45 protein-coding genes (2 of these 45 only partly in view) are annotated in these 57,671 nt (G+C 74.0%); 24 read left to right on the plus strand and 21 right to left on the minus strand.

What is annotated here, in order from left to right:
- The 4 genes from AQI95_RS25105 to AQI95_RS25115 form a co-directional block, all read left to right on the plus strand.
- Positions 1-279 carry the 3' end of a glutathione S-transferase C-terminal domain-containing protein gene (locus tag AQI95_RS25105; RefSeq protein WP_067128025.1) on the plus strand. Its footprint begins 606 nt before the window's first position, so only the last 279 of its 885 coding nucleotides appear in the window; its start codon lies off the left edge, out of view; it ends in the stop codon at positions 277-279.
- A 299-nt stretch (positions 280-578) separates the two neighbouring features.
- Positions 579-689, plus strand: a complete 111-nt coding sequence (locus tag AQI95_RS50400; protein ID WP_425264900.1) for a putative leader peptide — start codon at positions 579-581, stop codon at positions 687-689.
- Between the two features lie 109 nt (positions 690-798).
- On the plus strand, positions 799-2,064 hold the full coding sequence (locus AQI95_RS25110; RefSeq protein ID WP_067128028.1) for an LLM class flavin-dependent oxidoreductase: 1,266 nt from the start codon (positions 799-801) through the stop codon (positions 2,062-2,064).
- Positions 2,065-2,088: 24 nt separating this feature from the next.
- The gene (locus AQI95_RS25115; protein ID WP_067128031.1) at positions 2,089-3,471 is read left to right on the plus strand and encodes an NtaA/DmoA family FMN-dependent monooxygenase; all 1,383 of its coding nucleotides are present in this window, start codon (positions 2,089-2,091) and stop codon (positions 3,469-3,471) included.
- Positions 3,472-3,612: 141 nt separating this feature from the next.
- Here AQI95_RS25115 and absR1 read toward each other — a convergent pair whose 3' ends face one another.
- On the minus strand, positions 3,613-4,698 hold the full coding sequence (absR1, locus tag AQI95_RS25120) for a beta-glucuronidase AbsR1 (RefSeq protein ID WP_067128034.1): 1,086 nt from the start codon (positions 4,696-4,698) through the stop codon (positions 3,613-3,615).
- Between the two features lie 95 nt (positions 4,699-4,793).
- Between absR1 and AQI95_RS25125 the strand changes: the two genes are divergently transcribed.
- Positions 4,794-6,503, plus strand: coding sequence for a LuxR family transcriptional regulator AbsR2 (locus AQI95_RS25125; RefSeq protein ID WP_067128037.1), 1,710 nt, complete (start codon positions 4,794-4,796; stop codon positions 6,501-6,503).
- A 76-nt stretch (positions 6,504-6,579) separates the two neighbouring features.
- Here the strand turns inward: AQI95_RS25125 and AQI95_RS25130 are convergent, their stop codons facing one another.
- Positions 6,580-9,192, minus strand: a complete 2,613-nt coding sequence (locus tag AQI95_RS25130) for a CHAT domain-containing protein (protein WP_107121735.1) — start codon at positions 9,190-9,192, stop codon at positions 6,580-6,582.
- A gap of 77 nt (positions 9,193-9,269) precedes the next feature.
- Here AQI95_RS25130 and AQI95_RS25135 point away from each other — a divergent pair, with 77 nt between their 5' ends.
- From AQI95_RS25135 to AQI95_RS25145, 3 genes are read left to right on the plus strand one after another with little or no spacing between them, the layout of a single operon-like run.
- A complete protein-coding gene (locus AQI95_RS25135) occupies positions 9,270-10,700 on the plus strand; it encodes a S8/S53 family peptidase (RefSeq protein WP_067128041.1) in 1,431 nt (476 codons plus the stop codon).
- A complete protein-coding gene (locus AQI95_RS25140; RefSeq protein WP_208614253.1) occupies positions 10,697-11,335 on the plus strand; it encodes an RNA polymerase sigma factor in 639 nt (212 codons plus the stop codon). Before AQI95_RS25135 ends, AQI95_RS25140 begins: the two co-directional genes overlap by 4 nt.
- On the plus strand, positions 11,332-11,817 hold the full coding sequence (locus tag AQI95_RS25145) for a hypothetical protein (protein WP_067128048.1): 486 nt from the start codon (positions 11,332-11,334) through the stop codon (positions 11,815-11,817). Before AQI95_RS25140 ends, AQI95_RS25145 begins: the two co-directional genes overlap by 4 nt.
- Positions 11,818-11,860: 43 nt before the next feature.
- On the opposite strand, the gene AQI95_RS25150 is transcribed toward AQI95_RS25145, so the two are convergent.
- The 6 genes from AQI95_RS25150 to AQI95_RS25175 form a co-directional block, all read right to left on the minus strand.
- Entirely contained in the window at positions 11,861-13,084 is a 1,224-nt protein-coding gene (locus AQI95_RS25150; protein WP_067128051.1) for a cytochrome P450, read from the minus strand.
- Positions 13,085-13,260: 176 nt separating this feature from the next.
- Positions 13,261-14,055 (minus strand): N-formylglutamate amidohydrolase, encoded by a 795-nt coding sequence (locus AQI95_RS25155; protein WP_067128054.1) that lies wholly within the window; start codon positions 14,053-14,055, stop codon positions 13,261-13,263.
- Between the two features lie 169 nt (positions 14,056-14,224).
- On the minus strand, positions 14,225-16,444 hold the full coding sequence (locus tag AQI95_RS25160; RefSeq protein WP_067128057.1) for an NADP-dependent isocitrate dehydrogenase: 2,220 nt from the start codon (positions 16,442-16,444) through the stop codon (positions 14,225-14,227).
- Positions 16,445-16,643: 199 nt separating this feature from the next.
- Entirely contained in the window at positions 16,644-17,738 is a 1,095-nt protein-coding gene (locus tag AQI95_RS25165; protein ID WP_067128060.1) for a mechanosensitive ion channel family protein, read from the minus strand.
- Positions 17,739-17,921: 183 nt separating this feature from the next.
- Complete coding sequence (locus tag AQI95_RS25170; RefSeq protein WP_244188846.1) at positions 17,922-19,490, minus strand: amino acid permease; 1,569 nt, start codon at positions 19,488-19,490, stop codon at positions 17,922-17,924.
- Between the two features lie 44 nt (positions 19,491-19,534).
- Positions 19,535-20,521 (minus strand): hypothetical protein, encoded by a 987-nt coding sequence (locus tag AQI95_RS25175; protein WP_208614254.1) that lies wholly within the window; start codon positions 20,519-20,521, stop codon positions 19,535-19,537.
- A 324-nt stretch (positions 20,522-20,845) separates the two neighbouring features.
- Between AQI95_RS25175 and AQI95_RS25180 the strand changes: the two genes are divergently transcribed.
- Genes AQI95_RS25180 through AQI95_RS25190 form a run of 3 tightly spaced genes read left to right on the plus strand, consistent with a single transcriptional unit; the run spans position 20,846 to position 24,992 of the window.
- Complete coding sequence (locus AQI95_RS25180) at positions 20,846-22,276, plus strand: FGGY family carbohydrate kinase (RefSeq protein WP_067128066.1); 1,431 nt, start codon at positions 20,846-20,848, stop codon at positions 22,274-22,276.
- Positions 22,273-23,739: an FAD-dependent oxidoreductase gene (locus AQI95_RS25185; protein ID WP_067128069.1), complete on the plus strand. Its 1,467-nt coding sequence runs from the start codon at positions 22,273-22,275 to the stop codon at positions 23,737-23,739. Before AQI95_RS25180 ends, AQI95_RS25185 begins: the two co-directional genes overlap by 4 nt.
- Positions 23,736-24,992 (plus strand): FAD-dependent oxidoreductase, encoded by a 1,257-nt coding sequence (locus AQI95_RS25190; RefSeq protein WP_067128072.1) that lies wholly within the window; start codon positions 23,736-23,738, stop codon positions 24,990-24,992. Before AQI95_RS25185 ends, AQI95_RS25190 begins: the two co-directional genes overlap by 4 nt.
- 47 nt (positions 24,993-25,039) lie before the next feature.
- On the opposite strand, the gene AQI95_RS25195 is transcribed toward AQI95_RS25190, so the two are convergent.
- The 8 genes from AQI95_RS25195 to AQI95_RS25230 all read right to left on the minus strand — a co-directional run bounded on the left by AQI95_RS25195 (position 25,040) and on the right by AQI95_RS25230 (position 33,140).
- The gene (locus tag AQI95_RS25195) at positions 25,040-25,951 is read right to left on the minus strand and encodes an NAD-dependent epimerase/dehydratase family protein (protein ID WP_067128074.1); all 912 of its coding nucleotides are present in this window, start codon (positions 25,949-25,951) and stop codon (positions 25,040-25,042) included.
- Complete coding sequence (locus AQI95_RS25200) at positions 25,948-27,084, minus strand: cytochrome P450 family protein (protein WP_067128077.1); 1,137 nt, start codon at positions 27,082-27,084, stop codon at positions 25,948-25,950. Before AQI95_RS25200 ends, AQI95_RS25195 begins: the two co-directional genes overlap by 4 nt.
- On the minus strand, positions 27,081-27,854 hold the full coding sequence (locus tag AQI95_RS25205) for a glycosyltransferase (protein WP_067128080.1): 774 nt from the start codon (positions 27,852-27,854) through the stop codon (positions 27,081-27,083). Before AQI95_RS25205 ends, AQI95_RS25200 begins: the two co-directional genes overlap by 4 nt.
- The gene (locus AQI95_RS25210; protein ID WP_067128083.1) at positions 27,851-29,329 is read right to left on the minus strand and encodes a class I adenylate-forming enzyme family protein; all 1,479 of its coding nucleotides are present in this window, start codon (positions 29,327-29,329) and stop codon (positions 27,851-27,853) included. Before AQI95_RS25210 ends, AQI95_RS25205 begins: the two co-directional genes overlap by 4 nt.
- Complete coding sequence (locus AQI95_RS25215; RefSeq protein ID WP_244188847.1) at positions 29,329-30,069, minus strand: glycosyltransferase family A protein; 741 nt, start codon at positions 30,067-30,069, stop codon at positions 29,329-29,331. The genes AQI95_RS25210 and AQI95_RS25215 overlap by 1 nt, the downstream gene beginning before the upstream one ends.
- The gene (locus tag AQI95_RS25220; RefSeq protein ID WP_067128089.1) at positions 30,066-31,094 is read right to left on the minus strand and encodes a 3-oxoacyl-ACP synthase III family protein; all 1,029 of its coding nucleotides are present in this window, start codon (positions 31,092-31,094) and stop codon (positions 30,066-30,068) included. The genes AQI95_RS25215 and AQI95_RS25220 overlap by 4 nt, the downstream gene beginning before the upstream one ends.
- Positions 31,095-31,234: 140 nt before the next feature.
- On the minus strand, positions 31,235-31,999 hold the full coding sequence (locus AQI95_RS25225; protein WP_067128092.1) for a crotonase/enoyl-CoA hydratase family protein: 765 nt from the start codon (positions 31,997-31,999) through the stop codon (positions 31,235-31,237).
- Between the two features lie 169 nt (positions 32,000-32,168).
- Entirely contained in the window at positions 32,169-33,140 is a 972-nt protein-coding gene (locus AQI95_RS25230) for a lysylphosphatidylglycerol synthase transmembrane domain-containing protein (RefSeq protein WP_067128095.1), read from the minus strand.
- A gap of 183 nt (positions 33,141-33,323) precedes the next feature.
- Here AQI95_RS25230 and AQI95_RS25235 point away from each other — a divergent pair, with 183 nt between their 5' ends.
- The 4 genes from AQI95_RS25235 (at position 33,324) to AQI95_RS25250 (ending at position 41,495) form a co-directional block, all read left to right on the plus strand.
- On the plus strand, positions 33,324-35,222 hold the full coding sequence (locus AQI95_RS25235) for an ABC transporter ATP-binding protein (RefSeq protein WP_067128583.1): 1,899 nt from the start codon (positions 33,324-33,326) through the stop codon (positions 35,220-35,222).
- Positions 35,223-35,378: 156 nt separating this feature from the next.
- On the plus strand, positions 35,379-36,737 hold the full coding sequence (locus AQI95_RS25240; RefSeq protein WP_067128098.1) for a lectin: 1,359 nt from the start codon (positions 35,379-35,381) through the stop codon (positions 36,735-36,737).
- Positions 36,738-36,763: 26 nt separating this feature from the next.
- Positions 36,764-38,980, plus strand: a complete 2,217-nt coding sequence (locus AQI95_RS25245) for an RICIN domain-containing protein (protein ID WP_208614255.1) — start codon at positions 36,764-36,766, stop codon at positions 38,978-38,980.
- Positions 38,981-39,122: 142 nt separating this feature from the next.
- Positions 39,123-41,495, plus strand: a complete 2,373-nt coding sequence (locus AQI95_RS25250; protein ID WP_067128592.1) for a glycoside hydrolase family 65 protein — start codon at positions 39,123-39,125, stop codon at positions 41,493-41,495.
- A 25-nt stretch (positions 41,496-41,520) separates the two neighbouring features.
- Here the strand turns inward: AQI95_RS25250 and AQI95_RS25255 are convergent, their stop codons facing one another.
- The 5 genes from AQI95_RS25255 to AQI95_RS25275 all read right to left on the minus strand — a co-directional run bounded on the left by AQI95_RS25255 (position 41,521) and on the right by AQI95_RS25275 (position 47,655).
- Entirely contained in the window at positions 41,521-42,054 is a 534-nt protein-coding gene (locus AQI95_RS25255) for a hypothetical protein (RefSeq protein WP_159056579.1), read from the minus strand.
- On the minus strand, positions 42,051-43,226 hold the full coding sequence (locus AQI95_RS25260) for a hypothetical protein (RefSeq protein WP_067128104.1): 1,176 nt from the start codon (positions 43,224-43,226) through the stop codon (positions 42,051-42,053). Before AQI95_RS25260 ends, AQI95_RS25255 begins: the two co-directional genes overlap by 4 nt.
- A gap of 76 nt (positions 43,227-43,302) precedes the next feature.
- The gene (locus AQI95_RS25265) at positions 43,303-45,519 is read right to left on the minus strand and encodes a hypothetical protein (RefSeq protein ID WP_067128107.1); all 2,217 of its coding nucleotides are present in this window, start codon (positions 45,517-45,519) and stop codon (positions 43,303-43,305) included.
- Positions 45,516-46,592, minus strand: coding sequence for a hypothetical protein (locus AQI95_RS25270; RefSeq protein ID WP_067128110.1), 1,077 nt, complete (start codon positions 46,590-46,592; stop codon positions 45,516-45,518). Before AQI95_RS25270 ends, AQI95_RS25265 begins: the two co-directional genes overlap by 4 nt.
- Positions 46,593-46,605: 13 nt before the next feature.
- Positions 46,606-47,655 (minus strand): protein kinase domain-containing protein, encoded by a 1,050-nt coding sequence (locus tag AQI95_RS25275; protein ID WP_067128114.1) that lies wholly within the window; start codon positions 47,653-47,655, stop codon positions 46,606-46,608.
- Between the two features lie 134 nt (positions 47,656-47,789).
- Between AQI95_RS25275 and AQI95_RS25280 the strand changes: the two genes are divergently transcribed.
- The 9 genes in view from AQI95_RS25280 to AQI95_RS25320 are tightly spaced (at most 48 nt apart) and all read left to right on the plus strand, a layout consistent with a single transcriptional unit that may run on beyond the window.
- Positions 47,790-48,644: a CHAT domain-containing protein gene (locus AQI95_RS25280; protein ID WP_079071456.1), complete on the plus strand. Its 855-nt coding sequence runs from the start codon at positions 47,790-47,792 to the stop codon at positions 48,642-48,644.
- Positions 48,641-49,279 (plus strand): hypothetical protein, encoded by a 639-nt coding sequence (locus AQI95_RS25285; protein WP_067128119.1) that lies wholly within the window; start codon positions 48,641-48,643, stop codon positions 49,277-49,279. Before AQI95_RS25280 ends, AQI95_RS25285 begins: the two co-directional genes overlap by 4 nt.
- 1 nt (position 49,280) lies before the next feature.
- Positions 49,281-50,294, plus strand: a complete 1,014-nt coding sequence (locus AQI95_RS25290) for a HesA/MoeB/ThiF family protein (RefSeq protein ID WP_067128122.1) — start codon at positions 49,281-49,283, stop codon at positions 50,292-50,294.
- The gene (locus tag AQI95_RS25295; protein ID WP_067128125.1) at positions 50,291-51,790 is read left to right on the plus strand and encodes an effector-associated domain EAD1-containing protein; all 1,500 of its coding nucleotides are present in this window, start codon (positions 50,291-50,293) and stop codon (positions 51,788-51,790) included. Before AQI95_RS25290 ends, AQI95_RS25295 begins: the two co-directional genes overlap by 4 nt.
- Complete coding sequence (locus AQI95_RS25300) at positions 51,783-52,883, plus strand: JAB N-terminal domain-containing protein (RefSeq protein ID WP_067128128.1); 1,101 nt, start codon at positions 51,783-51,785, stop codon at positions 52,881-52,883. Before AQI95_RS25295 ends, AQI95_RS25300 begins: the two co-directional genes overlap by 8 nt.
- Entirely contained in the window at positions 52,831-53,703 is an 873-nt protein-coding gene (locus AQI95_RS46610; protein WP_067128131.1) for a hypothetical protein, read from the plus strand. Before AQI95_RS25300 ends, AQI95_RS46610 begins: the two co-directional genes overlap by 53 nt.
- The gene (locus AQI95_RS49890) at positions 53,700-55,613 is read left to right on the plus strand and encodes an ATP-binding protein (RefSeq protein WP_067128135.1); all 1,914 of its coding nucleotides are present in this window, start codon (positions 53,700-53,702) and stop codon (positions 55,611-55,613) included. The genes AQI95_RS46610 and AQI95_RS49890 overlap by 4 nt, the downstream gene beginning before the upstream one ends.
- Before the next feature lie 48 nt (positions 55,614-55,661).
- Positions 55,662-56,867, plus strand: a complete 1,206-nt coding sequence (locus tag AQI95_RS25315) for an AAA family ATPase (protein ID WP_067128138.1) — start codon at positions 55,662-55,664, stop codon at positions 56,865-56,867.
- A gap of 30 nt (positions 56,868-56,897) precedes the next feature.
- A protein-coding gene (locus AQI95_RS25320; RefSeq protein ID WP_067128141.1) for a hypothetical protein crosses the window boundary here: on the plus strand, positions 56,898-57,671 show its 5' portion. It continues 21 nt past the right edge of the window; 774 of the gene's 795 nt are visible here — the first part of the coding sequence; its start codon is at positions 56,898-56,900; its stop codon lies off the right edge, out of view.

A 57,671-nucleotide genomic window follows, 5' to 3' on the forward strand; every position in this document is an offset into this window, starting at 1 on the left:
GCCGACATCGAACTGTGGGTGACGCTCGTGGAGTTGGACACGGTCCACCGCTGCCATCTCGACGCCAGTGCCGTGCACCGCATCGCCGGCCATCGCGCCCTGTGGGCCTACGCCCGCCGGATGACCGCCCACCCCGCGTTCCGCAGCGCTCTCGACCTCGACGGCATCTCCCGGCGCCACCAAGGCCGTTGCCGGGGCCTGGAGGCCGCCGGAGCCGCCGTCCAGATCCTGGACTGGGCGAGCCTCTCCGCCGCGGCCGAGGACGCCTGCCGCAGGTGAGAACGCGGCGGCCGTGCCCTCGTCCGAGGTCGACCCGCCCTGCCCGCCGCTGAACAGCTCCTGACCTGCCATCAGCCCGATCGGGTGCATGCGCCGTGTGCCGATGGCCGATGGCCGATGGCCGATCGCCGTGTGCCGTGCGTCATGCAGCCTGCGCCGCCGCAGGCGGTCCGTGCGGGGCCGCGGCGCGGGAACAACCGGAGCCGGTCGCGCGTTGTGCGTCATGACGAGATCCGGTGGGCGGCCGAGACGGCCCGGCCCGCCCCGGCCGACGGACGGAGGTGACGGTCGTGAGGTTGGTGCCCGGTGCGCTCCCGCCGCCCGCCCCGCACCCCTACCGCTCCGTCCGTCTGCACTCCCGGCCGCACATAGACCTCCAGCGCGTGTCCGCCGCGCTCTGTCGCCACTGACTCATCGCCCCCGGCTTCACGGCCCGGATCTCCTCCCGCCGCGCTCGCCTCGCCGACGCCTGCCTCCGCGAGCCGGTGTTCCCTCACGGACGTCAAGGAAGGCACCCACGTGTCCTCAACCTCCCCTTCCCATCTGCACCTTGCCGTCGCCCTGGACGGCACCGGCTGGCACCCCGCCTCCTGGCGCGACCCGGTCGCGCACCCCCGGGACCTGCTCACCGCCGGCTACTGGGCCGACCTGGTCGCCGAGGCCGAGCGCGGTCTCCTCGACCTCGTCACCTTCGAGGACGGCCTCGGCCCGCAGTCCTCGCACGTCCTCGCCCCCGACGAGCGCACCGACCAGGTCCGCGGCCGACTCGACGCGGTCCTCGTCGCGTCCCGCGTCGCCCCGCTCACCCGGCACATAGGCCTGGTGCCGACCGTGGTGTCCACGCACACCGAGCCGTTCCACATCTCCAAGGCGATCGCCACCCTCGACTACGTCAGCACCGGCCGCGGCGGGCTGCGCGTCCAGGTCAGCGCCCGGCCGGACGAGGCCGCCCACTTCGGCCGCCGCACCGTCCGCCGGATCGAGTCCCCCGACAGCCCGGCCGCGCGGGACGTGCTCACCGAGCTGTTCGACGAGGCCGCCGACCACGTGGAGGTGGTGCGCCGGCTCTGGGACAGCTGGGAGGACGACGCCGAGATCCGGGACGCGGCCACGGGCCGCTTCATCGACCGGGACAAGCTGCACTACATCGACTTCGAGGGCCGTCACTTCAGCGTCAAGGGCCCCTCGATCACGCCTCGGCCGCCGCAGGGCCAGCCGCTGGTCACGGCTCTCGCCCACCGCTCCGCCGCGTACCGGCTCGTCGCCCGTCAGGCCGACATCGGGTACGTCACCCCGCAGGACGCGGACCAGGCTCGCGCGATCGTCGCCGAGATCCGCGCCGAGCAGCGGGCGGCGGGCCGCGCCGCGGACACCCTGCACGTCTTCGGCGACCTCGTGGTGTTCCTCGACGACAGCCGGGCGCAGGCACAGGAGCGGCGGGAGCGGCTGGACGCGCTCGCGGGCGAGCCGTACACGAGCGACGCCCGGATCTTCACCGGCACCGCCGGCCAACTCACCGATCTGCTTGAGGAGTTGTCGACCGGCGGGCTGACCGGCTTCCGGCTGCGACCGGCCGTCGCCGGCCACGACCTGCCCCGCGTCAGCCGCGATCTCGTGCCCGAACTCCAGCGCAGGGGCCGCTTCCGGGACGCCTACGAGGCCGACACCCTGCGCGGCCTGCTCGGCCTCGCCCGCCCCGCCAACCGCTATTCCTCCCGGCCCCCGGCTTCGCCCGAGCCCGAGTCCGGAGCCGGGGCTACCCCCACACCCACCGCCACCGCCTGACCGGCCGGAGAGGACGACCGCCCCATGAGCAAGCCGCTGAAGCAGATCCACCTGGCCGCCCACTTCCCCGGCGTCAACAACACCACCGTGTGGAGCGACCCCGCCGCCGGCAGCCACATCGAGTTCAGCTCCTTCGTGCACTTCGCGCGGACCGCCGAACGCGCCAAGTTCGACTTCCTGTTCCTCGCCGAGGGCCTCAGGCTGCGCGAACAGGGCGGGCAGATCTACGACCTGGACGTCGTCGGCCGCCCGGACACCTTCACCGTGCTGGCCGCCCTGGCCGCCGTCACCGACCGGCTGGGCCTGACCGGCACCATCAACTCCACGTTCAACGAGCCGTACGAGGTGGCCCGCCAGTTCGCCAGCCTCGACCACCTCTCCGGCGGCCGCTCCGCGTGGAACGTCGTCACCTCCTGGGACGCCTTCACCGGCGAGAACTTCCGCCGCGGCGGCTTTCTGCCGCAGGAGGAGCGCTACTCCCGCGCCAAGGAGTTCCTCGCCACCGCGCACGAACTCTTCGACTCCTGGCGCGGTGACGAGATCATCGCCGACCGGGCCACCGGCACCTTCCTGCGGGACGCCAAGGCCGGTGCCTTCGTCCACCGGGGGCAGCACTTCGACATCCACGGCCGGTTCAACGTCCCGCGCTCCCCGCAGGGCCGCCCGGTGATCTTCCAGGCCGGAGACTCCGACGAGGGCCGCGAGTTCGCCGCCGCCGGCGCGGACGCGATCTTCAGCCGGTACTCGACGCTCCAGGAGGGCCAGGCCTTCTACACCGACGTCAAGAGGCGACTGGCCGCATACGGCCGCCGGCCCGACCAGCTGCTCATCCTGCCCGCCGCCACGTTCGTCCTCGGCGACACCGACCAGGACGCCGCCGAACTCGCCCGCGAGGTCCGCCGGCAGCAGGTCAGCGGCGCGACCGCCATCAAGCACCTGGAGTTCGTCTGGAACCGCGACCTGTCCGCGTACGACCCGGAGGGCCCGCTGCCCGACGTCGACCCGGTGGTGAGCGAGGACCACATATCCCGGGGCCGCGCCCAAGTGCGCATGTACCGGGACCCGGTCGCCATCGCCCGCGAGTGGCGGCAGCTCGCCGAGGCCAACAAGTGGTCCATCCGCGACCTGGTCATCAACACCGGCAACCGGCAGACCTTCGTCGGATCCCCGGCCACCGTCGCCCGCACCGTGAACGACTTCGTGCAGGCCGACGCCTCCGACGGCTTCATCCTCGTCCCGCACCTCACCCCGGCCGGCCTCGACCCCTTCGCCGACAAGGTCGTGCCCCTGCTCCAGGAACGGGGCGTGTTCCGCGCCGACTACGCGGGCACGACCCTGCGCGACCACCTCGGCCTCGCCCACCCGGACGCCGGCGCCGGCGGCGCGCCGGAGCGGGCCGCGTCGTGACGGAGGCACCGGACCCGCCGTTCCCCCGGGTGCCCGTCCTGTGGTGAACACCGGTGCGGCCGCGGACGTCACCTCCCCCGTAGGTGACGTCCGCGGCCCTTCCCCCGGTGCCGGACAGTGGCCGTTGTCGTCCGTGTGCCGTCACCAGCACATGACCGCGGTCTCTCCCGAACCCCACGTCGAGTAGAGGCGGACCCGGACGGTGTAGCGCCGGCCCTTGACGAGCCGGACCCGGACGGCGGCGTTGTGCGGGCCGCCGCCGTCGTCGTGGCCGGCGAGGAAGCGCGGCACCCCGTCGCGCTCCTCGAAGACCACGAGCACGGTGTCGGCGTCGCCGAAGGTGCCCACGGTGTAGTCGCGGGTCTCCGGCGGCTCGACGGTGAAGTCGGCCTGCTCGCCCGGCCCGAGACCGAGCGGTGCCGACCGGAACGGCATCAGCGCGGCCGGCCCCGCCGGGTCGCCCGGCGGATACCAGCGCAGCACGAACTCCTTGTCGGCCGGGGACGGCCCGCCGGACGGGGACAGCCCGCCGCGGTACTGCTCCGGCTCCAGGACCAGCCCGGGCCCGAACGGGAACGTCATCACCGACTGCGGATCCCACACCGAGCCGCTCGCCTCGCCGGCGGCCAGCTCCCGCAGGACGTTCGTGTACGTCGTCTCCCGGCCGAAGAAGTTCGGCGGGCCCGCCAGCTCGGCGTACACGGCCTCGTCGTCCCAGTGGAGCCGGGCGTGCGGGCTCTGGTGCTCGTGCACCATGCCGAGTGCGTGCCCGATCTCGTGCAGGACCGTGCCGCGCTCCCCGGGCCCGGTCACGTCCCAGCCCAGGTTCATGGTGCGCTCGCTGCGCCCCACCGCCAGTGCCTCCCGGCCCACCGCCGACCAGGAACCGCCGCCGGCCTGGAACCCGATCCGCAGCTCCGCCTCGCGCCGGTCGCCGACCTCCGCGAACGCGACGCCGAGACCGAGCCCCTGCCATTCGCGGAAGGATTCGCGGACCACGTCCCGCTGCTCCTCGTCACCGGCCCACGGCACCCGGCGCAGCTCACCGGTGCCGGGGACCGCGATCACCGAGGCGTCGGCGGCGTCGTCGAAGAAGGAGTAGTGCAGCACCGTGCCGTTGACCCACATCCGCCGCCCGGCGAGCAGCGCGTCCAGCCGCTCGGCGGTCAGCCCCGGTGCGAAGCACGGGGCCGGCTGCCGCGGAAGCGAGCAGAGACGTCGGGTCATGGGGCCAGCGTGCCCGCCCGCCGCCGTCGGGCGCCTGAGTCGGGGGCTACTCAAGTCGCCCTGTATCAAACCTGAGTACCCGTGCTCTGTACGACGTGAGGACTTACGAACAGGACGCGAGGATGCCGGAGCCGCCCTGGCCGTTCACCGGCCGGGACGACGAACTGGAGCGGGTGCGCACGGCGTCGGCGGCCGGCCGGCACGGCATCGTGGTGACCGGACCGGCCGGTCACGGCAAGACCCGGCTGATCTCGGAGGCGCTCCGGGGCACCGACCACGTCCGGGTGACCGGCACGCCGGAGGCCCGGGACCTGCCGTTCGCCGCCTTCGCCCACGTGCTGCCCGACACCGTCTCGCCGCATCGCGCGGTGCGGATCCTGTCCGGGGTGCGGCTCCTCGTCGTGGACGACGCCCATCTGCTGGACGAGTCCTCCGCCGCCCTCGTCCACCAGCTCGCCGTGCACGGCCGCACCCGGCTCGTCGTGGCGGCGGTGGACGGGGTGCCCGCGCCCGGCGCGGTGTCCCGGCTGTGGACCGGTGAGCTGCTGCCCCGGCTGGCCCTCGAACCGCTGCCCCGCGAGGACATCGCCGAACTGCTCGCAGCCGCCGGGCTGGAACCGCTCACCGTGCGCCGTCTGCACCGGATGTGCGGGGGCGATCTGCGGCTGCTGCGCGACCTGGTCGCGGCGCTCGGCACGGCCGGTCGGCTGACCGCCGTTCCCGGCACGCGGGAACGGGCCTGGCGCGGGGCGCTGCCGATCACCGCGGCCGTACGCGAGCGACTCGCCCCGGTGCTGGAGCGCTCCGCGCCCGGCGAGCGGGACACCCTGGAACGCCTGGCGTTCGCCGAGCCGCTGCCGATGTCGCCGGACGACCTCGACCTGGCCGTCCTGGAGCGTCTGGAGACGGACGGTCTGATCCACGTCGACGACGGGGGCACCGCCGTCACCCTCGCCCACCCCCTGCACGGGGCGGCCCTGCGGGCCACGACCGGCACCCTGCGCGCCCGGCGGCTGGCCGGTGCGCCGCGCGACCACCGGCCGGCCCTCGAAGCCGAACGGCGTCGCCTGGCAGGGCGGATCGAGCAGCTCGACGTACGGACGACGCCCGCACCCGTGGGGGAGTCGCTGGTGGCGCGGGGCACCCAGGTCCCGGCCGGTTACGCCGCCGTCCGCGCCCGGTTCGCCCGGCTGCGCGGAGAGGTGCGGGACGCCGCCGCCTGGGCACGGGAGGGTCTGCGCGACGCGCCGCAGGACTCGGACTGCCTCGCCGAACTGCGGGCGGCCCAAGGAGAGCCGGGCGCGGCGGGCGATGACGACGTGTACGCCCGCCACGACGCCGTACGCCTCGGTGAACCCGAGCGGGCCGTCGGCCGGCTGCCCGCAGGCAGCGTGCTCGCACGGCACGGGGAAGCGCTGGCACGAGGAGACGGGGCCGGACTGGACCAGGTCGCCGAGGTCCTGGCGGAGCGCGGCTTCCTGCTGTTCGCGGCCGAGGCGTACGCCCAGGCCGTGGGGGTCCACCGGGAGCCGCGTGCGCAGCGGGTCTCCCGTACCCGGGCGGTCGCGCTCGCGAGGCGGTGCCAGGGGGCACGCACACCCGCGCTGGCCGGGCTCGCGCTCGGTGAACTGACCGCCCGGCAGCGGCAGATCGTGACGCTCGCCGCGGCCGGGCTGAGCAATCGGGAGATCGCCGAGAAGCTGACCCTGTCGGTGCGGACCGTGGGCAACCACCTGTACGGCGCCTACAGCCGCCTCGGCACCGGTGACCGCGCGGCGTTGCCGTGGCTATGCGAGTCGGCGTAACCTCCAGGGCCCTTCTTTCGGATCAGGCCGACTTCGGGCGACGGCGCCTTGCTCGGCAAGATCCGAAAGAGAGGCCCTACGCCGCCCCGAACGCCGCGAACGCCCAGCCCGTCGCCTGGTGGACCGGGTCCTCGGGCAGGGTGGCACGGGCGTCGCGGAGGGCCTCGGCCAGGGACACACCGGTGTCGAGGCCCTTGTGCAGCGCCAGCATCAGCGGCACCACCGCCGCGTCGTTGACGGGTGCGCTGCTCGCCACCACCCCGGCCGTGCCCAGCGGCAGCAACGCGGTGACCAGGCCGAGGAGTTCGTCGGCGCCGACGGAGGCGAGGCGGGCGGTGTCGCAGCTGGAGAGGATGATCCGGTACGGGCTGCGGGCCAGCCGCTCGAAGTCGTGCACGATCAACGGCCCGTCGGCCATGCGCAGAGCCGAGAAGAGGGGGCTGTCCGCACGGAACGTGCCATGGGCCGCGAGATGCGCGAGGGCCGCTCCGTCGAGGTGCTCCAGGACGCGCGGGACCTGCGCCCGGTCGCCTTCCAGGACGGTCGCCGTGCCGTACCGGTCGGCCAGTTCCGGTACTTCCGCGCCGCCGGTCGCGAGGCCGGGCCCGCGGACCAGCACCGGCCGGCCGCCCGGCGGCGGATCGGTCTCGCGGGCGCGCAGCCAGCTGCCCGCCGACGGCGACACGCTCAGCACCCGCTCGCGCAGCGCGGGCAGCAGCGCCCACGGCACCCGGTGCAGCGCCCCCGGCGGCACGATCACCACGGGCCCGGAGCCCAGCCGGGCCGCCGCCCCGCCCAGCAGCAGTTTCTGCAGCCGCAGGCCGGCGGCCTCCACCAGGGGCAGCCGGGCCTCGGCGCCGGGGTGGGCGAGCCGGCGCAGCCCGGCCTGGACGTACTCGGCCTCGGCCACCGCCTCGGCCAGCGAGCCGCCGGCGAACCGCCGTACCCTCCCCTGACCGCACAGCAGGACGTGCACCCGCCCGTCGACCACGGCGAGTTCGACGAGGCACGCCTCGCCGAGCCGGTCCAGCAACCGGCCCACCTCGAAGCGGTCGCCCTCGTGCGGCGCGGCCCCGCGCATGTGGCGGATGCGGGAGCGGATCTCCCGCTCCAGGCGCCGCTGTTCGCGCTCCAGCGCGGGCACCGGGCGGCCCTCCATCCGGGCCTCCTCCGCGCGGGCCGCGATCTCCCGGTAGGCGGTCAGACCGCTCAGCAGCGCCGGATCGGCCGGCGGCCGGGTGGGCGGTGCGGACAGTACGGTCGCCCGCCAGCGCTCGCTCCACTGGAGCAGTCGGCGCGGGGTGCCGTGGGTGAGGCTCACCTCCTGGGCCAGCGCGGCCAGTTCGGCGCCCTGCGCGGTGGCATGCGCCCGCAGCTCCGAGGCGCCGAGCGTCATCCCGTGGTCGTCCAGCACGTCCAGACCGCGCCGGCAGGCCTCCAGCACGCCCCGCCGCGACCCGGCCGCGCGCGCCCGCAGCGCCTGCGCCGCCCAGCCCGTGACCCGGGCCGGCGGCGGCCCGCCGTGCCGGCTGCGCGCGGCCACCGCCAAGTGCCGTTCCGCGTCGGCCGTCCAGCCCAGCGACAGCGCGATGCGGCCCGCGAGCAGCGACGCCTCCGGCGCGGCCGGCGAGCCGAACGACGCCAGTCGCCCGGCGACGGCGGCCGCGTCCGCGACCAGCCGCCCCGAGCGGCGCCCGGCCGCCACCCGTGCCTCGATCAGCACCAGCCGGGCGTGCGTCTCCCACCACGTCCGCCGCTGCGCCGAGAACAGCCGTACGGCGACGGCGGCGCGGGCTATCGCGGTGTGCGCGTCCCCGGCCGAGCGGGCGGCGCGGGCGGCGGCCAGCAACAGCTCGGCCTTGCGGGTCGACTGCCCGCCGATCCGGTCCAGCAGCGCGATCGTCGCGTCCGCCTCGGCGAGCGCCTCCGGGGCCAGCCCGGCCGCCATCAGCACCTCGCAGCGCCGGATGGAGAGCATGTAGGTGGGCGTGCCGAGTTTCGCGTACCGCTCCTCGGCCTCGTCCAGCAGCCGCAGCGACGCCGGGATGTCCCCGCAGCGGAACGCGGCGAGCCCCCGGCTCTCCACCGCGTCGGCCTTGTCGTGCTCCTGGCCGGTGGTGTCCCACAGCCGCTCCGCCGCAGTGAAGTCCGCGACCGCCCGGTCCACCGCGCCGAGCGCGAGATGCACGGTGGCCCGCAGGGTCAGCGCCCGCGCGGTCCAGATGTCGTCGCCGACCTGGCGCAGCACGGGCAGCGCCCGCCGCACGTCCTCCAGCGCCTCCCGGTGGTGCCCCAGCACCCACCACACGTACGCCCGCCGGAACAGCACCCGGGCCCGGGTGTGTCCCGTGCCCCGCGCGACGCCCCGCTCGAACGAGGTGAGCCCCTGTCGCGTGCGCCCCGCGTGCACCAGTGCGACCCCGAGCGTCGCGAGCACATCCGCCTCACGGTCGGCCGACTCGGCGCGCGCGGCCAGGTCCCGGGCGCGGCGCAGATGCCGCAACGCGATCCGCAGATCTCCGAAGTCCCGCTGCCAGATGCCGAGCACCTGGTGGGCGACGCTGGCGTGCAGCGCTGGCGGACCGGCCCGCAGCACCTGTTCCGCGCGTGCCCGGGCATCGCCCGGGTCGGCGAACACCAAGGGCAGCAGTTCGAGAACCGACTCGCCTTCCGCTGTCACGTCTCGCATGGTAGTGGCCTGCTGTATCAGACGGTGGCCCCGAGGCTCTCACTGTCGAACACCGTCTTGTCGGGGGAGGAGACACCATGGCACCACAGCGTTTCCACGAGCAGTTCGACCACATCCGGCGGTCCATGCCCGACGTCGCTCTGGCGATGGGCCCGTACGAGGACGCCGCCGGGCACTTCCTGTACGAGAAGGGCGTCGTGCTCGCCCGGGACGGGGAGGAGGCCCGGGTCGTCGAGGACGCCGTGCGCGCCCACTTCACCGCCACGGCGGGGCTCGTCCCCGACCATGTGCGCCGGGACGGCCCGCAGAGCAACCGCACCGGAGTGACCCGCATCCGCATCGGCGACCCCACCGAGGGCGCCGACGCCGTCCCGCACGCCCTGCGCGCCCTGCGGGAGGCCGAGGACCGCCAGGGCCGCCGCCTGGTCGGCCGCAACCACCTCGTGCACATCGCGGTCAACGCCTGCCCGAGCGACGAGCCGGTGCCCGTGCCGCGCACCCAGCCGCCCAACCCGGCCGCCGCGGGGGGCCGTTACGACGCGGACAGCGCCGCACGGGTCCTCGTGGTCGACACCGGGCTGGTGCGCGACCACCGCGACTACCCGCTGCTCGCGCACACCACGGGCGACGCCCAGCCGGCCGAGACCGACGCCGACGGGGTGCTGCGCCAGTACGCCGGGCACGGCACGTTCATCGCCGGGATCCTCGCGGCCGTCGCGCCCAACACCGACGTGACCGTCCGCAACACCATGAGCGAGGCGGGCGCGATCCTGGAGTCCGAGTTCGGCGCCCGGCTCTTCGAGGCGGTCGACGAGGGCGGCTGGCCCGACATCATCAGCCTCTCGGCCGGCACCACCACCGAGGGCACCGACGGGCTCATCGGCCTGGACGCGTTCATGCGGGAACTGCGCGGGCAGCGCACCCTGCTGGTGGCCGCCGCCGGCAACAACTCCAGCAACGCGCCGTTCTGGCCCGCCGCCTACGCGGGATCGCCCGAGTACGCGGACAGCGTGGTGTCGGTGGGCGCGCTGAGCGCGGACGGCGAGAGCGAGGCCTGCTTCAGCAACCACGGGCCCTGGGTGCGGGTCTACGCCCCGGGCGAGCGCCTCACCAGCGCCCTCACCGGTTTCGCCACGCCCGTGCCGTACCTCTACCAGCACTCCACCTACGACACCTGCCGGTTCGGCTTCGACTACTCCTGCACCTGCCAGTTCCCGCGCCACACCGGCACGTTGAGCGAGCACCGGGAGAAGACCGGCGCCAAGGCGCACCAGGTGATGTTCGACGGGCTCGCGCAGTGGAGCGGCACCTCCTTCGCCACGCCGGTCGTCGCGGGGCTCGTCGCCGCGCAGATGACGGCGCACCGGGAGCGCGACCCGCGCGCCGCCCGCGACCGGCTGCTGGCGTCGGCCGCGGACAGTACCGAAGTGCGTGGGGCGCGCGTCGCGGTGCTCCGGCCGCCCACCTGGCGTCCGGCGCCGGCCGTCGATCAGGCCGTGCCCGTATGAGGTCCGGAACGCTCCGCTCCGCGGCGTACGATGACGTGCCGTACACGAGGGGTGGAGCCGTGGACCGAACAGAGGTCGGCGCGCTCGTCCAGTCCGCCGTCGACGGGGACGCCGCGGCCTGGAAAGCGCTGGTAGAAGGGATGAGTCCGCTGGTGTGGTCGGTGGTGCGCGCACACCGGCTCTCCGAGGCCGACGGGCATGAGGTCTACCAGACCGTGTGGTTCCGCTTCGCCCAGCACCTGGGCCGCATCCGCGAGCCCGACAAGGCCGGTGCGTGGCTTGCCAGTACGGCCCGCAACGAGTGCCTGAAGGTGCTCAAGGCGATGGCCCGGCTGACGCTGACGGACGACCCGCGGGTGCTGGACCGGGCCAGCGACGAACGGACTCCGGAGGAGTCGCTGATCGCTTCGGAGGAGGCGGCGGACCGGGCCGAGCGCTTACGCCGCCTGTGGCAGGAGCTGGACGGACTGGGGGAGCGCTGCCGGCAGTTGCTGCGCGTACTGGTCTCCTCCCCGCCGCCCAGCTATGTGGAGGTCTCGGCCGCGCTCGGTATCGCGGTCGGCAGCATCGGACCCCTGCGGCAGCGCTGTCTGCGCCGGCTGCGGGCCAGGATGGACGCACGGGGAGCGGCATGAGCGGTTACGGCGACGACGGGATGCCCCCGGAGGGCGCGGTGGACGAGGAGGCGGCGGACCGCCTGGTGGAGGAGGAGCTGCGTCAGGCCGCCGCGGTCCTCGACCCGGTACCGGACGCACTGCGCCAACTGGCCCTGGAGGCCTACGCCCTGCACGACCTGGACGCGAGGATCGCCGAGCTGACCTTCGACTCCCTCGTGGACGCGCTGCCGGTGCGGGGTGTCATGGACGCACCGCGGATGCTGACGTTCCGCGCGGAGGAGGTCACCGTCGACGTCGAGGTCACCGAGGACGGGCTGATCGGCCAGGTGCTGCCGCCGCAGTCGGCGCGCATCGAGGTGCTCGGCGGACCGCAGACCGTCCGCCCGGTCACGGTCGACACCCTCGGCCGCTTCACCAGCCGGACACCGCCGGCCGGTCCGTTCGCCCTCAGGCTGCGGACCGGCGGGGCGGTGATCGTCACCGAGTGGCTGCGGACCTGATCCCGGCCGGTCCGGTCAGCGGAACGGGGTCACGGGGACCCCTTCACGACGACCAGGTCACGGGCAGCGTCCGGGGACCCCGGATCATCGTCCTGTGCCGCCACTGCACCTGCTCGGCCGGGACGGCGAGCCGCAGCCCGGGCAGCCGGTCCAGCAGGGTGTCCACCAGCAGCTCGGTCTGCAGCCGGGCCAGTACCGTGCCGGTGCAGAAGTGCGGGCCGTTGCCGAAGGCCACATGCGGGTTCGGATCGCGGTCGGGGTCGATGCGGTCCGGGTCGGGGAAGACGGCCGGGTCGCGGTTGGCGGCGAGGTAGGAGACGTAGACCGGCTCGCCCGCGGCGATCCGGTGGCCGGCGATCTCCACGTCCTCCAGCGCGATCCGGGCGAGCCCGACCGAGCTGCGGTGCGGGATCCAGCGGAACAGTTCGTCCAGCACCGGGCCGCGCGCCTCGGGCCGCGCCCGCATCCGCTGCATCAGCTCCGGCCGGGTCAGCATCAGGTACAGCATCTGACCGCAGTTGTGGGTGACGGCCTCGCCGCCGATCTGCAGCGGGCCGGCGAGCCCGACGGCCTCCTCCTCGCGGACGTCCCCGCGCGCCACGGCCCCGCCGAGCATCGAGTAGACGTCCTCGCCCGGACGGTCGGCCCGGGAGCGGATGGTCGCGGTGATCCACCCGTACAGGCCGTCCTTGGCCCGGCCGGCCGCCTCGACCCCGTTGGTCGAGATGATCTCCCGGGTCCAGGTGTGCACCTGTTCGCGGTCCTCGGCCGGTACGCCCATCAGCTCGCTGACCACGCCGAGCGGGAACGGCTCCAGCACCCGCTCGACCAGATCGGCCGGCGGCCCGTCCCGCAGGACGCCGTCCACCAGCTCGTCCAGAAGGGCCTGCGCGCGGGGCCGCAGCCGCTTCATCGCGCTCACCGTGAAGGCGCCGGCGACGGGCTTGCGCAGCCGGTTGTGGTCGGGCTGGTCGGCCCAGGCGAGCGAGCCCGGACGGGGCGCGAAGTTCGGCGCCATCCGGGTCACCTGACCGTGCGTCACCTCGGTGCGGCTGAACCGCGGGTCGTTGGTGATCAGCTTCACGTCGTCGTGACGGGTCGCCAACCACGCCCAGCCCTCGCCGAACGGCAGCCGGATCCGGGTCAGCGGGCCCTCGCGCATGAGGCCGGCGAGGGTCGGGTCGAAGTCCGTCCCGTCCAGGTCGGGGGTGCTCCAGTCCCTTACGGGCGGCGGGGCCTGCCCGGTGAGCGTGCTCTCCTCGGTCATGCGCACCACCCTGATACGGGTGCCTCCGGCTGTCCTGCGGTGGTGCTCCGAGTGGTGGGGCCGGGCGCCCGACGGGGTGGCGCCGGTGCCGTCGGGCGTGTGCGGCCGCGTGCCGGCCGCTCGCGCCCGCGGGGCGGGGCCGGACGCAGACAGGGCCGCGCGCCCCTGTGACGCGCTCAGACGGTGTCGACGAGTGCGGCCAGCGCCGCGGCCAGGCGGTCCATGCCCGGTCCCGCCGGGCCGCCCGGCTCTGCCATGTAGGTGTCGCGCCGGATCTCCACCATCAGGGCGCCGACCCGGGCGTCGCGGCCGTAGAACTCCAGCGGCACATACGTTCCGGCGAACGGGCTGTCCAGCCCCGTCTCCCCGCAGACCGCGAACGCCGCACGGGCTGCCCGGATCAGTTCCGGCGGGGTGTGGAAGGCGTCCGTGCCCAGGCACACCGGCGGTCGCGGACCGCTTCCGTGCAGCTCGTAGGGCAGCGGCTCGGTCGGATAGGAGTGCACGTCGACGATCACGGCCCGCCCGGTCGCGGCCAGCCGGTCCGCCACCGCCTCGGTCATGGCCCGCGCGTACGGCCGGAAGTACCGTGCCAGCAGCGGCTCCGGATCGGTGTCCGCGGGCCGCAGTTCGCCCCGGTGCGTGGTCCGTGTGTACACGGCGCCCATCCCGACGGCCGTCATCTCCTCGCGCTCGTCCGGGAACCGCTCCGGGTCCACGACGAGCCGGGACAGCCGGTTCACGAACCGCCAGGGCCGTACGGCGGCCAGGGCGGCGGCCCGCTCGGCCAGTTCGGCGGTGTGCGCGTCCGTGATGTGGTCCAGCTCCCGCTCCAGCCCGGCGTCGTCCAGCACGATCCCCCGGCGCACGTCCTCGGGGATCGCCCGCGCCGAGTGCGGCACGTGCAGCAGCACGGGCGAGGCGGCGGCGCCGGGCAGGAGTTCGAGCGAGGGGACCGGTGAGGCGGGCACGGCTGCTCCAGGGAGGTCGGCGTCGGGGGTCAAGGTGCCACATCGACGGCTCCGGGCGCATCAGCTGCCCGACTCCCGCGCGGGAGGCGCCGCCTGCTCCGCACACGGCTCCGCCCCGGCCGGGCGCGCCGACCGGGGCGGAGGCTCACTCAGGTGAGCGGCCGGGGCGTCAGCCCAGGGACGCCAGCGTCGCGTTCCAGGTGGCCGACGGGCGCATGACCGCGTCCGCCTTGGCCTGGTCGACCTGGTAGTAGCCGCCGATGTCGGCCGGGGAGCCCTGGACCGCGTTCAGCTCGTCCACGATCTTCTGCTCGTCGGCCGCGAGGGCCTCGGCGAACGGCGCGAAGGCCTTGGCCAGGTCGGCGTCGTCGGTCTGCTTGGCCAGCTCCTGCGCCCAGTACAGGGACAGGTAGAAGTGGCTGCCGCGGTTGTCGATGCCGCCGACGCGACGGGTCGGGGACTTGTCCTCGTCGAGGAAGGTCGCCGTGGCGCGGTCGAGGGTGTCGGCGAGGACCTTGGCGTGGGCGTTGCCGGTCGCCTCGGCGTACTGCTCGAAGGACGGCACCAGGGCGAAGAACTCGCCGAGCGAGTCCCAGCGCAGGTAGTTCTCCTTGACCAGCTGCTGGACGTGCTTCGGCGCGGAGCCGCCGGCGCCCGTCTCGAACAGGCCGCCGCCCGCCATCAGCGGGACGACCGACAGCATCTTGGCGCTGGTGCCCAGCTCCAGGATCGGGAAGAGGTCGGTCAGGTAGTCACGCAGCACGTTGCCGGTCACCGAGATGGTGTTCTCGCCGCGGCGGATGCGCTCCACCGACAACTTGGTGGCCTCGACCGGGGAGAGGACCTTGATGTCCAGGCCCTCGGTGTCGTGCTCCGCCAGGTACTGCCGGACCTTGGCGATCAGGTTGGCGTCGTGGGCGCGGCCCTCGTCCAGCCAGAACACGGCCGGGTCGCCGGTGGCGCGGGCGCGGGTGACGGCCAGCTTGACCCAGTCGCGGATCGGGGCGTCCTTGGTCTGGCAGGCGCGGAAGATGTCGCCCTCGGCGACCGGCTGCTCGATCAGGACGTTGCCGGCCCGGTCGACCAGGCGGACCGTGCCGGCGGCCGGGATCTCGAAGGTCTTGTCGTGGGAGCCGTACTCCTCGGCCTTCTGCGCCATCAGGCCGACGTTCGGGACCGAGCCCATGGTGGACGGGTCGTAGGCGCCGTGGGCCCGGCAGTCGTCGAGGACGGCCTGGTAGACACCGGCGTAGGAGGAGTCCGGGAGGACGGCGAGGGTGTCGGCCTCCTGGCCGTCGGGGCCCCACATGTGGCCGGAGGTGCGGATCATCGCCGGCATGGAGGCGTCGACGATGACGTCCGAGGGCACGTGCAGGTTGGTGATGCCCTTGTCGGAGTCGACCATGGCCAGCGCCGGGCCCTCGGCCAGCTCGGCGTCGAAGGAGGCCTTGATCTCGGCGCCCTCGGGCAGGTTCTCCAGGCCCTTCAGGATGCCGCCGAGGCCGTCGTTCGGGGTGAGGCCGGCGGCCTTGAGGGCCGCGCCGTACCGGCCGAACGTCTTCGGGAAGAAGGCGCGCACCACGTGGCCGAAGATGATCGGGTCGGAGACCTTCATCATCGTGGCCTTCAGGTGCACGGAGAACAGCACGCCCTCCTGCTTGGCGCGGGCGACCTGCGCGGCGAGGAACGTCTCCAGCTCGGCGACGTGCATGACGGAGGCGTCGACGACCTCGTCCTTCAGGACCGGCACGGACTCCTTCAGGACGGTGGTGGTGCCGTCCTGGCCGACCAGCTCGATGCGCAGCGCGCCGTCCTCGGTGATGACGACGGACTTCTCGGTGGAGCGGAAGTCGTTCTCGCCCATCGTCGCCACATTGGTCTTGGACTCGGCGGTCCAGGCGCCCATGCGGTGCGGGTGGGTCTTGGCGTAGTTCTTCACCGACGCCGGGGCGCGGCGGTCGGAGTTGCCCTCACGCAGGACCGGGTTGACGGCGGAGCCCTTGACCTTGTCGTAGCGGGCGCGGATCTCGCGCTCCTCGTCGGTCTTCGGGTCGTCCGGGTAGTCCGGCAGCGCGTAGCCCTTGCCCTGCAGCTCGGCGACGGCGGCCTTCAGCTGCGGGATGGACGCCGAGATGTTCGGCAGCTTGATGATGTTGGCCGCGGGGGTCTTGGCCAGCTCGCCCAGCTCGGACAGCGCGTCGGGGATGCGCTGGTCCTCGTTCAGGTACTCCGGGAAGACGGCGATGATGCGCCCGGCCAGCGAGATGTCCCGGGTGGTCACGGGCACACCGGCCTGCGAGGCGTACGCCTTGATCACCGGCAGGAACGAATGCGTCGCCAGGGCCGGGGCCTCGTCTGTGTAGGTGTAGATGATGGTCGAGTCAGTCACCGGGTGCTCCGCTCCACGTCTGCAACATTGCTCGACATCAAGATATCTCGTGATCGGGGTCGGCTCGACAGGGGTCCCGGCCGCGGACGCCGCCGCGCCGGCGCGACCGGAACCCGCCCCTGGTGGTCATGACAAGCGATCGCCCGCCGATCTCGGGGGATCGCCCGCCGTCCGGGACCTGAACCGGACCCTCACCCGGTCAAGCCGAACCTCCCGCTTGCGCCCCCATGACCTCGTCCGCGCCGCGCTGCTGCGGAATCAGCGTCGTGCCCGGCTGCACCGTCACCGTGCGGGCGGGGGCGGGGATGCTGATGCCCTCCGCGCGGTAGCGGCGGTGGAGGCGCTTGATGAATTCGTGCTTGATGCGGTACTGGTCGCTGAACTCGCCGACGCCGAGGATCACCGTGAACCCGATGCGGGAGTCGCCGAAGGTGTGGAAGCGGATGGCGGGCTCGTGCTCCGGGACGGCGCCCTCGACCTCCCGCATGGTCTGCGCGACGACCTCCGCCGTGACCCGCTCCACCTGCTCCAGATCGGCGTCGTACCCCACCCCGACCTGCACCAGGATCGTCAACCGCTGCTCGGGATGGGTGTAGTTGGTCATGTTGGCCTTGGCGAGCTGGCCGTTGGGGATCACCACCAGGTTGTTGGAGAGCTGGCGGACCGTCGTCTGGCGCCAGTTGATGTCGACGACATAGCCCTCCTCGCCGCTGCCGAGGCGGATGTAGTCGCCGGGCTGCACCGTCTTGGAGGCCAGGATGTGGATGCCCGCGAACAGGTTGGCGAGGGTGTCCTGCAGGGCGAGGGCCACCGCCAGGCCGCCGACGCCCAGGGCGGTCAGCAGGGGCGCGATGGAGATGCCGAGCGTCTGCAGGACGACCAGGAAGCCGATCGCGAGGACCAGGACGCGGGTGATGTTGACGAAGATGGTCGCCGAGCCCGCCACGCCCGAACGGGACTGGGTGACCGCGCGGACCAGCCCGGCTATCACCCGGGCCGCGGACAGCGTCACCACGAAGATCAGCCACACCTCCAGGAGCTGGTCGGTGTGGTGCTGCACGGTCCGGGTCAGCGGCAGTGCGATCGCCGCCGCCGCCGCGCCGCCCGCGACGGCCGCCCACGGGACGACCGAGCGCAGCGCGTCGACGATGACGTCGTCGCCGCTCCAGCGCGTCCGCTTGGCGTGCTTCGCGAGCCAGCGCAGCAGCGTGCGGGAGAGGAAGGCGAGCAGCAGGCCCGCCGCGAGCGAGATACCGGCGAGGACGAGGTCGTCCAGGGTCAGCGCGCGGTTCACCGGTCACCTCCGGGGCCTGTGCCTGTTGCGGAGTTGTGGAGTGTCGTCACGTTGTCACCTGCTCGATGTGCGGGATGTGCGATCGCGCCGGCCCAGGGACACCCGGTGACCGGCGCGATCGTTCATCCTGCCGTATCCGGAACGCCAGTTCGCACCCGGACCGGCGCTCTTCGGGCAGGTGGCTCAGACGATGCCCTCCGCGAGTTCGGCCTGGTCCCGGTCGTCGCCGTACGCGGCGGTGGTCGGCGTGCCGTACGAACGGCGGGCGACGTACCACCAGATGCTCGCGAGGACGAGGACGACGGCGAGGGCCAGAGAGGCGTAGTTCATCGTGTCGACCGTGACCGGCGAGGCCTGCGGCAGGCAGAACAGCACGGTCACACAGGACACCCAGATCACCGCGATCCAGCCGATCGGCCGGCTCCAGCGGCCCAGATGCCACGGCCCCGGCCGGAAGCGGTCGCCCGCGCGCAGCCGCAGCAGCACCGGGATGGCGTAGGCGGGGGTGATGCCGATGACGTTGATGGCGGTCACGGCGTTGTACGCCGTCGCCGAGTACAGCGAGGGCAGGGCGAGGACGCAGGCCACGACGACGGCCAGCCAGACGGCGGCGACCGGGGTCTGGGTGCGCACGCTCACCTTGCGCCACAGGTGCGAGCCGGGCAGCGCGCCGTCGCGGCTGAACGCGAACACCATTCGGCTGGCCGCGGCGACCTCGGCGTTGCCGCAGAACAGCTGGGCGATGATCACGACGAGGAGCAGCGCGCTCGCGCCGTCCGTGCCGAGGCCGTCGAGCAGGATCTGCGCGGGCGGCACCCCGGTGCCGGTGGTGCGCGTGGCGTCGTAGTCCTGGATGGCGAAGGTCAGGCCGGCCAGCAGCACGAAGCCGGCGATCCAGGACACCCAGATCGACCGCACGATGCCGCGGGCCGCGGACACCGAGGCCTGCGAGGTCTCCTCCGACAGGTGGGCGGAGGCGTCGTAACCGGAGAAGGTGTACTGCGCGAGCAGCAGACCGATCGCCGCCACGTAGACCGGGTTGTGCCAGCCGGTCTCGTTGACGAACTTCGTGAACACGAAGGACGCCGACTGGTGGTGGTCGGGGACGACCGCGAGCGCGCCGACGATGAGCGCGACGCCCGCCAGATGCCACCACACGCTCACCGAGTTGAGCACGCTGACCAGGCGGACGCCGAACAGGTTCAGCACCGCGTGCAGCAGCAGGATGGCGCAGAAGATCAGCATCGTTCTGCCGGGCGTGGGCTCGAAGCCCCACTGCAGGTTCGCGAACGCGCCGGTGAACAGGGCGGCGCCGTAGTCGATGCCGGCGATCGCGCCGAGCAGGCCGAGCAGATTCAGCCACCCGGTGTACCAGCCCCAGCGCCGTCCGCCGAGCCGGTCGGCCATGTAGTACAGCGCGCCCGAGGTCGGATAGGCGCTGGTGACCTCGGCGAGTGCGAGGCCGACGCACAGCACGAACAGGCCGACGCCCGCCCAGCCCCACAGCATCACGGCGGGACCGCCGGTGTTCAGGCCGAAGCCGTACAGGGTCATGCAGCCGGACAGGATCGAGATCACCGAGAAGCTGATCGCGAAGTTGCCGAAACCGCCCATGCGGCGGGCCAGCACCGGCCGGTAGCCGAGTTCGCGCAGCCGCTTCTCCTCGTCCTGCTGGGGCAGGCCCGGGGCGGGCGCGGGACCGGTCGTGGGACCGGTCGTGGGACCGGTCGTGGGATCCGGGGTGGGGGACATGCGGGGGGAACCTCCGGGGCAGGGAGTCGGGGGACAGGGCACGTTCAGGGGCGGGAGCCGTCCGCGGCCGCCCGGCAGCGGTCCCGGGCCTGTGTGAAGACCTCCACGGCACGGCCCCGGTCGGGTGTGCGGTACATCCAGGGCGGGGGTGTGAAGTACGGGCCGATCGCCTCGAACACCCGCACCGCGTCGGGGAACCGCAACGAGCCCCACAGCGCGTGCGCCAGGTGGTTGAGGTCCAGCAGGGAGCGCTCGGCGCGGTGCGTGTGCGTGAACCAGAAGTGCAGGGCGCGCTCCGCCTCGCGTGCCGCGTCCTCCGCCACCCAGTGCAGGTCGAGCGCCGCGTCGTGCCCGCTGTCGCGCCGGTAGCGCTCCACGCGGACGTACAGCGGCAGCACGTGCAGCGCCGAACCGGGCGGCGCCTGACCGGCGGCCCACTGCGCATAGCCCGCGGCCTCCGCGAGCCGGCCCGTGCCGCCGCGCGCGTACAGGAACTGGAGCATCCGGTGGTGGGCCTCGCGGTTGTAGGGGTCGCGGCGGCCCGCCTCGGCCAGCAGCCCCCAGGGGCCGGGCGGCAGCATCGGCTCGGGCGCGGCCGCCCGGTGCTCCTCCCAGCGCTGCTCCGGATCCAGCTGGGCGAGCGCCAGCAGGCACACCCAGGGCACCGGGTCCTTCGGGGCGATCCGGGTCGCCGACTGGGCGGCGTCCCATGCCTCGATCCACAACTCGTGGGTGCGCAGGTGCTTCTCCCGCTGGGCCCGCAGCGCCCGTTCCACCCCCACGCGCGCGTGCATCACCGCCGCGTGGACACTGTCCGGCTCCTCCGCCAGCCACGCGCGCACCACGTCGGTACCGGCCGCGGCCGCCGCGAGGACCTGGGTGCGCTGGGTCCACTGCCATCCGGGCGCGGTGTCCGCGAGCAGTGTGCGCATGGCCATCCAGCGGCCGGTGCGCAGGTCCTGGAGCGCGGCACGCAGGGCGTGGTCGGGGCCGGCGGGGTCGTAGGAGGGACGGGGTCCTTCTCTGGCCATCAGCGCTCGGCCCCGGGCCACGGGCGCACGGGCGGTGTGGCGGGGTGGCGTAGCAACAGCCCTCCTGTGGGCGGCGATCGTGGGGTGGCGCGCCGGTCGGCGGTCACTATAGAGGCGTGGGTTGCGCCTTGCCATTGTTGCCAACTCAACCATTTATGCAGGCAAGTTGATTGTCCGGGGGTGCTTGACGCCGGGTGCGCCGCGGCGGCAGGCTGACGCGGTGATCTTCGGTGCGGAGCGGGCCGGCGGCGAGGAGCGGGCCATCGGGACGGAGTGGATCTCCGAGGCGGCGCGGACCCCCGCCACGGACGGGAGGAACGCGCGATGACGGCTCCGGTGCTCGCCGTCGACCAGGGCACCTCCGGCACCAAGGCCCTCGTCGTCTGCCCCGAGCGCGGCGTCCTCGGCTCCGGCTTCGCCGAGGTCCGCCCCCGGTATCTGCCCGGCGGACTGGTCGAGGTGGACCCCGCCGAGCTGTACGACTCCGTGGTCGCCGCCGGCCGGCAGGCGCTCGCCGCGGCCGGCACGGACGTCGTGGCGCTGGGCCTCGCCAACCAGGGCGAGACCGTCCTCGCCTGGGACCCCGCCGACGGCCGCCCGCTCACCGACGCCCTGGTGTGGCAGGACCGGCGGGCCGAGTCCGTGTGCGATGAACTCGCCGAGCACGCCGAGGAGTTGCGGCAGCTGACCGGACTGCCCCTCGACCCGTACTTCGCCGCGCCCAAGATGGCCTGGATCCGCCGCCACCGCACCCGCGAGGGCGTCGTCACCACCTCCGACGCCTGGCTGGTCCACCGCCTCACCGGCGCCTACGCCACCGACGCCGCGACGGCCGGCCGCACCCAGCTCCTCGACCTGGACCGCGCACAGTGGTCGCCGCGCGCACTGGAGGTGTACGGGCTGGCGGACGAACGGCTCCCGCAGCCCGCCGACAACGCCCAGCACATCGGCACCACCACGGCGTTCGGCCCCGAGATCCCGCTCACCGGACTGATCGTCGACCAGCAGGCCGCCCTGCTCGCCCAGCGCATCACCGCCCCCGGCGCCGCCAAGTGCACCTACGGCACCGGCGCGTTCCTGCTCGCGCACACCGGCGAGCGCCCCCGGCGCGGCACCTCCGGACTGGTCGCCTGCGTGGCCTGGCGGCTCACCGGCACCACCGGCTACTGCCTGGACGGCCAGGTCTACACCGCCGCCTCCGCCGTCCGCTGGCTCACCGACCTCGGGGTGATCTCCTCGGCCGCCGACCTCGACCCCGTCGGCGGCGCCGTCCCCGACAGCGGCGGCGTCACCTTCGTGCCCGCCCTCGCCGGACTCGCCGCCCCCTGGTGGCGCGGCGAGGTGCGCGGCTCGCTCACCGGACTCGGCCTCGACACCCGCCCCGGCCATCTGGTGCGCGCCCTGTGCGAGGGCATCGCCGCCCAGGTCGCCGAACTCGCCGACGCCACCGCCGTCGACCTCGGCACACCGCTGGACACGCTCCGCGTCGACGGCGGCCTGACCCGCTCCACCGTGCTCATGCAGACCCAGGCCGATCTGCTGCAACGCCCCGTCGAGGTGTCCGCGCTGCCCGACGCGACCGCACTCGGCGCGGCCGCCCTCGCCCGCCTCGGCGCGGACCCCGCCCTGGGCGTGGAAGAGGCCCTGCCCGACTGGAAGCCCGCCGCCGTGTACGAACCCCGCATCAGCGCCGACCAGGCCGCCGAGCGCCGCGCCCGCTTCCGCACGGCCGTCGCGGCCCTGCTCGGCCCATGACCGGCACCGTCACCGAGGCGGGCCCGCTGCCCCGACGGACGTACGACGTCGTGATCGTCGGCGCCGGCGTCGTGGGCTGCGCCCTCGCGCGCGAACTCGCCCGCCACCCCCGCCTGGGCATCGCCCTGGTCGAGGCGCAGGACGACATCGGCCAAGGCACCTCCAAGGCCAACACGGCGATCCTGCACACCGGTTTCGACGCCGCACCCGGGACCCTGGAGGCCCGGCTGGTCCGCGAGGGCTGTGAACGGCTCGGCGCCTACGCCGCCGCGTGCGGCATTCCCGTCGAACGCGTCGGCGCCCTGCTGGTCGCCTGGGACGAGGAGCAACGGGCCGCCCTGCCTCGGCTGGCCGACAAGGCCGGGCGCAACGGCTGTCCCGACACCCGCCTGCTGGGCCCCGGCGAGCTGTACGCCCGCGAGCCCCACCTCGGCCCCGGAGCGCTCGGCGCCCTGCACGTGCCCGGCGAGAGCATCGTCTGCCCCTGGACGACGACCCTGGCGTACGCCACCCAGGCCGTCCGCGCCGGGGCGGACCTGCATCTCAACACGGCCGTGCGGGGCGCGAGTCGGGACGGGGAGCACCGCCTCACCACCTCCCGCGGCACCCTGCGCGCCCGCCACCTGGTGAACGCGGCCGGGCTGCACGCCGACAGCGTCGACCGGCTGCTCGGCCACGACGACTTCACCGTCACCCCGCGACGCGGGCAGCTCCTCGTGTACGACAAGCTCGCCCGCCCGCTCGTCCGGCACATCCTGCTGCCCGTCCCGACCGCGCTCGGCAAGGGCGTCCTCGTCGCGCCCACCGTCTACGGCAACGTCCTGCTCGGACCCACCGCCGAGGACCTCGACGACAAGCGGGCCACCGGCTCCACCGCCGACGGCCTCGCCGGTCTCAGGGCCAAGGGCCGCCGCATCCTGCCCGCCCTCCTCGACGAGGAGGTCACCGCCGTCTACGCCGGGCTGCGCGCGGCCACCGGGCAGGAGGACTACCGGATCGCCGCCCACCCCGAGCAGGCGTACGTGACCGTCGGCGGCATCCGCTCCACCGGCCTCACCGCCTCGATGGCCGTCGCCGCGCACGTCACCGGCCTGCTGGCCGCCATGGGGCTCGACCTCGGCCCGGTGCGCGAACCGGACCCGGTGACCATGCCGAACCTCGGCGAGGCCTTCCCGCGCCCCTACCAGCGGCCCGAACTCATCGCCGCCGACCCCGAGTACGGCACCCTGGTCTGCCACTGCGAGCGCGTCTCCCGCGGCGAGATCCGCGACGCCCTCGCGAGCGCGATCCCGCCCCGCTCCCTGGAGGGCCTGCGCCGCCGCACCCGGGCCCGGTCGGGCCGCTGCCAGGGGTTCTACTGCGGACCGGCGGTACGGGAGTTGCTGGAGACGGGGCTGTCCGGTCAGACGCGGGAGGTCCGTCGGACCACCGCCGGGAAGCCGTTCGAAGGCGGACGGGGATGACGGAGACGGGGCCGGCCGCGGCGGCCTCTCGGCGGGTCGACGTCCTCGTCGTCGGTGCCGGTCCCGCCGGGCTCGCCGCCGCCGCGCGGCTGGCCGCCGCCGGAGCCGGCCGGGTGGAGGTGCTGGAGCGGGAGCCGGCGGCCGGCGGTGTTCCGCGGCACTGCGCCCACGGCGGATTCGGCACCTGGAGGCGTCCATCGACCGGTCCCGGGTACGCCCGCCTGCTGACGGAGTCGGCCGAACGGGCGGGCGCCGTGATCCGCACCCGGACGACGGTCCTGGACTGGGTGGCGGGGCCCTGCCGCGCGCTCACCGCGGTCGGCCCCGGCGGGCCGGAGACGATCGAGGCGCGGGCCGTCGTCCTGGCCACCGGCGCCCGGGAACGCCCGCGCACCGCCCGGCTGGTACCCGGCACCCGCCCCGCAGGTGTCTGCACCACCGGTGAACTCCAGCAGGCCGTCCACCTGTTCGGGCAGCACATCGGCACCCGCGCGGTCGTCGTCGGCGCCGAGAGCGTCTCCTACGCCGCTGCCGACACCGTGCGCGCGGCCGGGGCCGAGGTCGTCGCCCTGGTCACCGAGCACTCCCGCGCGCAGACCGGCAGGATCCGCGCCGGAGCCGCCCGGCTGGGGCACGGCGTCCCGCTGCTGACGGACACCGTGGTCGTCGAACTCCTCGGCCACGGACGCCTGTCCGGGGTCCGCGTCCGGCACCGCGACGGCCGTACGGCCGTACTCGCCTGCGACACCGCCGTGTTCACCGGCGATTTCGTCCCGGACCACGAATGCGCCCGCCGAGGCGGCCTCGTCCTGGACCCCGGCACCCGCGGTCCCGCCGTCGACGGCTCCCTGCACACCTCGCGTCCCGGGGTCTTCGCCGCCGGGAACGTCCTGCACGCCGTCGAGCCCGCGGGCACGGCCGCCGCCGAGGGTGCCCTGGCGGCCCGTGCCGTCCTGGACTTCCTGGCGGGCACGCCCTGGCCGGACCCCGGACCGCCGCTCACGGTCGAGGCCCCGCTGCGCTGGATCGCCCCCAACCGCGTCACCACGGCCGGACCGCCCGCCCGTCACGTCCTGCGCACCGGCGCCCCGCTGACCCGCCCGGTCCTACGGGTCCACCAGGACGGCCGCCTGCTGCACAGCGAGCGCCCGGCCCTCGGCACCGTGCTGCCGAACCGCACCCTGACCCTCACCGCACGCTGGACGGAGCGCGTCGATCCGGCGGGCGGCCCGGTGCGGGTGAGCGTGGGCTGACCGGTCCGACGGCCGCTGCCCGGAGCGATGCGGTGTCCCGCGGCCGTTCACCCGGCGGGCAGGTCCCCCGTGTAGTCCGCCAGGACCCGGCCACCCGCCCACCCCCGGGACTCGGCCTTGGACACGTCCAGCACGACGGAGCGGGCCAGTTGGTCGACCGCGTAGCGAGTGAGGTACGGCTCGGTGTGCGGACGCAGCCGGGCCAGCGTCCGGGCGGCGTTCGCCACGGTGTGGGCGAGCGGCGTGGGGATGTGGCGGATCCGCGCGCGCACGCCGTGGGCCCGCAGGACCGCCCCTATCGCCCGGTCCCGGTCGTAGGGCGCCGGATCGGCGATGTTGTAGGCGCCCGGCGACCAGTCGGCGGCGGCGAGGCACGCCTCGGCGAGGTTCTCCACGGCCGTCAGGCTGAGGCGGACGCTCGGACCGGGCAGCAGGAGCACGCCCCGGCGGACGCGGGAGAGCAGCCGCGGCACCAGATGTGGATCCCCGTCGCCGTAGACCGCCCGGGGGCGCAGCACCACGGCACCGGCGGCCAGCGCCAGGGCCTCGCCGGCGGCCTTGGTGCGGCCGTACGCGTTCAACTGGCCGCGGACCGGGTGGTCCTCGGCGATCCGGGCCCGGCACGGGCCGGGCGCGTACACACTGGCGCTGCTCACCCAGACCACCGGCCGGCCGGCGGCGGCCCGAAGGAGCCGCGCCGTGCCGCCGACGTTGACCGCACGCATCGCGGCCGCGGCGGGGGAGCCGGGCACCGGGTCGCCGACGGCCGCCGCGCAGTGCACCACGATGTCGGCACCGGCGAGGTCCGGCACCTCGCGGGCGGCGTCCCACGGCAGGTGCCGGCCGACGGGGCCGGGGCGGCGCCCCACACACAGCACCTCGGCGCCCCGGGCGGCGGCCGCGGCCGCGACACGGGAGCCGCAGAAGCCGCTCGCCCCGGTGACGGCGATCGTGGTCAACGGCCCTCCTCGGGGCTGGTGGTGGCGCGGACGGTGAGGGAACGCCAGCCGGGCAGGGCCGCGCTCCGGTCGACGCGGGCCCGCACGACGCCGGGCCGGTAGGGGGCGAGGGCGGCAAGGGTGTCGTCGAGCTGGGCGCGGGCCAGCCGCGCGCCGGGGCAGGCGTGGGGTCCGGCGCCGAAGACGAGCCCGGCCACGGTGGGCGGTGCGGGGGCGCAGGCGTCCGGGGGATCGGTGTGGGCGCGGGCGGCGTGCCGTGCCACCAGGATCAGGCGGTCCCCGGCCCGCACCGGGCACCCGTCGAGGACGGCGTCGGCCGCCGCCGCGCGCGGCAGCAGCGGGGAGGGGGCGATCACCCGCAGCAGTTCGTCCACGAGCGCCGGCCGCAGCCGGTCGTCGGCCGCCTGGTCCCACAGCGCCGCGTCGGCACACCAGGCGACGGCCCGGGGGAGGGCCGCCACGGTGGTGTTGACGGCGGCGACCGCCAGTATCGCCCGCAAGGCCCCTTCCCCGCTCTCGCCGGGCGCGTCCTCGGTGAGCAGGGCCGCCAACCGTGCCGTCGCCGTCGCCGCGGCCCGGCCCGCTCCGGGCGGCCGGGGACCGGGCAGATGGTCGCGTACGGCGGCGGCCGCGGCGCGTGCGGCCGCCTCGGCGACGGCCTGCGGATCCCCGCCCGTACCGAGCAGCGCGCGGACGGTGGCCCCGGCCAGTTCGCGGGCCACCGGTACGAGGTCGAGGGTGCGGCCCGCGGCGAGCGGGGCCGGACAACGGGTGAGCACCTCGCGCCACACCGGGCGCAGGCGCTCCACCCCGGCCGCGCCGAGGCCTTCGGAGACCGCACGGCGGGCGGCGCGGTGACCGGTGCCCTCCTGGTCGAACAGCGCGCCGCCGGCGGCCAGTTCCCGCGCGGCGCCGCCGGTGGTGCCGGCCGCGGTGCGGTCCAGGGGAACACGGGTGAGGGCGTGACGGTAGGCATCGCCGCCGTGCACCAGCAGCGTTCCGCCGAGCCGTGTCACGGGCCGGTGGCGGGCGAGGGCGAGCAGCGTGAACAGCACGGGGTGGGAGCGGGTGTACACGCGCCGGTCGCGGCGGCGTGCCGCCCGTACGCCGGACGGGACGGGCGCGGCGGTCATCGCACGTGCACCTCCCTCGCGTCGGCCGGGCGGTAGCGGCGGTCCCAGCACCACAGCAGGGTCCGCCGGGCACCCCACGCGCGCAGGCGGCGCAGACTGGTGTGCACCACCATGCGCTCGGCCCGCCCGATTCGGTCGCTGTGCTCGCGCGCCCGGTTGAGGAGGACCACGTCCTCGGCCGGTCCCTCCAGCGGCACCCGGGGCGTGCCCCCGCAGCGCAGGTACAGGGCGGCCGTGACGGCGAGGTTGTGCCCGTGGCACAGGACGTAGGGCGTGCGGTAGCGCGGGTGGCGATGTGCCCTGCGGTACCGGCCGTACAGCGCGGTCGTCCGGACCAGCGCCGGCAGCAGATACCGCTCGGCGAGCGAGGGGTGCTCGTCACGGCGCGGAACGCTGCGGCCGCAGGCCAGTTCCCGTCCGCGCGCGAACTCCGCGCGCGCCGCCGCGATCCAGTCCTCGGCGGGCACGCAGTCGGCGTCGGTCCGGGCGAGCAGCGCGGCGCCGCGCCCGATGGCGTAGCGGAACCCGGTGTCGGCGGCGGCTCCGGTGCCCCGCTCCTCCTCGCGGACGAGGTGCACGGGGAAGGGCGCGGCGCGGGCGAAGCGGCGTACGACGTCCGCCGTGGCGTCCGTGGAGGCGTTGTCGACGACGACCAGGGCGAAGTCGGTGTCGGTCTGGGCGGCGAGCGCGGCGAGCGTGGCCCCGATGCCGGCCTCCTCGTCGAACGCCGGCACCACGACCCACAGCGGCGCCCTGTCCGGCGCGCTCACCGTCGGCCGCCGGTCGCGAGACGGGCCGCGGCCAGGTGTGCGGTGGCGGCGCGGTCCGGCTTGCGGGAGCGCCCGGACAGCGGAATGTCGGCCATCAGCACGGCATCCGGCCGCGCGGACCCCATCCGCCGCAGCGGATCGGCCAGCGCGGACCGCAGCGCCTCGGGATCGGCGCCCCGGCCCGGCTGCACGACGGCTACCAGGCGTTCGTCGCCGTCACCGGCCGGTACCCCGACGAGCAGGGCCAGCTCGACGCCGGGCACGTGCAGGGCGGGCTCGTACAGCCCCGGGTAGATGTTCTCGGCGTGCCGCAGCACCATGTCCTTGAGACGGCCCCGCAGCACGATCCGGCCGTCGTCGAGGTGCGCACGATCACCGGTGGCCACCCAGGGGTCGGGCTCCTCGCCCAGACAGCGGTCCCGCGCGGCCGGGCCGGACAGCAGCAGCTCACCGCAGGCGTCCGTCTTGGCCGTGACCCCCGGCAGGGGGGTGCCCACCAGATCGCCACCGCCGGTGAACGCGGCCTTGTCGGCCTGTTCCACCGCGGCGGCCGGGAACAGCTCGGTGAGCGCGTACACGCCCCACGCCTCCTCGGCCCCCGCCCGCTTGACCCGGGTGAGCAGATCGACGCTCGCCGGGGCCGATCCCGTCCACACCCGGCCCGTGAACCGGGCCCCGGCGGCGAGCGCCGCGCGCAGCTGAGGTGGCATCAGATAGGTTGCCTGTGGGGCCAGTCGGCGCAGTTGCCGGGCCAGTACGCGCGGTGCGCGGGCGGGCAGCGCGACCGGCGCGCCGCTCGCCAGGGAGGGCACGAGCACGAAGAACGTCCCGCCGAGGACCGGCCGACCGGGCGTCACCCGGACCAGGCCGGTCACCGTCGCCATGCCGGCGGCGAGCGAGGAACGGGTGTGCACCACCGCCCGGGGCCGCGCGGTGGTCCCCGAGGTGAAGACGATGACCGCGTCGCCGTCCTCGTCCACCGGGCGCGGCAGCACCACCGAGCGGATATCGGCGTCCAGGGCAGGGGCGCAGCCGGGCAGCCGAGGCCCGACCGTGGCCACCGGCCCCAGCTCCGCGAGGTCCGGCAGCGCCAGGCGGGCCCGGCGGGCGAGCGGGCGGGCCCACCCCGCGACCGCCTGGGCGGCGGCGTCGGCGAGGACGGCATCGGGCCGGGCGAGGGCGAGGCGGGCGCGCAGCACGTCCGGCCCGGCGCCCGGGTCCAGCACCGCGGCCCGCGCCCCGAGCCGGTGGACGGCGAGCAGCACGGCCAGCGCGCGGGGGCCGGGTCGTACGGCGACGCCGAGGGTGGCACCGCGTGCGACGCCCCGTGCGTGCAGGGCGGTGGCGTAACGGTCGGCCAGGTCGGCCAGTTCCCCGCGGGTGGCCCTGGTGCGCACGGCCCCGCTCCGGGTGGTGCCGAGGACGGCGGGAAGGTCGGGGCGGGTGCGCAGGGCGTGCGTGAGCGAGTCGAGCATCAGCGGGGATCCTCCCCGTGCCGGCCCGGGCCCCGGTCGAGATACCAACGGGCGGTGCCGACCAGCCCGTAGGCGCGCAGCCGCCGGGTGGAGTTCTCCACGACCATGGCGCGTTCGTGCACGACGGCCGCGGTGCGCAGCCGGACCCGGTTCAGGAATAGGCGGTCGGTGGGGGAGGGGCGGCGCGGCATGCCGCCGACGGCTTCGTACAGGGCGGCCGTGATGGCCATGTTGTTGCCGGCGTGCATCCGGTACGGGGTGAGGTAGCCGTGCCGGCGCCGGTGGGCGGGTCGGATCCGGCCGAAGAACGCGGCGCCGTGGACCAGCGCGCGGAAGGCGGCTCGCCCGACGGGCCCGTGCTCGTCGCGCCGCGCCTCGATGCGGCCGCACACCAGGGCCGCGCCGTGCCCCAGCGCGTCGCGGGCGGCGGCCGTCCAACCGGGATGCGGCAGGCAGTCGGCGTCGGTACGGGCGAGCAGCGTCGCGCCGTTGCCGATGGCGTACCGGAAGCCGGTGTCCACCGCGCAGCCCACGCCCTTGGCCGGCTCGCGCAGGACGTGGATCGGGAACGGCGCCGAGCGCGCGAAATCGGACGCGATCGCGGCCGTGGCGTCGGTCGAGGCGTTGTCCACGACCACGAGCGTGAAGCCGAGGTCCCGCTGGGCCGCGAGCGCGTCCAGCGTGGCGCCGATCCGCCCGGCCTCCTGGTGCGCGGGCACCACCACCCACAGGGCGCTCACGCCTGCTCCCAGACCATCGTCATGATGCTCACCCCACCGCCCAGGCCCACGAACAGCACGCGCTCGCCGGGCCGCAGCCGCTCGTGGACGAGGTCGAGCTGCACGCCCAGGGTGGCGCTGGCCATGTTGCCGAGGTCGGGGACCGTGACGACGAGCCGGTCCCGGGGAATGCCGGTCAGCTCCACGAACCGCTCCAGGTAGGGCACGGTGACCTGGTGCACCAGGATGTGCCGGAAGTCCGCCCAGTCCAGTCCCGTGCGCCGCCTCATCCGGTCGAGCACCGACGTGCCGATCTTCTCGAAGACCTCGCGCAGCTCGGTCCCGTCACCGCGGAAGTACGTGTGCTCGTCGCCGCGAGGGTGACGCGAACCGCCACCGAAGATCCCGCCGACGGGCCAGTGCTCGGAGTGCGTCTCGGTGTCCACGTCGAGGATGCCGCCCCGGTCCACCGCCTCCAGCACGACCGCGGCCCCCGCGTCGCCGAAGGTGTAGCCGGCGAAGCCGTCCCGGAACTGGCCGGGGTCACGAGGGGCGTGGCGCACCGACCGGCTCGGGGTCTCCCCGGTGACCACCAGGGCCCGGCGGGCCCGGCCGGACAGGATCATCGCCCGCGCCGTGTCGATGCCGTTGACGAAGCTGTTGCACGCGTTCGTCACGTCCAGGGCGTGCGCCCGGGACCCCAGCTCGGCCTGGACGACATGGGCCGTCGCCGGTTCGACCATGTCCCGCGTGGCGGACGCGAAGACCAGCAGGTCCACTTCGCACGGGGTCACCCCGGCCCGGGCCAGCGCGGTGCGTGCCGCCCGCACCGCGAGCGTCGAGGCGTACTCGCCCTCCGCCACGGCACGGCGCGAGACGATCCCGGTGACCCGTTCGAGCATCCGGGCCGGCAACCGCAGCCCGCAGGCCGCGGTGATCTGCCCCTGCAGGTGCCGGCTCGTCACCTCGCGCTCCGGCAGGCAGGACGCCACCGCCGTGATGCCCACCCGCAGCACCGGAGGTCCGACAGCGTGGTCTGTGTACATGCTCCGGACGCTACGAGCCCGAGGGGTCGCCCGCCTGAGCCCTCGTACTCAACTGCCCTGAGTAGACGGCTCTTTCGCCCGCTCAGAGCCACCTGGCCTGCGAGGGCGGTGGCGGGCGAGGGCGGTGGCGGGCGGGCGGTTCACAGGTCGGTGAACGACCCGTGCCGCCCGGCACCCGAGGCGAACCGCGCGGCGCCCCGCGCGCTCTGCGCCAGCACCCCCGCTCCGTACCGGAGTTCGCCGCGCAGCGCCGTCTCCTCGTCCTGCCCCTCCTGGTCGAGGACCGATGCGCGGTCGCTGCGCAGACAGGCCTGCGGGAAGCGGGCGACGGCCGCCGCCAGCGCCTCGGCCTCGGCGCGGGCCCGCCCCGTCGGCACCACGCGGTTGGCGAGCCCCATCTCGTACGCCTCGCGGGCCGGGACCGGCCGGCCGGTGAGGATCATGTCCATCGCCCGGCCGGTGCCGATCAGCCGGGGCAGGCGCACCGTGCCCCCGTCGATGAGCGGCACGCCCCAGCGGCGGCAGAACACCCCGAACACGGCGTCCTCCTCCGCGACGCGCAGATCGCACCACAGGGCGAGTTCGAGGCCGCCCGCGACCGCGTGCCCGGCCACGGCGGCGATCACCGGCTTCGACAGCCGCATCCGCGTCGGCCCCATCGGCCCGTCGCCGTCCTGCGCCACCCGGTTGCCGCGCTCGCCGCCGATCGCCTTCAGGTCCGCCCCGGCGCAGAACGTGCCGCCCTCGCCCCACAGCACCGCGACCCGGGCGTCGTCGTCGGCCTCGAACGCCCGGAAGGCGTCTGCGAGTTCGGCGGCGGTCGGCCCGTCCACCGCGTTGCGGGCCTCCGGCCGGGCGAGCACGACCGTGGTGACGTGCTCCTGCCGTTCGATCCGGACGGGCATGCGGCAACCTCCTTCTGGGACCCCGGTGTCCGGGAGGGCACACCCGGGCGCGTGAGTGACCTGCCAGTAGCTTCTCAGCCGCGAGGCGGGCCGGGGACCCGCGCAGGACGATCCGGCCGGAGAGCGCCGACGGCGTCGGCCCCTTCGCGCGTCGGCGGCGGTCGCGGGGTCAGATGACCTTGAAGCGCACCAGGGCGCCCAGCGTCAGCGCGCCCGGCACCAGCGGCACCCACACCGTGATGATGCGGTAGGCCAGCACCACGGCCGTGGCGACGGCGGCCGGGCCGCCCACCGCGACCAGGGCCACGATCAGCGCCGCCTCGACCGAACCCAGGCCGCCCGGTGTGGGCACCAGGGCCACCGCGACGGTGGCCGCGAGGTAGGCGAGCGCCATGTGCGTGACCGGGACCGGCAGTCGCAGCGCCTGGCCGACCGCGGCGAGACCGGCCGCCTGCAGCGCGGGGAAGGCCAGCGAGCCGCCCCACAGGGCCAGTGCGCGGGACGGCCGGGTGTGCACCGAGCGCGCCTCGCCGAGCGCGTCCCGCACGAACGCGGACACTCGCCTGCGCAGCGGCCGTACCAGCACCACGACGGCCACCGCCACCGCCAGCAGCCCGGCCGCGCCCAGCAGCAGCGGGAGCGACGAGCCGGCCGGCAGCAGGGGGCCGAGCCGCAGCGCGTCCGGGAAGGCGAGCAGCAGCACGGCCAGCAGGCCGAGCCGGCCCACCGACTCGGCCAGCAGATACAGGGCGAGCGCGGCCGAGGAGCGGGCGAGCGGGACCCCGCACACGGTCATGAAGCGCAGGTTCACCGCGCCCGCGCCGAGCCCGGTGGGCAGCAGATGGTTGGCCGAGGCCGCCGCGAACTGGGTGGCCAGCAGCCGCGCCTTCGGCAACGGCTGGATCACCGCGCCCTGGCGGGTGACCGCGGCGGCCACCCAGGTCAGACAGGTGGCGCCGGCCGCCGCGAGCAGCCACGGCCAGGAGGCGGTGCGCAACTGCCCGAAGCCCTCGGCGAGCAGGGCGCGGTTGCGTACGGCGACCACGGCGACGAGCGCGAGCGGCACCAGGCACAGCACCTGGCGGACCGGGACGCGGCGGGGGAGTCCCCGGGGCCATGGGGAGGGCGGGACGGCAGTCACATTCGCAGAGGTTTTCCGCGCCACCCCAACGGCGGATGGCGGATGCGGGGACGGCGGCTTACAGGCTGTGGTCATCAGGGCCTTCGGATCGGGAGGCGCCGGTTCCGGCGAGATCGGAGCGGGTGAAAACAGACGGACATTGACCTCAACGAAGCTTGAGGTTCTACGTTCTCTCCCATGAGCATGGAGACCACCGCTTGGACGCAGCTGCACAGCGTCATGAACGCCCAGGCCGAACGCCGCCCGTTCGCCCGCGCCACAGTGCGCCGCATCGCCGCCTTCGCCCGCCCGCACCGCGCGGGCATCGTCCGGTTCGTACTGTTCGGGGTGGTGACCGCGCTGCTCGCCGTCGCCACCCCCGTGCTCGCCGGACGCGTCGTCGACGCGATCGTGGCGGGGCACGACTCCGGCAGGGTGGTGCGACTCTCCCTGCTCATCGCGCTCGTCGCCCTCGCGGAGGCGGGGCTCGGCATCCTCGGCCGCCGGCTGTCGGCGACGCTCGGGGAGGGACTCATCCTCGACCTCAGAACGGCTGTGTTCGATCATGTGCAGCGCATGCCCGTCGCGTTCTTCACACGGACTCGTACGGGAGCGCTGGTCAGCCGTCTCAACAACGATGTGATCGGTGCCCAGCGGGCCTTCGCCAACACGCTGTCCGGCGTGGTGAGCAACCTGGTCACCCTGCTGCTGACCCTCGCGGTGATGTTCACGCTGTCCTGGCAGATCACCCTGCTCGCGCTGCTCCTGCTGCCGGTGTTCGTGCTGCCCGCGCGCCGCATGGGCTCCCGGATGGCCCGTATGCAGCGGGAGGCGGCGGCGCTGAACGCGGCCATGGGCACCCGGATGACCGAGCGCTTCTCCGCCCCCGGCGCCACCCTGGTCAAGCTGTTCGGCCGGCCCGAGGAGGAGTCCGCGGAGTTCGCCGCACGCGCCGCCCGCGTCCGGGACATCGGGGTGCGCACGGCGACCGCCCAGTCGGTGTTCATCACCTCTCTCACCCTGGTCTCGGCCCTCGCACTGGCCCTCGTCTACGGCCTCGGCGGCTGGTTCGCACTGCACCACACCCTGCAGGCGGGCTCGGTCGTCTCGCTCTCCCTGCTGCTGACGCGGATGTACGCCCCGCTCACCGCGCTCGCCGGGGCCCGGGTCGAGGTGATGAGCGCCCTCGTCAGCTTCGAGCGGGTCTTCGAGGTGCTGGACCTCAAGCCGCTCATCGAGGAGAAGCCGGACGCCCGCGAGGTCCCCGAGGGCCCGGTCGCCGTCGAGTTCGACGACGTCCGCTTCTCCTACCCGGCCGCCGACCAGGTCTCCCTCGCCTCGCTGGAGGAGGTCGCCGCCCTCGACACCCGCGGCGGCTCCGAGGTCCTGCACGGCATCTCCTTCCGCGCCGAACCCGGCGAGACCGTGGCCCTCGTGGGGTCCTCCGGCGCCGGCAAGTCCACCATCGCCCAGTTGCTGCCGCGCCTGTACGACGTCGACACGGGCGCCGTCCGCATCGGCGGGACCGACGTCCGCGACCTGGGCGCCGCCTCGCTGCGCGGCACCCTCGGCATGGTCACCCAGGACGGCCACCTCTTCCACGACACCGTCCGCGCCAACCTCCTCCTCGCCCGGCCCGGCGCCACGGACGAGGACCTCTGGGACGCGCTCGGCCGGGCCCGGCTCACCGAGGTCGTACGCTCCCTGCCCGACGGCCTGGACACGGTCGTCGGCGAGCGCGGCTACCGGCTCTCCGGCGGCGAACGCCAGCGCATGACCATCGCCCGGCTGCTGCTGGCCCGGCAGCGCGTGGTCATCCTGGACGAAGCCACCGCGCACCTGGACAACACCTCCGAGGCGGCCGTCCAGGAGGCCCTCACCGAGGCCCTCGAGGGCCGTACCGCCGTGGTGATCGCCCACCGGCTCTCCACGGTCCGGGCCGCCGACCAGATCCTGGTCGTCGAGGCCGGCCGGATCGCGGAGCGCGGCACGCACGAGGAACTGCTGGCGGCCGAGGGGCGGTACGCGGAGCTGTACCGGACCCAGTTCGCGCAGCGGACCGCGCAGACGGCGCAAGCGGCGGCGGAGGCGCCGTCGGCCTGACCGGTCCCGGCGCCCTCCCCGGCAGGAGCAGCCGCACCCCTTGACTCCACTGGTCCGGACCTTTAGCTTCACGCCTTAAACAAAGCCTGCGGACACCCCGACACCCGCTCTGCCCACCGGTGTCGGGCCGCCCCCCACGTGAAAGGCCGCCCGCTCATGGCCAGACCTCTCCCCGCGGCAGTCTCCCTCGGCGTCCTGGCGCTCTCGGCCGGACTGCTCACCGCTTCCCCCGCCCAGGCCGCCACCGGGACCGTCACCGGACTCGCCGGCAAGTGCCTCGACGTCGCCGGGGCCGACTCCGCCGACGGCACGCCCGTACAGCTCTACGACTGCAACGGCACCGGCGCCCAGCAGTGGACGGTCGGTTCCGACGGCACCATCCGGGCCCTCGGCAAGTGCCTCGACGTGACGGGCAATTCGACCGCCGACGGAGCCAAGGCGCAACTGTGGTCCTGTACCGGCGGCGCCAACCAGAAGTGGACCGTCACCGCCGCCCACGACATCGTCAACCCGCAGGCGAACAAGTGCCTGGACGTCACCGACGACAACTCCGCCAACGGCACCCGGATCCAGATCTGGAGCTGCAGCGGCGGAGCCAACCAGAAGTGGACGGCGCCCGCGAGCGACGGCGGCACCACCCCCTCCGCGCCGATGGCCGTCGCGCCCTACCTCTACAACGGCTGGGGCAGCCCGCCGAACCCCACCACCATCACCCAGGCCACGGGCGTGAAGTGGTTCACCCTCGCGTTCGTGCTCAGCAACGGCTACTGCAACCCGCAGTGGGACGGCCGCCGCCCGCTGACCGGCGGGGTCGACCAGCAGACCGTCACCACCGTCCGGGCGAACGGCGGTGACGTGATCCCGTCCTTCGGCGGCTACAGCGGCAACAAGCTGGAGAGTTCCTGCTCCAGCGCCGGCGAACTCGCCACCGCCTACCAGAAGGTGATCAACGCCTACGGCCTGAAGGCGATCGACATCGACATCGAGGCCGATGCCTACAGCAACGGCACCGTGCAGCAGCGGACCGTGGACGCGCTGAAGACCGTGAAGGCGAACAACCCGGGCCTGAAGGTGTACATCACCATCGGCACCGGGCAGTCGGGCCCGGACACCGGCCTCATCGACCGGGCCGCCTCCTCCGGGCTGACCGTGGACGCCTGGGCCATCATGCCGTTCGACTTCGGCGGTGCCGGACAGAACATGGGCAACCTCACCACGCAGGCCGCCGAGGGCCTGAAGAACGCGCTGAAGAACGCCTACCACTACAGCGACGACCAGGCCTACCGGGACATGGGCATCTCGTCCATGAACGGCATCACCGACAACAACGAGACCGTCACGGTGAACGACTTCCGCACCATCCTCGCCTACGCCCAGCAACACCACCTCGCCCGGCTCACCTTCTGGTCCGCCAACCGCGACCGGCCGTGCACCGGCGGCCCCGCCGACAGCTGCTCCGGCGTGAACCAGTCCGACTGGGACTACACCCGCGTCTTCGCCGGCTACACCGGCTGACCCCCGGCCCCTGAAGGAGAACCCCCGTGCCTCCCCTCTCCCGCCGCCGCAGATCCGCCGTGGTCGCCCTGGTCGCCGCCACGGCCGCCGCGCTGCTCACCGGCGCCTCGACACCCCTGCTCGGCGCCGCGCCCGCGCACGCCGCAACCGCCGGCGGCGCCGCGCTGCCCAGCGGCCTCGCGACCGTCATCGACGCCGCGAGCGGCAAGTGCCTGGACGCCAAGGCCGCGGCCACCGCGAACGGAACCGTCGTCCAGCAGTACGCCTGCAACGGCACCACCGCCCAGCAGTGGCGCTTCACCGACGCCGGCAACGGCTACGTCCACATCGACAACGGCAACGACACCAACCAGGTCGTGGACGTCACCGACGTCTCCACCGCCGACAACGCGCCCCTCCAGCTGTGGAGTTACGGCGGCGGCGCCAACCAGCAGTGGCAGGCCGTGGACGACGGCGGCGGCGCCTTCCACTTCGTCAACAAGAACAGCGGCAAGTGCCTCGACGACCCGGGCGCGTCGCTCGCCGACAGCACACGGTTGGTGCAGTACGCCTGCAACGGCACCGCCGCCCAGCGCTTCCAGGTGGTCCCCGTGACCCAGTCCACGAGCGACCCCGACCTCGGCCCGAACGTCGTCGTCTTCGACCCCTCCATGTCGTCCTCGGCCATCCAGGGCAAGCTGGACTCGATCTTCAAGCAGCAGGAGACCAACCAGTTCGGCTCCCAGCGCTACGCCGTGCTGTTCAAGCCCGGCGCCTACAGCGCGGACGTCAACGTCGGCTTCTACACCCAGGTGCTCGGCCTCGGCCGGACCCCCGACGCGGTCTCGATCAACGGCGCCGTGCACGCCGAGGCCGACTGGTTCCAGGGCAACGCCACACAGAACTTCTGGCGCGGCGCCGAGAACCTCTCCGTCAACCCCACGGGCGGCGGCGACCGCTGGGCGGTCTCGCAGGCGGCGCCGTACCGGCGGATGCATCTGCGGGGCAACCTCGCCCTGGACGACGGCGGCTGGTCCTCCGGCGGCTACCTCGCCGACAGCCTGGTCGACGGCCAGGTCGACTCCGGGTCGCAGCAACAGTGGCTGACCCGCAACTCGCAGCTCGGCGGCTGGACCGGGTCCAACTGGAACATGGTCTTCGTCGGCAGCCAGGGCGTGCCGTCCACCAGCTTCCCCCACCCGCCGTACACCACCGTCGCCCAGAGCCCGGTCACCCGCGAGAAGCCGTTCCTGTACGTCGACGGCTCCGGGAACTACCAGGTCTTCGTGCCGGCCACGCGCACCGACTCCACGGCCACCAGCTGGGCGAGCGGCAGCCCGTCCGGCACCTCCCTGCCGTTGAGCCAGTTCTACGTCGTCAAGCCCGGCGCCACCGCCGCCCAGATCAACGCGGCCCTCGCGGCCGGGCAGAACCTGCTCGTCACGCCCGGCGTCTACCACCTCGACCAGACCCTGAAGGTGACCCGCCCCGACACGGTCGTCCTCGGCCTCGGGCTCGCCACCCTCGTCCCGGACAACGGCATCACCGCGATGACCGTCGCCGACGTCGACGGCGTCAAGATCGCGGGCCTGCTCTTCGACGCCGGCACCACCAGCTCGAAGACCCTGCTCGAGGTCGGGCCGGCCGGCTCCACCGCCTCCCACGCGGCCGACCCGACCTCCCTGCACGACGTCTACTTCCGCATCGGCGGCGCGGGCGTCGGCAAGGCGGCCACCAGCCTCGTCGTCAACAGCGACGACGTCATCGGCGACCACATGTGGATCTGGCGCGCCGACCACGGCAGCGGAGTGGGCTGGACCAGCAACACCGCCGACACCGGACTCGTCGTGAACGGGAACGACGTGACCATGTACGGCCTGTTCGTGGAACACTTCCAGAAGGACCAGGTGATCTGGAACGGCAACGGCGGCCGCACCTACTTCTTCCAGAACGAGATGCCGTACGACCCGCCGAACCAGTCCGCCTGGATGAACGGCTCCACCAAGGGCTACGCCGCCTACAAGGTCGCCGACTCGGTCACCAGCCACCAGGCGTACGGCCTCGGCAGCTACTGCTACTTCAACGCCGACCCGAGCGTCACCGCCGACCGCGCGATCGAGGCGCCGGACAACCCGAACGTCGACTTCACCAGCATGGTCACCGTCTCCCTCGGCGGCACCGGCACCATCAGCCACGTCGTCAACACCACCGGAGGCCCGTCGAACTCCTCGACCAACGTCGCCGACCTGGTCCGCTACCCGTGACACACGGGGTGGCCGTCCGGGCGGCCACCCCTGCCACGGCCGGCGAAGCCCCGCACACCGCCGACCCGGGGCCGGCGCCCGTGTCACCCGCATGGCCCACCACGATGTCGCCTGTCGGGGGCCGGCGCTGCACCATCACACCATGGGGCCGACCTGGGAGTACGACGGCTACCGCCCCGAGGAGGAGCGCCTGCGGGAGTCGATGTGCACCCTGGGCAACGGCTACTTCGCCACCCGCGGGGCGCTGCCCGAGTGCACCGCGGACGACATCCACTACCCGGGCACCTACGCGGCCGGCTGCTACGACCGGCTCACCTCCGAGGTCGCCGGACGCCGCGTCGAGAACGAGGACATGGTCAACCTCCCCAACTGGCTGCCGCTGCGCTTCCGGCCCGCGGGCGGGGCCTGGCTCACCCCGGACAGCGCCCCCGTCACCGAACACCACCAGGCCGTCCACCTCGACGACGGCCTGCTGGAGCGCCGTACCGGCTACGGCCTCCCCGGCGGCGGCACCCTCCATGTGCGCCAGCTGCGCCTCGTCCACATGGGCGACCCGCATCTCGCCGCACTGCGCACGGAGTTCACCGTCGAGGGCGAGGAGATCGACCTGGAGGTCGAGGCCGCGCTCGACGGACGTGTCACCAACGCCGGCGTGGCCCGCTACCGGGACCTGGACGGCCGGCACCTCACCCAGGTGCGCACCGGCACCGCCGCACCCGGTACGGTCTGGCTGCGCTGCCACACCCGTACCTCGCGCATCGAATGCGGCCTCGCCGCCCGGCTGACGGCCGACGCTCCGGTGACGGCGGTGTACGAACCGGAACGGGCCGTCCAGCACATGCGGCTGCGGCTGCGGCCCGCTTCCGATCACCGCGTCACCGTCGACAAGACCGTTGCCCTGTACACCTCGCACGACCCCGCCATCGGCGACCCGCTGGACGCGGCCGTCGACCACGTCGGCGCCGCCCCCGCCTTCGACGCGCTGCGGGAGACGCACGCCACGGCGTGGGAGCAGCTGTGGCGGCGCACCGTGCTGGAGGTCCCCGGCGAGGCGGGCAGCATCCTGCGCCTGCACCTGTTCCATGTGCTGCAGACCCTCTCCCCGCACACGGCCGACCTCGACGTCGGCGTCCCTGCGCGGGGCCTGCACGGCGAGGCCTACCGCGGCCATGTCTTCTGGGACGAACTCTTCGTCCTGCCCTACCTGAACCTGCACCTCCCCGAGGTCTCCCGCGCCCTGCTGCACTACCGGCACCGCCGGCTGGACATCGCCTGCCAGGCGGCCCGCGAACTCGGCCGGCGCGGCGCGCTCTACCCGTGGCAGAGCGGCAGCGACGGCCGCGAGGAGACCCCGCAACTCCACCTCAACCCCCGCTCCGGCCGCTGGCTGCCGGACCACTCCCGGCTCCAGCACCACGTCGGCTCGGCGGTGGCCTACAACATCTGGCAGTACTGCGAGGCGACCGGCGACATCGACTTCCTGCACGGCGAGGGCGCCGAGATGCTGCTGCACATCGCCCGCTTCTGGGCGGACTCGGCCCGCTACGACCACCGCCTCGGCCGCCACCGCATCCGGGGCGTGGTCGGCCCCGACGAGTACCACGACGCCTACCCCGGCGCCGAGGCACCGGGCCTGGACGACAACGCGTACACCAACGTCACCGCGGCCTGGGTGCTCGCCCGCACCCTGGAGCTGCTGAGCGCCCTGCCCGAGCCGCGCCGCCGCGAACTCACCGAGAGCGCCGGCCTGGAGGAGGACGAGCCCGCCCGCTGGGAGGAGGTCTCGCGCACCCTCCATGTGCCCTTCCACGACGGGGTGATCAGCCAGTTCGAGGGCTACGGCGACCTCGCCGAGCTGGACTGGCACGGCTACCGCGTGCGCTACGAGGACATCCGGCGCCTGGACCGCATCCTGGAGGCGGAGGGAGACACCGTCAACCGGTACAAGGCCTCCAAACAGGCCGACGTCCTGATGCTCGGCTACCTCTTCTCGGCGGCCGAACTCCGCTCCCTCTTCCACCGGCTGGGCTACCGCCTCGACGACCGCACCTGGAGCGCCACCGTCGACCACTATCTGCAGCGCACCAGCCACGGCTCCACCCTCAGCGGCCTGGTCCACGGCTGGGTCCTGGCGCGCGCCCGCCGGGCCGACGCCTGGGCCTTCGTCCAGGAGGCGCTGCGCGGCGACATCGCCGACCTGCAAGGCGGCACCACCGGCGAGGGCATCCACCTCGGCGCCATGGCCGGCACTCTCGACCTCGTCCAGCGCGGACTGACCGGTCTGGAGACCCGGGGTGGCGCCCTGTGCCTCGACCCCGTCCCGCTGCCCGAACTCTCCTCCTACGGCTTCTCCATCCGCTACCACGGCCACTGGGGCGTCCATCTCCGGCTGCGCAGCAGCCTGCTGGAGATCGCCGTACCGTCCTCCGACCGCGGACTCATCGACGTCTGCCTGCGCGACCGGGTGGTTCCGGTGGGCCCCGGCGAGACGGCCCGCCTGTCCGTACGCGACTGAGCCCCGTCAGCCCGCCACTCCTGACTCAGCCGTCGTCCGACGAGTGGCAGCGCTTCGGGAACGAGGTGTCTCCGTCGGGTGCGGCCAGGAAGAAGACGTCGATCCTGACCTTGCCGGACGGTCCGCCCTTCCAGTAGCCCCGCTTGGGGGCGTGCTCGAAGCGGGAGAAGCCGTCGGTGATCACCGAGTTGACCTTGTCGGCGGCGTCCTGGCCCGGCCCCGGATCGGGCGCCGTACCGAAGGAGAGCACGAACCCCGCGGTGCGGTCCGCCACCCCGGCGCCGCGCAGCTGCGCCCCGAACTGCTGCCGCACGGACGCGGCGCTGCCCGTCCGCACGGTGAAGCTGCACGGCTTGAGCACCAGCCCGCGCTCCGCCGGCTGGGTGCTCGGCGGTGGGCTGGACGGCGCGCTGGGCGACGGCGTCGCACCCGTGCGCTGCTCGCGCGGGAGCGAGCCGAGGGCGATCACGAGCAGCAGCAGAAGCAGATCGGCGAAGAGCCACCCGGCGAGCAGCACGGTGCGCCCATCGGCCGCCCGGCCGGGCGGCCGACGGCTCACGGCCGGCCCCGGTACGGCGGCGGGTCGGCGTTGTCCAGCCCGCCGGCGGGAAGATGGCCGGGGCGGCTGTCGAGGCGGTCCACGAGCTGCCAGATGCCCCGGGTGGAGTCGACCAGGTTCTCCGCCCGCTCGGTGAAGACCAGCAGGGTCTCGCCGAGACCGCGGGCGAGGTCCCGGACCGTGGCGACGGCGAGGTCGTGCCGGTGGATCTCCTGTCCGGTCGCCTCCTGGGTGCTTCGCAGTTCCGCGACGAGCGTTTCGATGGCGGCGCGCAGCTTCGCCTCGTCCTCGGCGGTCTGCTCCCGGATCCGGATCAGGTCCTGGGCCAGTTGGCCGGGCGGGGTGAGCGTCCGGATCAGCCGGGTCAGCTCGTCGACCGTCTTCGTCCAGCCGTCCAGCGCGGTCTCGATCCTGCTGCCGGGTCCCGTCTCCAGTACGGCCGTGATCTCCTCGGAGGTCCGGCGCAACGCCGTCACCAGGGTCTCCGTACCGGCGTTGAGCTGCGAGGCGAGCTTGTCCGCGCTCCGGGTGTCCAGCGGCTTGCCGGCCGGGCGGGCGGGCGTGGAGAGCAGGAACGTGGCCAGGGCCAGCTCGGTCGCCAGCAGCCCGCGCTCCTCCTCGCGGGAGAGCCGCCGCTCCCGGCTGCGCTGCAGGGCGTGCAGCGTCAGGGTCAGCACCACGACGACCAGGATCAGCAGCGTGACATGGAGCGCCGAGGTGCCCAAGGTCACGGTGGTCGGCTCGGGCGGGCTGCCCTTCGGGAACCCACGCGCCCAGCCGAGCAGGAAGGGGTCCTCGCTGCGGGTGGCGTCGTAGGCGTCCAGCGCGCCGCGCAGCCGCCACCAGGTGAGCGCGATGGGCGCGAACACCAGGACGTCGCGGGTGACGCCCAGCCAGCCCTCCAGGGTGCCGCGGTCCTTCGCGGGCACGTCCGGGAGCAGTACGTCGGGCGGGTAGGCGGTGACCAGATCGGTGCCGGCCAGGGTGGCACCGCCCCGTTCCAGGTCGGCGGCGACGCGGTCGAGGACCCGGGTGTCGGAGCCGTCGGCGCGGGCGCGGTCGGCGAGGACCCGGATCCGGCCGGCGATGCGGTCGAGTTCGGGGTCGGAGCCGGTGCGCTGCGCGGGAACCGACCCGTGGTTCGGCGGTGTTGCCTCTTCAGTCGATGTCATGCGGCGTCATTCGTGTCGTCCGGCGGGCTGCGTGAGGAGGGGATGCGCGCGGGTGTGTGCGGGAGGGGCGGGGAGGTCAGGGCACGGAGGTCAGCAGGACGTAGCCGACCGCGCAGAGCAGGACGAGGACGAGCGCCGTCACGAAGAAGAGGCTCACGCCGTCGAGTTGGCCCAGCCCCCCGAACCCGCGGTGCCGGTCGTCCGACGGCGCCTGCGGGGCGGCCCCGCCGTGCGGGTCGGCCGTACTCCAGCTCGGCTGCCGCGGCGGGCCGGGCGGGTCCCAGCGCGCGGGGTCCGGGACGACACCGCCGCCGGCCTGGTGGGGGGCCGCCCGTGGGCTGGTGGCGGAAGCATGCGACTGCGCGCCGCCGGGGGTGTCCGGATGCGCCCACTCGGCGTGCGTACGGGTGGCGGAGGCCGACGCCGGGTGCGAGCCCGCACCCGTGGCGGCCGGATACGGAGGGTACGAGCCCGGTGCGGCCGAGACCGGACCGGCCCCGGCGGACCCCGGCCGTGCGGTGGGTCCGGTGGGTCTGCCGGGCACCGGAGCGCCCGTGCGGGGAGCGGGCCCGGACCCCGTGGCACGGCTCGCGTAGCCCTCGGCGCGCAGGCACTGCTCCGACAGCTCGTAGCGGATGGGCTGCTCGGCCGCCTCGTCCGCGGCCAGCTCCAGCGCGGCGGCGTACAGCCCCAACGGCGCGTGGGCGCCCGCGCGTCGGACCAGGGCCTCGGCGTCCGCCCGGCCCAGTCCGGAGCCGTACGCGGCGATCAGCAGCTGGCGGAAGCAGTCGACCTCCTTCGCGCGGTCGCCGGCGGCGATGCGATCGACGGGGCCGAGCAGCAGACCGCGGTCGTACCACAGCCGTGCGGCGTCCGGGCGCTCCCCGGCGTCGGCGAGGCGGTGCAGCACCATGCGCATCGCCTCCGGGAACCGCTCCGCGTACTCCTTGACGAGGTCCATCACCTCGTGCGCCGGGCTGGCGGCGAGCAGACCGGCGCGGTCCAGCGCGGCGGCCGGCACTCCGAGGTACAGGGCCACGCCCAGCAGCCACCAGTCCTCCGCGCGGCTCAGGTCCAGGCCCTCGCGCGGCAGCCGCCGGAAGAAGACGTCGGTCACCACGGAGGCCGGGGGTTCCGCCTCGTGGGTGGCCTGCAGCAGCATCTCCGGTGTCCGCCCGGCCAGGCAGGCCTCCACGGCCTCGCTCACCAGCAGGTCCCGCAACTCGTGACGGCGTACCGCCCGCTGCTCCAGACGGCGCCAGCGGCGCAGCGCGGCCATCAGCCACTCGGCCGGCTGCTTCCTCAACTCACCGGCGAATCGGGCCCGTTCGGACACCAGGACGCCCCGCGCGACGGCCCGGTCCAGCAGGTCGTCGTCGAGGAAGACGTCCAGCCGCACCCGCGGCTCGGCGATCCGGCCGTCCACGATCGGCACCGAACGCCGCCAACTGCCCACGTCGTCCGCGGTGTGCAGCGGATGCGCCGGCCGGATCCGCTCCAGCGCCGCGTGCCCGGCCTCTCGGTACAGCTCCACCAGCTGCGCGGCGAACCGGGCGGTGTCCGTGTCCGGGGGAGCCTCGCCCACGTCGACGCGCCGACGCTGGTTGATGTACATCGACTGGGGTGGGCGGGCGGCGAGGAAGACCACCCGCGGCTGATGGCTGCCCTTGTCGGTGGACTCCCGGCTCGCGAAGGTCCACGGCCGCCCGGAGACGGGCCCGGCGATGTCGAGCAGGGCCGTCATCGTGGGCAGCGCGAGGTGCGGCCGGGTGATCACGCTGAACTCCGCGGCGGGCTCGGCGAGCACCTGGGCGAGGAGCGTGGTGAGCTGCTCGTCCGGGACCTCGGTGACCCGCTCGCGCAGCGCCGCGAGTCCGGCCCGCGCCGCCTCCCGGAGGGCTTCGAGGTCGAGCGGCGCGAGGCCGGCTCCGGTGCCGTCCGGTTCGCGGTCCCGCCAGCCCGGCCAGTCGTGCAGTCCCAGGGCGAGCCGGGCGTCGATCGCCGGCGGGTCGCCGACCAGGACGTGGGTCAGGGTGGCGCCGCCCCGGCCGTGCGGATTGCGGGAGGGCAGCTTGCGCAGGACGGCTGCCTCGTCCTCGAAGACCAGGTGGACCAGGCTGGCCGTCTCCTCCGGCTGCTCGCCCTGGCCGTCCTGGGTGGCCCAGACGTACTGGAGCCGCTTGGCCCAGCGGTCGATGGTGCGCACCCCGGAGTGGGCGACGGGGCGGACCCCGGCGTTGCCTTCGTGGTCCCGTTCGGCCCAGCCGAAGAGGATCTGGTCGACCGTCGTCATCGGACAGCTCCCTGGCCGAGGTCGGTGGGGCCGAGGACCCCGCACATGGCGAAGAGGGCGAGCATGGGTTTGAGGGTCCGGCGCGGCACGAAACTCCCGTGCGGGGAGCGCTGGACGCCGTCCGCCTCGACCGCCTTGTGGCCGGTCGCGGTGGCGAAGTGCAGTGTGGAGCGGGCGCAGCGCACGAACGGGGCGAGCCAGCCGCGGGCGCCGCGCGAGCTGAGGAAGGCGTAGGCGTCCTCGCTCTCCTCCTCCACGGTGGCCAACTGCAGCTCCTCGTCGGGGGCGGCGTTCTGGAACCAGCGGTCGACGACGGGCTCGTGGTGGCGCAGCAGATCGCACTTGCCGATCACGACGGCGGCCGGCAGCGGCAGGAACTGGGAGCCGTCGACGCCGCGCAGCCGCCCGATCTTGTCCAGTACGACACCGAAGGACGGGTCGCCGGTGACGCCGCCCGTGGCCGTGGTCAGCCCGCGGATACGAGTCGGGTCGACGACGAAGACCAGCGCGCTGACCGCGCCGAGGAACGGCACCTCGGCGTCGTGGTCGGCGAGCCACTCGCCGGAGACGTCGAAGAAGGCGACGGCGAAACTGCGTCCGGTGTTGCTGTTGTGGATCCACAGGGCGTCGGTGAACTCCGGTGGCTGGGCCGGGGTGCCGGCCAGGCCCTGGCCCTGGTCCAGGAAGGGACGCACGACGTCCCTCAGATAGCGCTGGTGCAGTTTCAGGTCGAGCCCGCCGACGACCAGGCCGAGGCGGGCCATCCGGTCGACGTCGGAGAGCATGCCGAGCATGGCGGCGAGCAGATGACTCTTGCCGGCGGCGGACTCGCCGACCACGCCGATGACCAGGGGCTCGCCGAAGTCGCCGTAGCGGCCGGGCAGGACGTGCGGCTCACCGCCGCCGGCGCACAACCGGTAGGCGTCGAGCCGGCGGTGGTTCCAGCGGACCTCGTCCTCGCCGTCGCGCCGGACGAGTTGTTCGGGTCGGCCGTCGGCGTTGAGGGTGACGGTCTCGGCCCTCTCCCAGTCGACCATGTCGAGGCAGATGGGGCACCTCACCTGTGCTGTCATGTCCCTCCTCCTCTCAGACCAGCGCCAGGACGACGATCAGCAGGCCGAGGAGCGTGACGGCGAGGACGACGGACCCGATCACGGTCTGCCGCCGGCTGCGCGCGGGGGGCCGTGCCGAGTGCGGGGCGGGGTGGCGGGTCGTCGCGTCGTACGGCGTCCGCGACAGCTGTTCGGTGAAGGCGCGCTGCCGGGCCCGCAGCTCGCGGAAGTGGTGGCGGGCCTGCTGTTCCAGCTCGGCGACGCGGGGCGCGCGGTGCGGGCCCGGGCCCGGTGTGGCGCTGCGGCCGGCCTGGGTGTCGCGGCGCAGCTGGAGGGTGTACCCGGTGACGCGGTGGCGGGCCTCGTCGGTGAAGACCCCGTCCAGCAGGGTGCGCAGACTGCTGTCGAGCCAGCGCACCCGGTCGCGCATCTCGGCGGCCGAGGTGGCCTCCTCGCCGGTGGCGAGATGGAAGAGGACGGCGCCCGCGGCGTACACGTCGTCCCGGCAGTCGGCCCGGCCCTGGCCCATGGCCTGTTCCGGGGACCGCCACGGATCGGCACCGGCCGGTCCGCCGCGCGGTTCGCCCTCGTCCACGGCGTGGCCGAAGTCGGCCAGCTGGACGGCGTTCCCGTCCCACCACAGGTTCTCGGGCCGGATGTCGCGGTGCACGAGCCGTAAGTCGCCGAGGTGGCGCAGCACCGCGAGGACGCCGTCCGCGACGGTCCACAACTCGCCCGGCGGCAGCGGCAGTCGGTCGGCCGCGGTGGACAGGGGACGGCCGCGCCGCGTGGCCACCAGGAAGGGCGCCCGGCCGTCGGGGCGGTAGCCGACGACGCGGCTCAGCTCGGGCGGGTAGCCGATGACGCCGAGCCGGCGCACCAGCACATCGGCCGTTCTGATGCTCCGCTCCAGCTCCCGGCGTGCCGCGTCGGTGTGGGCGATGCGCTGCACGACGTGCTCACCGCCGCCGTGCACCAGCAGACCGTGGCGCTCCCGGAATCCGTCCCGGGCGCTTTCCGACTGGTGATCGAAATCGACCTCGAAGATCGATTTCCCGGCATCGCGGCCACCACAGGTGATCATTTCCAGACGCTCGATCAAACCCGCCCCCGATAAGTGTGCTGCGGAATCCGAAACTACACCCGCGACGCGTCACTGCGCGTACCCTTCTCACCAACGGCCTATGACGCAACGGTGGTTGGCTCGGGGGACGACAGATGGCCAGTCCGACATGGAAACAACTGCGCGATGCAGGCGCATTCGAAACACTGGGCGAATTATTTCCGGATGTGGTGAGCGGTCACGCATTTCTCGAGGACCTCGGAATCAGCCCCGCCGTGCTGCCGCCGTTCGCCCCGCCGCTGCCCGCCGCCTCCTGGTGGCGCACCGTCTGCCGGACCGTGGAGCAGGGCCGGTTCGCGGGCGTCGCGCTGGGCGACCTCGTCGACGCGGCGGCCGCCCTGTATCCCGGACACCAGGGCCTCGCGGCGCTGACCGGCCGGGGCGCGCCGACCGCGCTGCGGGTGCTGTGCCTGCTGCCCGCCCCGCTGGACGAGGCCAGGCTGCGCCTCGGCGCCGAGCAGCGCCTCGTCCGGGAGGCCGCGGACCGCTCCGCCGGCCGACTCACGGTGCAGGCCCAGCCGGCGGCCCGCGTGGCCGACGTCCTGCCCCGGCTCCAGGCCGTACGACCGCACATCGTGCACTTCGCCGGGCACGGCACCGACGACGGGCAACTGCTCTTCGAGGACGAGACGGGCATCTCGCAGCCGGTCCCGATCCAGGCACTGGCCGGCGCCCTCGCGCTGTGCGCGCCGCTCGTCTGCGTCGTCCTCAACTCCTGCTGGTCGGCCGCGTACGCGCAGGGTCTGCTCGACTGCGCCGACACGGTCGTCGGCACCCGCGGCGAACTCGACGACGACGCCGCGCTCGCGTTCGCCGAGGGCTTCTACGGCTCCCTGGCCCACTCCACCGACGTCGACCGCGCGTGCGCGGCCGGCCGCGCGGCCCTCGGCCTGCGCGGCCACGGCCCGGACGCGGTGCACCAGGTCTCCCGAGGGAGCCGAGCAGCATGACGACCCCCGACCCGCCCACCACGACCTCCGCCCCGGCCGGTGTCGCCAGCGCCTTCGACCGCGGCCTGCAGCGCGGCGACAACCCGCAGGTGGCCGGCGCCGACGGACCGGCCTCCACCACCCTGGACTCGCGCTGGCTCGGCACCTGGCGGCGGCCCGGCTCCCAGCGCCGCGGCCCCTGCCGGGTGTGCGGCCACACCTTTCGACTGGACGACACCGTGTATCTGCGCCACACGGAGGACGGCAGACTGACCGACGTCACCCATCACCTGCGCAATCTGCCCTGCAGCGGCGAGGCCCCGCCCGCCGGCCCGCCCGACCCGGGGGCCCAGGCCGCCTTCTTCCGCGGCGTCGACACCGCCGACCCCCGGCCCGACACCCTGCACACCGTACGGCTGATGCCCGGCGACCCGGTGCTCGGACAGCCGACGCTGCGCAACGCCTGCTTCGTGTGCACACACACCTTCCGGCTCTTCGAGACGGTGGTCGTCTGCCCCTGCTCGCCCGAGGCGCCCGGCTGCCGCAAGGCCGTCCACCAGGACCCGGCGCGCGGAGTCGGCTGCTTCGAGCAGTGGCGCAGCGAACTCACCGTCCAGCAGTGCCCGATGAACTTCCGCACGCTGAGGCGGAGCTGACATGGGACGCTTCGACCGGCACACGCTCATCGCCGGCTGGGACCAGCGGCGCCTCGCCGAGGCGACCGTCGTGATCTGCGGGGTCGGCGCGCTCGGCGGCCAGTGCGCGCAGGCCCTCGCCCTCGCCGGTGTCGGCCGGCTGGTGCTGTGCGACCCCGACGACGTCGCGGAGTCGAACCTGAGCCGCGCCCCCCTGTTCCGCGCCGACGACATCGGCCGGCCCAAGGCGTCCGTCGCGGCCCGCCGGCTCGCCGAACTGTCCCCGGTGACCCGGGCCGAGGCGCGGATCGCCTCCCTGGTCAGCGGGGTGGGACTGGCGGAACTGCGGGAGGCCTCGCTGGTCGTCAGCTGCCTGGACAGCCTGGCCGCCCGGCTCCAGCTCGCCGGCCGCTGCCACCTGGTGGGCGCGGCGCTGCTGGACGGCGGCACCGGCGCCTGGGGCGGCGAGGTACGGCTGTACGAACCGGACGGGCCCTGTTTCGGCTGCGGCCTGACCGCCCGCGACCGCGCCGCCCAGGACGACCCGTGGGCCTGCGCCGACGCCGTCGTGGCGGAGGCCGGCGCCTCGGCGCCCGTCTCCGCGCTGATCGGCTCCTGGCTGGCCGTCACCGCGGTACGCCTGCTGTGCGGTGCCGCCGTCCGCCCCGGTGTGATCCGCGTGGACGCCGCCGGCGGCACGGCGACCCCGGTCACCGCGCGCCGCGCCCCCGACTGTCCGCTGCACACCCGTATCCCCGCCGAGCTGGTGGCCGCCGTCCCGGACACGGCGCTGTCCACCCCGGCCGACCTGACCGACCGTCTCGCCCCCGAGGAGACCGTGATGACCTGGGCGCCCTTGCCCGGTTCAGCGCCCACGCGCGAGTCCACCCGGCTCGCGGACGCGCCCCCGCGCACCCGGCTCGCCGATCTCGGCGTGGCACCGCGCGAGATCCTGCCGGTCCTCGCGACCGGGCGCACCCGCGCAATCCGCTACCTGGAACTGGCCGAGGCGGACGGGAAAGGAACGCCCCGATGACCTACGAAGCGGGCAAGCTGCCCCCTGAGATCAAACGCGTGCTGGTCGACGCGCTCGCCGAGCTGTACCGCACCCAGAACCAGGCCGAGGAACTGCTGGAGGACATGGACTTCCCGCCGCAGACCCGGCCCCGCTGGGACGCGGCCCAGGACATCGTCGCCTACTGGCGGCAGGTGGTGCGCGCCCTCGAACTGGGCGCCGTGCAGCGCGGCGGCGTACGGCAGTTGCTGGAGACGATGCTGCGGCGCTGGCCCGGCAACCAGGAGCTGCACAAGATCCGGGACTTCCTCGGCGAGGAGGGCCGGGAGCAGGCCGGCGCCGACGGCAACGCCGACACCCTGTACCGGACGGTGGAGTTCGTCGGCAGCGAGGAGTACCCGGAGCTGCTCCGGCTGGTGCGCGAGCTGGTCGACGCCGACGCCGTGCAGCTGTACGCCGGCCACCGGCAGGCCGCCTACCGGGTCGCCGAGATGCCCCCGGACCGGGTGGAGGTGCTGCGCGAGCGGGCCGCGCGCATCGCACCGGGCGTCGAAGTCCTCTACGGCGAGTACGACTTCCGTCCGACCCTGTACACCCGCCTGGAGGTCATGGGCCCCGACGGCCAGCAGTTCGAGATCCCGTACGTGCCCAACACGACCCTGCCCGGCGAACTGGTCCCGGCCGTCTGGGCGCAGTACCGGCCGGAGGTGGCCCAGGACGCCAACGGGCATCTGCTGCGCGCGGTCGTCGACTACCGCGACGAGAGCGGCGAGGCCCGCCGCCTGGATCCGGAGCAGCCGCTGTACAACCAGGGCGTGCGCGACGGCGGCCGGCTGCAGATGTCGGCCGAGTCCACGGCCGGCGTGGACAGCTGGCTACGGCTGGAGGCACTGACCCGGGCCCGCGACGACATCGTGGACTTCGCCGAGGAGCACGAGGAGTTCACGCTTCTCGCCATGGACGACGACAGACTCCCGCTGGAGTACACGGCCCAGCTGCACGTGCCCGGCTTCGCCCCGCCGGACGACCTGGAGGCCTGGCCGCTCGAACCGCGCAGCATCGACCAGCACGAGCTGGTGATCTGGATGCCGTCCGAGTTCCCCATCCAGGCGCCGCGGGTGCTCTGGCGCTCCGACGTGTTCCACCCGAACATCGCCCGCGACGAGGACCGCAAGGGCGCGGTGTGCCTCGGCCCGCTGATGACGGACTACACACCGGACCTCAGCATGTACTCGCTGTGCCAGATGCTCATCGACATGGCCCGCTACCGCAACTACGAGATCCTGCCCCACGACTACAAGATGGCCATGGACTTCGACAGCCTCGTGCAGGACATCATCGAACGCGGCGGATACCTCGACGCGGGCGCCGCCGCCTGGGCGTTCTCCTGGGAGGGCCAGGAGCGCATCAAGGAGATCGGCGGCACCACCTGGCTGGCCCGCGCGGGCCTGACCGAGCGGGCCGACCGGTCCCGGTTCCTGTCGGTCGAGCGCGTGGAGGCGACCCCGGATGAGTGAGGAGAACCGCGCCGGCACGGCCACCGTGCTGCTCTACAAGGGCACCTCCTTCGACCTGGTGGGCAAGATGACGCTCTCCTCGCTGATGGTCGAGGCGCTGCGCCGGGACCTGCCCGGTGGTGACCAGGAGGAGCCGCTGATCATGCATCTGCGGTACGTGCGCAGGCCCGATCCCCGGCTCGTGGACGGCCCGCGCACGATCCACAACCTGCGCAGCCAGATCGGCCGGCTCGGGGTGATCGTCTCCCAGGGCGGGGAGACCCTCATCGACCGCGAGTACCCGGTGCGGGAGCTGCTCGGCCCGGTCCTGCAGCACGTGGTGCAGCAACTCGACGCCGACGAACAGGTGTGGGGCTTCTGCATCGACCATCCCTCCCTCAGCGGCCTGGCACTCGGACGCTCGACCCCCGAGGTCGAGGGCACCATGGACCTCAACCTCCGCGAGAGCAGGCGCAGTTTCACCGTGCGCAAGGTGGCCGAGCCGCCGGTGCCCGGGGTGGACCCCGCGGACCTCGGCATCGACACGACCGGACTCGGCCAGGTCACGGTCCTGCTCTCCGGCGACATCCGGAGCCATCTGCACGAGATGAAACTCTCCCACCGGCTGGAGGAGGGCGGCTTCCTGCTCGGCACGGTCCGGCGCGTCCTCGGCCCGGACCCCGCCGACCGCGCGGAACGGGCGAGCGACAACGGCGAGAGCGCGGCCGACCGCTACCTGGTGGAGATCAACGAAGTCACCCCGGCCGAGCACTCGGGCGCCGGAGCACTGCACTTCACCTTCACCGGGGACTCCTTCCGCGAGGTCAACCAGCGCATCACCGCCTCCGGACAGGACCGGCAGCTGATGGGCTGGTACCACACCCATCTGTTCTCGGGGAACGACTCCGGTCTGTCCAGCATCGACGTCGATCTGCACCTCGGCACCTTCCGGCAGCCCTGGCAGGTGGCCGGACTGATCAATCTCTCCGGTGACGACCGGTTGCTGCGCTTCTACGCACGGTCCGGCGACTCGGTACGCGAATGCGAACAGTGGGTGAAAGATGACCGCGGTCGATACCGCCGTACGCGTGCTGTTGTGGTCGACGGCCGCTGACGGCGGCGCGGACACCCGACCGGCGCCGCCCGAGGGCGAACTGACGGATCCCCAGCACCTGGCCGTGCCGCCGCCGGACGTCGTCACGGCCGTCGTCCGGCTGGCCGCGCGGTCCGCGGCCCGGCTGCGCCTGGACGCCCTCGTCTCCGGTGAGCGGCGCCCGGTCGGGGCCGGCGCCCTGCTGCTGGCCGCCGCGGTCGGCGGCCGGGCGCAGCCCCACCCGGCGGCCGAGACGGTACGGGCCGTACCGACCGCCCGCTCGCTGTGGGACGTGCTCGCCTACCACGCGGTGGTCGCGCCCGCGCTGCCGCACATCGGCGACCCGGTGCTGGCCGGCCGGCTGCGGGCCGCCTCACCGCTCACGGCCCTGCTCGACCGGCCCGACACGGTCGGCGAGGCGGCCGCCGAACTCCTCCTGGAGGACGTGCTGTTGACCCACCCGCAGGGCCGCCGCCTGATCACCACCGTCTACTGCGAGGCCCCGGCCTCCCCGGCGCAGGCCCTGTGGCGCGGCCGACTCCTCGACCAGCTGCGGATGAGCGAGCGGGAGCTGGTGATCGACGTGTACGAGGCGGCCCTGCTGCGCCACACCGAGGCACATCTGTCGCTGATCCGCCGCGCCCGGGTCGGCCTGACCGTGCCACCCGACCTGGCGACGGCCCGCCCGGTCGCGTACTGGTGGGCCGCGCTCGCCCGGCTGGAGCGCTCGCACCGCCGGCGCTTGCGGGCCCGCTCCGGTATCGGCACCGACTATCTCGCGGGCGTACGCCTGTACCGGCAGGTGGAACAGCTGGAAGCGAGTGGGGGGAGTCCCGCATGACCACGTCCGTGCGCCGCATCTCCGTCGTCGCCCCGGACCAGGCGTCCCTGGCGGCGCTGCGCCGGCAGCCACCGCACATCACCGTCGGCCACGCCCTGGCCTCGGGGCCGTATCTGCTGCTCCTCCCGCTCCCGCCGGGCTGGGACGTGCTGAGCTGGGAGACCGTCTCACCCGAGCTGCTGCTCCAGGCCGACCTGCCGCACGGCACCCCGCTCTACCCGCCGGCGTACGCGTCCCCGGCGCCCCCGCCGCCCGACCTGACCAAGCGGGGCGGCGCGGAGCCCGCCGACGCGCCGCCCCGCGAACGGGCCGCGCCGGAGGAGCCGGTGTACCGGCACCCGCAGCCCGAGGAACTCCACGAGGACCAGGCGACCGTCCTCGCCTACGGCCGGGACATCGCCCAGGTCGCCTCGCTGCTGCGGGCCCGGCTGTCCGTGCTGGTCGTGGCCGAGAAGCCGGTGGTGCCGCACCTGTGGCGGGAGATGGCCTCCCGCGCCGGACTGCGGGCCGAGGTGCTGGAGGAGCCCCCCGAGAACGAGGACGACGCCCCGCAGGAGCAGCCGCCGCCCGGCGATCCGCTCATCCCGATGCAGCAGAACCCCCGTCAGCGCCTGCTCGCCCGGCTGCGCGAACTGGTGCGCGGCCTCAACGACGACACCGTGCTCGTCGTCCAGCACCTCGACCTGCTGGCCGGCGGGTCCGACGGACAGCTCTCCCCGGAGGCGCGGGAGGTGACCGAGCTGCTGCACGGGGCGCCCGAGCGGGTGATGCTCGCCTTCGCCGCGCCCTCGCTGTCGGTGCCCGAGGTGCTCGCCGAGCGGTTCAGCACCCGCGTCACGATCACCGGTGTCCCGCGCACCGTACGGTTCCGCGACGACCAGGAGGAACAGCCGCTGGGCCGGGCCCTGGTGTCGGCCGGCGAGGCCGAGCGGTTCGACCGCTACGACCCCGTCGAGTTCTACAAGCACGTCGCCGGCATGAACCCGGTCCTGCTGCGCCAGGCCATGCGCTACGCCATCAGCGTCCACAAGGACCACCCGGCGCCGGTCGCCCGCGACCTGTACTCCACGATCCGGGCGTTCAAGGCCCAGATGTCGAGCAACTTCGAGGTGCCGGACGTCGGTTTCGACGACATCGCCGGCTACGACGAGGTCAAGGCGCACATCCAGCGGGCCATCGACATCGTGATGGGCCACCACCGGCTGCCCCCGCAGTACGACCATCTGCGCACCAAACTGATCCCGCGCGGCTTCATCTTCCACGGCCCGCCGGGCACCGGAAAGACCCTGTTCGCGAAGGCGATCGCCAACCGGATGAACGCCACCATCCTCGTCGTCTCCGGCCCGGAGGTCATGGGCACCTACGTCGGCGAGAGCGAGCGCAACGTCCGGGAGATCTTCGCCGAGGCCCGCCGCAACGCCCCCTCGGTCGTGGTCTTCGACGAGTTCGACTCCATCGCCTCGCGCCGCTCGGAGCACTCCGACGGCGGCACCCGGGCCGGCAACGCCGTGGTCGCGCAGATCCTCACCGAGATGGACGGCTTCCGGCCGGAGGTGCCGACCCTGGTGATCGGCACCACCAACCGGCTCAACCTGATCGACGAGGCCCTGCTGCGGCCGAGCCGCTTCGAGAGCATCGCCATCGACCTGCCCAACGACGAGGCCCGGCTGAAGATGATCAACCTGCACGCGGCGAAGTTCGGCATCGACGTCGGCGGCGGCGTGGACGAACTGATCGCGTCGGCGCTGCGCGGACGCAACGGCGACGACATCCACTCGGTCTTCCGGGACGCCTTCGTCGCCGCCCACTTCCAGGACCCGCCCGTGGCGCCTACGCCCGAGCAACTGGGCCAGATCGTGGGCCAGTTGCAACGCAAGCGGCGCGAGCAGCGCCGCTCGGGCAGGCGCTGACGCCATGGCGATCACAAAGGCCACGACGGCCACGAGACAGGAGGCGCGGTGAGCTGGGGCCAGGACAGCGTCGACACCATCAGGGACCTGGAGTACGTACGGCGGCGGCTCGACGGCGAGTTCGTCGGCCGGGACCGTGCCGTACGGCTGCTGCAGCTCGCCGTGGTCTGCCGCGAGCACGCGCTGCTGCTCGGCCCGACCGGCACCGCCAAGAGCGAGCTGATCTCGGCCCTCGCCCGGCACATCGAGGCCCGCCGCTTCAGCTATCTGCTCACCCGGTTCACCGAGCCGTCGGAGATCTTCGGCGCGCTGGACTTCGAGCAGTTCCGTCAGGGCACCTACCAGGTGCGCACCGAGGGCATGCTGCCGAGTGCCGAACTCGTCTTCCTGGACGAGGTGTTCCAGGGCAGCAGCGCCATCCTCAACACCCTGCTGACCCTGCTCAACGAACGCCGGTACCACAACGGCGCGCGGGCCGAGGACGCCCCGCTGATCAGCCTGCTCGGCGCCACCAACGACATACCCGACGATCCCGGCCTGACCGCGTTCTCGGACCGGTTCCTCATCCGGCTCCAGGTCGAGCCGGTGGGCGGCACCGATCTGGAACGGCTGCTCCAGGTGGGCTGGGAGCACGAGACGCGCCGGTTCACGAACGCCGTCCAGGCGGCCGAGCGGGCGCGGGGCACCGACCCGTCCGCGCGGACCCGCACCGAGCACACCTCGGGCACGGTGACCGTCGAGCGGCTGGGCCGGCTCACCCTGCGGCTCAAGGACGTCGACCTCGATCCGGTGCTCGGCGAACACCGGGAACTGGTACGGCAGTTGCTGATCCAAGGGGTCAGGCTCTCGGACCGCCGCCTGGTGCGCAGCCTGAAGCTGGTCGCCGGGGCCGCGCTGCTGCGCGAGTCGCGCACCGCCGCACCGGTGGACCTGTGGCCGCTGGCCCACATCTGGACCGACCCCGCGGACCGCACCACGGTCGAGGAGGCCGTACAGGCCGTGGTGGAGAAGCACGGCGGGGAGCCGGGACGGCGCCGCCGCCCCGACCACGAGATCCTGCTCGACGCCCGCGAGGTCGGCGCCCCCCTCACCGCCGCCCGGCAGCCCAGCGAGTGGAGCGTCGTCGAGGGCCTGCACAAACTCGCCGACCTGTCACGGGAGTTGAGGGAGCAGCCACCCGTGAACACGCAGACCGAAGCAGAGCTGTCTCGTATCATTGCCGAAGTGAACGCCCTGCTCGACCAGTTCGAGTGAGGACGGGAACACACAAGGGGGTACCCCAGCATGTGCAATCCCCGACGGGTCCGGGTCCGGGCCTCCAGCCGGCTCACCCGCATCTGGCAGGAAGAGCTGCGCCGCACCGGCCGGGCCAGCGCCGAGGTGGCCGGCGAGGCCACGCTGCGGGAGGCCTTCGGATCCCTGCTCGGCGCCCCGGCCCGCCGGGCCTTCGAGGCCGCGCTCGGCGCCGACACCCGGTGGACCTGGCAGGACGGCGCCTACCGGCTCGACCTGGACGGCGGCACGGTCGTCTACCACCTGGACACCGGCGAGATCGAGATGACCGCCCGCCTCAGCGACATCGTGACCGCCGAGGCCGAGGTGGTCCGCACCCTTGAGGGCACGGTCGAGGTCGACGCCACCGCCGAACACACCGAGAAGTACTACGACGACAACTGGGCGGGCCTGAGCAAGTCGGTGGCCGAGCGCTCCGCCCGCGCCCAGGCCCAGGAGCGCGCCGACCGCGACGCCGCGGAGAAGGGCGCGCGCCAGGAGGAACAGGAGCGGCTCGCCGGCCGGCGCCGGCTGGCCGGACAGCGCGACGCGATCGACGCCGAGGCCCACGCGGAGGCCGAACGCCGGGCCGCCACCGAGGCGGAGCGGCGTCGCGGAGAACTCGAACGGGACGCCGAGACCCGGCTCCTTGAGGCACGGACCGGCTTTCTGCGCCCGGTGCACGAGGTGCTGGCCGTCGCCTACCGCGACGCCATCGTGGAGTACGCGCGCGAGCACGGCGTGCGGGACATCCAGATCGACGAGTCGGACGGCACGCTCAACATC

This window comes from Streptomyces yokosukanensis (assembly GCF_001514035.1).
GTDB classification, from domain to species: domain Bacteria; phylum Actinomycetota; class Actinomycetes; order Streptomycetales; family Streptomycetaceae; genus Streptomyces; species Streptomyces yokosukanensis.

What these genes read in the sequence shown, in the direction of transcription:
- AQI95_RS25265 (WP_067128107.1), bottom strand. Translation starts at nt 45,519, where the DNA reads ATGACGACGGTCGACCAGATCCTCTTCGGCTGGGCCGAACGGGACCAC.
- AQI95_RS25220 (WP_067128089.1), bottom strand. Translation starts at nt 31,094, where the DNA reads ATGTACACAGACCACGCTGTCGGACCTCCGGTGCTGCGGGTGGGCATC.
- AQI95_RS25225 (WP_067128092.1), bottom strand. Translation starts at nt 31,999, where the DNA reads ATGCCCGTCCGGATCGAACGGCAGGAGCACGTCACCACGGTCGTGCTC.
- AQI95_RS25150 (WP_067128051.1), bottom strand. Translation starts at nt 13,084, where the DNA reads ATGACCGAGGAGAGCACGCTCACCGGGCAGGCCCCGCCGCCCGTAAGG.
- AQI95_RS49890 (WP_067128135.1), top strand. Translation starts at nt 53,700, where the DNA reads ATGACCACGTCCGTGCGCCGCATCTCCGTCGTCGCCCCGGACCAGGCG.
- absR1 (WP_067128034.1), bottom strand. Translation starts at nt 4,698, where the DNA reads ATGACCCGACGTCTCTGCTCGCTTCCGCGGCAGCCGGCCCCGTGCTTC.
- AQI95_RS25260 (WP_067128104.1), bottom strand. Translation starts at nt 43,226, where the DNA reads ATGACATCGACTGAAGAGGCAACACCGCCGAACCACGGGTCGGTTCCC.
- AQI95_RS25185 (WP_067128069.1), top strand. Translation starts at nt 22,273, where the DNA reads ATGACCGGCACCGTCACCGAGGCGGGCCCGCTGCCCCGACGGACGTAC.
- AQI95_RS25200 (WP_067128077.1), bottom strand. Translation starts at nt 27,084, where the DNA reads ATGACCGCCGCGCCCGTCCCGTCCGGCGTACGGGCGGCACGCCGCCGC.
- AQI95_RS25270 (WP_067128110.1), bottom strand. Translation starts at nt 46,592, where the DNA reads ATGACAGCACAGGTGAGGTGCCCCATCTGCCTCGACATGGTCGACTGG.
- AQI95_RS25135 (WP_067128041.1), top strand. Translation starts at nt 9,270, where the DNA reads ATGGCACCACAGCGTTTCCACGAGCAGTTCGACCACATCCGGCGGTCC.
- AQI95_RS25115 (WP_067128031.1), top strand. Translation starts at nt 2,089, where the DNA reads ATGAGCAAGCCGCTGAAGCAGATCCACCTGGCCGCCCACTTCCCCGGC.
- AQI95_RS25175 (WP_208614254.1), bottom strand. Translation starts at nt 20,521, where the DNA reads ATGGCCAGAGAAGGACCCCGTCCCTCCTACGACCCCGCCGGCCCCGAC.
- AQI95_RS25140 (WP_208614253.1), top strand. Translation starts at nt 10,697, where the DNA reads ATGAGGTCCGGAACGCTCCGCTCCGCGGCGTACGATGACGTGCCGTAC.
- AQI95_RS25190 (WP_067128072.1), top strand. Translation starts at nt 23,736, where the DNA reads ATGACGGAGACGGGGCCGGCCGCGGCGGCCTCTCGGCGGGTCGACGTC.
- AQI95_RS25210 (WP_067128083.1), bottom strand. Translation starts at nt 29,329, where the DNA reads ATGCTCGACTCGCTCACGCACGCCCTGCGCACCCGCCCCGACCTTCCC.
- AQI95_RS25300 (WP_067128128.1), top strand. Translation starts at nt 51,783, where the DNA reads ATGAGTGAGGAGAACCGCGCCGGCACGGCCACCGTGCTGCTCTACAAG.
- AQI95_RS46610 (WP_067128131.1), top strand. Translation starts at nt 52,831, where the DNA reads ATGACCGCGGTCGATACCGCCGTACGCGTGCTGTTGTGGTCGACGGCC.
- AQI95_RS25235 (WP_067128583.1), top strand. Translation starts at nt 33,324, where the DNA reads ATGGAGACCACCGCTTGGACGCAGCTGCACAGCGTCATGAACGCCCAG.
- AQI95_RS25170 (WP_244188846.1), bottom strand. Translation starts at nt 19,490, where the DNA reads ATGTCCCCCACCCCGGATCCCACGACCGGTCCCACGACCGGTCCCACG.
- AQI95_RS25280 (WP_079071456.1), top strand. Translation starts at nt 47,790, where the DNA reads ATGGCCAGTCCGACATGGAAACAACTGCGCGATGCAGGCGCATTCGAA.
- AQI95_RS25180 (WP_067128066.1), top strand. Translation starts at nt 20,846, where the DNA reads ATGACGGCTCCGGTGCTCGCCGTCGACCAGGGCACCTCCGGCACCAAG.
- AQI95_RS25240 (WP_067128098.1), top strand. Translation starts at nt 35,379, where the DNA reads ATGGCCAGACCTCTCCCCGCGGCAGTCTCCCTCGGCGTCCTGGCGCTC.
- AQI95_RS25290 (WP_067128122.1), top strand. Translation starts at nt 49,281, where the DNA reads ATGGGACGCTTCGACCGGCACACGCTCATCGCCGGCTGGGACCAGCGG.
- AQI95_RS25295 (WP_067128125.1), top strand. Translation starts at nt 50,291, where the DNA reads ATGACCTACGAAGCGGGCAAGCTGCCCCCTGAGATCAAACGCGTGCTG.
- AQI95_RS25275 (WP_067128114.1), bottom strand. Translation starts at nt 47,655, where the DNA reads ATGATCACCTGTGGTGGCCGCGATGCCGGGAAATCGATCTTCGAGGTC.
- AQI95_RS25145 (WP_067128048.1), top strand. Translation starts at nt 11,332, where the DNA reads ATGAGCGGTTACGGCGACGACGGGATGCCCCCGGAGGGCGCGGTGGAC.
- AQI95_RS25250 (WP_067128592.1), top strand. Translation starts at nt 39,123, where the DNA reads ATGGGGCCGACCTGGGAGTACGACGGCTACCGCCCCGAGGAGGAGCGC.
- AQI95_RS25285 (WP_067128119.1), top strand. Translation starts at nt 48,641, where the DNA reads ATGACGACCCCCGACCCGCCCACCACGACCTCCGCCCCGGCCGGTGTC.
- AQI95_RS25130 (WP_107121735.1), bottom strand. Translation starts at nt 9,192, where the DNA reads ATGCGAGACGTGACAGCGGAAGGCGAGTCGGTTCTCGAACTGCTGCCC.